The sequence below is a fragment of the Hymenobacter jeollabukensis genome, assembly GCF_005771675.1.
Lineage (GTDB): Bacteria > Bacteroidota > Bacteroidia > Cytophagales > Hymenobacteraceae > Solirubrum > Solirubrum jeollabukense.
This window is the reverse complement of the sequence record NZ_VAJM01000016.1, coordinates 57,304-111,333: the sequence shown is the minus strand read 5'-3', so window position 1 is coordinate 111,333 and position 54,030 is coordinate 57,304. Positions and strand designations below refer to the sequence as shown.

The window sequence follows — 54,030 nt, the reverse complement described above, 5'->3', positions numbered from 1 at the left end:
CTGCCTGATCAGGAGCAGGAAGACCTGCTTATGTGCAAGCGGTGCACCGCCGGCGTGTGGGAATCGGAGCAGTACTGCCCGAACTGCCGCAGCGACTACAAGCTCGACTGGATGCCCTACGAGATGATCCACATGGTCATTGTCGGCGGCGAATCCGGCCCGCAGGCCCGCCTGATGCAGGAAGACTGGGCGCGGCAGCTGCGCGACTACTGGGGCGACATGGGCGTGGCCTATTTCTTCAAGCAGGCCGGCACCAAGCTGGCCAAGGCCTGGGGCTGCTCCAGCAAAGTCGGCGAGCTGCTCGATGAGATTCCCGAGGAGTTCCGCCGGCGTGAATTTCCCTTGGAGCCCTAGCCGCGCCTGCTCATGCTCTGGTTGAAATCCTACCTGATTGCGGTGGTCCTGTTCTCGGGCGGGCTGCTGCTGGTGCAGCTGGTGCTCTTCGGGCGGGCCTACGCGCCACGCCGGCACCGCCGCTTGTGGGGCGTGGCCGCAGCCCTGGGCCTGGCCGTGGGCGGCTTCAGCGGCGAGCCGGCTTTCCTGCTGTTGGTGGTGGCCGTGCTGCCGCTGGCCCTACTGGTCTACACCCTGACGGCGCTGCTGCTCCATCCCCGCTCGCACCAGGCAGATGGCCAGGGCTAGCAAGGCTACGTGCCCGGCGCCTTTACTCAACGATTCAATTCTACCACCCTCACAAGTCTTTCCGATGATGGAACACCTCGACGCACTTTCCGAACTCTCCTTGGCTTCCAGCCTGCAGGTCGCCGTCCTGGCCGGCGTGCTGCTGCTGCTGCACCCAGCTCCCAAGCTGCTGCCCAGCTGGACCTTCCGGCTGCTGGCCGGCGCCATCGTCTTTTCCCTGGTGGTACTGCTCACGTTTCGCTCGTTCGTGTCGCCGACCTGGCAGCTGCTGGCCAGCGTGACGGCCGGCGTCACTTGGGTAGTGCTAAGCTTGGTACTAGCAGCCGATACGGCGCTGCGCCTCTGGTACCGTCTACGCCCGCTCGGCTGGTAAGGACATGAGCTGGGCCTTGATTCTGCTTCCTGCACCGCAGCACCTGGCGCCCTGGGCACTGGGTGCTGCCGTCGTAGCGGGCCTGGTCCTGCTCGTCGGCCGCGCACGCAGCCCGCGCCACCGGCGCAAATACCCTCCGCACACCCGCGGCACCTCTCGACTTCGCCAACCTTAATTTCTTCCAGCTATGTTCTTTGCCCTCAACTCCGCGCAGCAACTGCGCCCCACCAAACGCGCTTACTGGGCCCTGGCCAGCATGGCGCTGCCGCTGCTCTACGCGGCCCTGCGCACCACCCTGCCCCGGCTCAGCCTGGGCGCGGTTCACTTGCTGGTGCTGCTGCACCTGCTGGTGAGCACCTTCGTCCTGTCGGTCGCCTTGATGCAGTACCTGAGCGTGATGATCAAGCGCCTGCCCTGGCACCTGCACCAACCAGCTCGGCTGGTGGCCGTGATTATCTGCATCGTTGCCCTGGTGTTCGGCGCCTCGCTGCTCGTCTACCAGTCCTTGCCCGTGCGCGTCGACCAGGTGTTTTCCTGGCTGAACTAATAGGTTTTATAAGCCGCGCCGGCACTGGAAACAATGCAAAAAAAGTTCAGTTATTGGCCCGAAAAACCCGCAAAAACGCTATCTAAGGCATGTTATTTGCGCATATATGAAGGACCGATAATTATTTGATTGTTTACCTTCGTTACCTGCCTCCGGCCATGTTACAGCCCGACCTGCTCCTGATTCTTCTTCCCCTGGTAGTGGCCGCCGTTCAGGTGGGCCTGTTGCACTACGCTTACCGGATTGCCGGAGGCCTGCGCTACAACCACCGCACCTTCCTGCTGTTGCGGGCTGGGTGGCTGGTGCTGCTCGGGGTGCCTACGCTGGTGCTCATGCGCGACGCGCTGGGTGGCCTGCCGCCTTTTCCCGTCGAGTGGATGGTGACGCTGGGGCTGCTCGTCGTGCTGGTGCGCGAGGCCTCCGGCCTGGTGCTGTTCCGCTACACCCAGGCGCAGAACAAACTGGCGGTTGTCGGCCTGGGCCTGCTGGGCGCGCTGCTGCTGGCCTCCTGGTCGTTTTACGAGCCGCAGCCCTCTGCGCTGGGCTTTCCCCTTCAACTCTACCTCTCGTGGGGCCTGGGCCTGCTTGTGGGCGGAACGTGGGTGCACCGGATGCGCCGCAACAAAGTGCGGGATGCTTTCGAGCCCCGCAGCTCTGCTTCCTCCACAACGACGGCCTAGCGGCCGTTTTCCATTTTCCCCCTACAGCCCCCTCTTGTTTTCATGGCTGATCTGCTTCCCTCGACTGCTGTTGCCCCGCTCCTACCGGCCTCGTACCAGGGCCTGGACGAAACGACAGCCAGCTACGCGCACGCCGGCCTGCACGGAGCGGCCAATACCCAGCGCGCGTACCAGTCGGATCTAAAGCAGGTGATTACCTGGTTGGGGACCAAACACCCGGGCACTCCGCTGCTGCCGATGACGCCGGCGGTGCTGGCCGATTATGCCGCCTCCCTGGCCGAGTCCGGCAAGAAGCTCAGCACCATTCACCGGCGCGTAGCGGCCATCAACAAAGCGCACGAGCTGGCCGGGCTGCTGCCGCCGAAAGACGCGATGCTCGCCGTGGTACTGAAGGGCATCAACCGGAAGGTGGGCAAGACCCAGCGGCAGGCCAAAGCCTTTACGGTAGCGCGGTTGAAAAAGACGGTGGCCAGCATCGACACCTCGACGCTGCAGGGCCTGCGCGACCGGGCCCTGCTGCTCATCGGCTTCAGCGGCGCATTCCGGCGCTCCGAGCTGGTGGCCCTGGATCTGGAACACTTCGAGCTGCGCGACGGCGCCCTCGTCGTCACCCTGCCGCGTTCCAAGACCAACCAAGAAGGCAACCGCGAGGAAAAGGCGCTGTTCTACTCCCCTTCGCCGCTGACGTGTCCGATTCGCGCCTTCGAGGCCTGGCGCGACAAACTCAACCGCACCACCGGCCCCGTGTTCGTGCGCCTGGTAGGGGCTTCCAAGCACAGCCAGCCCAAGCTCAGCGAGCGGCGCCTCGCCGGCGCGGCCGTCAACAAGCTGGTGCAGCGCTACTTGGACGATACCGTTAACTCGCGCAAGCCCGGGGACCGGAGCAACCGCATTACAGCGCACTCCCTGCGGGCCTCCTTCGTGACGGAAGCCGTGCGCACCGGGCAAAACACCAAGTCCATCATGAACCAGACCAAGCATAAATCAACGGCCATGGTGGAACGCTACCAGCGCAACAACGACGTTATTGCCGATAACGCCGCTCAGAACATCGGCTTGTAACGCTGGTCTTTGTTAAGAGTTAAGTCTATACGTTACCTGACTATTGTTGCCGACCGGCAAAGTACCAACATAAAAAAGGCTGTTTGATTAAACGCTAGGGGCTCTTACACAAGCAACCAATCTCACGTTTAGCCGATAGTCGCGGGTAACTATTGTCTCCTGACACTTACCTTTGCCCTACATGCGTCTGCTCGCTCTGTTCTTCGCCGTCTACTTCGCCTTCCTCGCGTGCATGAGCTGCGCCGACGAGGCTGTCGCGTGCAATGACCAGACGCAGACTGTCGTTGCCGCCGCTTCGCACGCTGACTGTGCCGCCGGCGAATTGGGCGACTGGTGTTCACCGCTGTGTCAATGCCATTGCTGCGGCGGGGCGGTGGTGCCGGCAACGGTGCTTCGTCCTCCGGTAGCAGAACAGCTGCCTGATTGGGGCTCTGCTACCCGCCACGCGCAGTTCGTCGTGGCTGCTTTGACGCAGGCACCCAAGGCCGTGTGGCAACCGCCGCGGGCCTAACCCTTCCCTTCATTTCCTGCTTACCCCCCTCAATGGGCGGCTTGGTGCGCTGAGCTCGTCGTGCTTCGGTGCATGATGCCAAACCGGGGTGCGTTCCCTCGGCGTTCCCGCTGGTGCAGCTGGAACCACTGAGCAGCAGGGCCTTTACGGAAGCGTTAGACTTTAGCCCCATGCAGCGGTATGTTCGACCGGCTGATTCATTTTTCCATCCACAACAAGCTCATCATCGGGCTGCTCACGTTGGCGCTGGTCGCCTGGGGCGGCTACTCCCTGAGCCGGCTGCCGATTGACGCGGTACCCGACATCACCACCAACCAAGTCGTCGTCTACACCGTGGCCCCGTCGCTGGCTGCCGGCGACATCGAGCGACTGGTATCCTTCCCCATCGAGCAGAGCGTGGCTACCATTCCGGGCCGCGAGGAAGTGCGCTCGTTCTCGCGCTTCGGCCTCTCCGTGGTCACCATCGTCTTTGAAGACAAGATTGATATCTACTGGGCACGCCAGCAAGTAGCCGAGCGGCTGCGGGAAGCGGAAAGCCAAATTCCCGAGAGCATCGGCCGACCCGAACTGGCACCCGTGAGCACCGGCCTGGGCGAGGTGTACCAGTACCTGGTGCGCCCCAAGCCCGGCTACGAGAAGCGCTTTGACGCCCGCGAGCTGCGCACGATTCAGGACTGGATTGTGCGGCGGCAGTTGCTGGGCACGCCCGGCGTGGCCGACGTCGCCAGCTTTGGCGGCCAGCTCAAGCAGTACGAAATTGCGCTGGACCCGACCCGGCTCCGCTCCCTGCACGTGACGGTGGACCAGGTCTACCAGGCCGTCTCGCGCAACAACCAGAACGCCGGGGGCGCCTACCTCGACCAAAAACCATCGGCGTACTTCATCCGCACGGAAGGCTTGGCCGAGAATGCCGCCGACCTGGGCAACATCGTGGTGCGCAATACCCAAGGCGGGTTGCCCGTGCTGGTGCGCGACGTGGCCGAGGTTCGCCTGGGCTCGGCCGTTCGCTACGGCGCCATGACCCGCAACGACGAGGGCGAGGTCACCGGTGGCATTGTACTGATGCTCAAGGGCGCCAACGCCAATGAGGTCATTCAAGCGGTGAAGGAGCGCATGGCGACGGTGCGCAAGTCCCTGCCCGAGGGCGTCACCATCGACGTCTACCTGGACCGCTCCGACCTGGTGGGCCGCGCCATCCACACAGTCAGCAAGAACCTCATCGAGGGTGCGCTCATCGTCGTTTTCGTGCTGGTGCTGTTCCTGGGCAACTGGCGCGCCGGCTTGGTAGTAGCCTCCGTGATTCCGCTCTCCATGCTCTTCGCCATCAGCCTGATGCGCCTGTTCGGCGTGTCGGGCAACCTGATGAGCCTGGGTGCCATCGACTTCGGGCTGATTGTCGACGGGGCGGTCATCATCGTGGAAGCCATTGTGCACCGCCTGCACGCGGGCCACGCGCCCGGCCACGCCGCCGGTGGGCGGCTGACGCAGCAGGAAATGAACGACGAGACCTACCAGGCCGCCTCCCAGATTCGCTCCTCGGCCGCCTTCGGGGAAATCATCATTCTCATCGTGTACCTGCCGCTGCTGGCGCTGGCCGGCATCGAGGGCAAGATGTTCCGCCCGATGGCCGAGACGGTCGCCTTCGCCATCCTGGGTGCCTTCATCCTGTCGCTGACCTACGTGCCCATGATGTCGGCGCTGGCCCTCAGCCGGGACACGCGGTACCAGACGACCTTCTCCGACCGGATGATGCGCTGGCTGGAAGCCCGCTACCGGCCGCTGGTGACGTGGGCACTCGGTCACAAAGCCGTCGTGCTGACCACCGCCGTCGCCTTGTTCGGGGGCGCGCTGTTGCTGTTCCGCACGTTGGGCGGCGAGTTTATCCCGCAGCTCACCGAAGGCGACTTCGCCGTGGAGATGCGCACGCTTACCGGCTCGTCGCTGAGCTACACCGTTGACAAGAGCCAGCAGGCCGCCGCCATCCTGAAGCGGCAGTTCCCCGAGGTGAAGGAAGTGGTAGCCAAGATTGGTGCGGCTGAGATACCTACCGACCCGATGCCGGTGGAAGCAGCCGATGTGATGGTCGTGCTCAAGCCGCAAGAGCAGTGGACGTCGGCCGACACCCGCGAGGAGTTGGCCGAGAAGATGGCCGAAGCCGTCAGCGTCATTCCTGGCGTCACGTTCGGCTTCCAGCAGCCCATCCAGATGCGCTTCAACGAGCTCATCAGCGGGGCCAAGCAGGACGTGGTGCTAAAAATCTACGGCGAGGACCTGCAGCAGCTGGCGTTGTACGCCCGGCAGGCCGCCGCACTGGTTCGCCAAGTACCAGGTGCCGAGGACGTGTACGTGGAAGAGGTAACCGGGCTGCCGCAGATCGTGGTGAAGCTGGATCGCAACCGCATGGCCCGCTTCGGGCTGAACGCCGACGAAGTCAACCGCACCGTGCAGACGGCCTTCGCCGGGCAAAGCGCCGGGCAGCTGTTCGAGCAGGAACGCCGTTTCGACGTGGTGCTCCGGCTCCGGCCCGAGCTGCGCCAAAACATCAACAACGTGCGCCAGCTGCTCATTGCTGCGCCTACCGGGGAGCAGGTGCCCTTGGAGCAGGTCGCGACCGTGGACCTGCAGGAAGGCCCCAATCAGATTCAACGCGACGACGCCAAACGCCGCATCACCGTGGCCTTCAACGTGCGCGGCCGCGATGTCGAAACCGTGGTGCAGGAGTTGCGCAGCAAAGTAGACCGGCAGCTGAAGCTCGCGCCGGGCTACTACACCACCTACGGCGGGCAGTTCGAGAACCTGCGCCAGGCCACCGAGCGGCTGAGCATCGCCGTGCCGGTGGCGCTAGGGCTCATCTTCGTGCTGCTGTTCTTCACCTTCCGCTCGCTCAAGCAGGCCGCGCTGATTTTCACAGCCATTCCGCTCTCGGCCATCGGCGGCGTGGTCGCGCTGTGGTTGCGCGGCATGCCGTTCAGCATCTCGGCCGGCGTGGGGTTCATCGCCCTCTTCGGGGTGGCGGTGCTCAACGGCATCGTGCTCATCGGCTACTTCAACCAGCTCAAAGCCGAAGGCGTCACGGACCTGCGGGAGCGGATTCTGCGCGGGACCGAAGTGCGCCTGCGCCCGGTGCTGATGACGGCGACGGTCGCCTCGCTCGGGTTTCTGCCGATGGCGCTGGCTCAGTCGGCCGGGGCGGAGGTACAACGCCCACTGGCTACGGTCGTGATAGGCGGGCTCGTCACCGCGACGCTGCTCACGCTGCTGGTGCTGCCGGCGCTCTATGCCTTATCGGAGCGCAATGAAACGCAGGTAGCCCCGCAGCCTGCCGCTACGACCCCGGTGCCTGCTCCCTTACTGGTAACGCTGCTGGTGCTCGGTGGCGGCCTGTTGAGCACGGCTTCCGCTTGGGCGCAGGGGCCTCTCACCGCCAACCAAGCCGTGACGCAGGCGCTGCAAGCCAACGGCACCGTGCAGGCCGCTCAACGCTCCCTGGAAGCGCAGCAGGCTCTGCGCCGGACCGCGTACGATGTGGGAAGAACCACCGTCCTGGGCACCTACGGTCAGGTCAACTCCCCCGAGCGCGACAACGTGCTGAGCGTCGCCCAGTCCATCGCGCTGCCCGGCTACTACAAAGCGCAAGCGGGGCTGAGTCAGGCGCAGATTGCGGGCCGGGAGCAGCAGTTGGCGCAAGTACAGGCCGAGCTTCGTCGTCAAGTTCGGCGGAGCTACGAGCAGGCCGTGTACGCCCGTCATCGGTTACGCACCCTGCGCGGCCAGGACAGCATCTACGCCGAGTTCTTGCGGTCGGCGCAACTGCGCTTCAAGACCGGGGAAGTCGCTCGGTTGGAACCAGCCAACGCCATCATCCAGCAGGGCGAGACGCAGAATCTGTTGGCGCAGAGCCGGGCCGACCTCGTCGTGGCGCAACGGCAACTGCAGGCGCTGCTGCAGGCCCTGCAGCCTGTCGTCGTAGCCGACAGCACGCTGCAGCTGCTTCCTGTACCTGCTGCTGATACGGCCCTGCTCGCCGCGACGCCCCAAGCCCGCGTGCTGCGGCAGCAGATAGCGGAGCGGCAAGCCGAAACGCGCGTGGAGCAGGCCCGCGGGCTGCCCGACGTCACCGTGGGCTACACCAACCAGTCGCTGCGCGGTACCTACCAAGAGGACGGGCGCGCCGTGACCTACGGCCCAGGCGACCGATTCCAGAGCGTGCAGGCCGGCGTCGCCATCCCGCTCATCCGGGGTCCGCAACGTGCCCGCGTGCAGGCGGCGAAGCTACAAGAGCAGGCGGCGACGGCGACCTACCAGCGCTACCGGGCCGACGCGACAGCTCAGTTGGACGAGCTGCGCACGCGCCTGCAGGAGCAGCAGCGGCGGGTGCAGTTCTACGAGCAGACGGCCCTGCCCCAGGCGGCCGTCATCGTGCGGCTGAGCCAGCGCGCCTATAAAGCCGGCGAAACCACCTATTCCGAGTTGCTGCTCAACCTGGAGCGCGCCCTGAGCGTGCGCACGGCCTACCTCGACGCCGTGCTGCAGCACAACCAAACCGTCATCGACCTGGACTACCTGCTCGGCACCGCTGCGCAGTAGTCTGTCTTTCCCTCAACCATGCATAAGCTAGCAACTCTAGCGCTGCTGCTGGGCCTGACCTTGGCCGGCTGTGGCGCCGACAAACGCGAAACCGCGGAGAACGAACCCACGGAAGCAGCGACGGAAGTAAAGGAAGGAACCAGCGAGGCCGAAGAAGCCACCGACGTGGTGACGCTTTCCCCGGCCGAGCAACAAGCCGCCAGCCTGAAAACAGGGCGTATTCAAGACCGTCCGATGGGGTCGGGTCTCGCGGTGAACGGTACGCTGGACGTACCGCCGGAAAGCGCGGTGTCCATCACGGCCCCGCTCGGGGGCTACATCCAGAGCACGGAATTGCTGCAGGGTACGCGGGTGCGCAAGGGCGAAGTGCTGGCCATGCTGCGCAATCCCGAGTTCGTGACTCTGCAGAAGGAGTACTTGGAGTTGCGCAGCCGGCTGAAGTTCGCCAATGCCGAACTGGCCCGGCAGCGCGAACTGTACGAGCAGGAAGTGGCGCCCTTGAAAAACTACCAGCGCGCCCAAGCCGAAGCCGAAGCGCTGCAGGTGCAGCTCAACGCACAGGCGGCTCAGTTGCGCATCGCCGGGCTGCCCTTGGGCGGAGCCATCGTACCCACCGCCGCGCTGCGGGCGCCACGAGCAGGTTTTGTACGGGCCGTCAACGTGACGGTGGGCCAGAGCGTGACGGCCACCGAACCGCTGTTTGAAATCGTCGACCCCGAACACCTGCACGTAGAGCTGGTTGTCTTTGAGAAAGACGTAGCGCGGGTGCAGAAAGGGCAACTGATTCGCTTCACATTAGCCAGTGACTCGGTAGAAAGTCCACGGGAGCGGACGGCCTACGTGTACCTGGTGGGCCGCGCCATCGGCGAAGACCGCACCGTCCGCGTGCACGGCCATCTCGATCAAGAGAATGACCCGGCGCTTCTGCCGGGCTTGTACGTGCGTGCCACCATCGAAACCGGGCGCAGCGACGCCACCACCCTGCCCAACGGGGCGCTGGTACGGTTTGCGGGGCAGAATTACGCCTTCGCGGTGGAAGCTGCCGGCCGCTACCGCATGGTGCCCGTGACGCTGGGCCGCAGCGAGGACGGCTACACGGAAGTGCAGTTGCCCGCTGGGGTATCGGCCAGCACCACCTTTGTCACCGACGGGGCGTACTCGCTGCTGGGCAAGCTCAAGAACGCGGAAGAGGAGGAAGAGTAAACCTGTTACGCATGGCCCACCCACTCGAAACCCGCCTTACCGCGAAGCAGATAGCGCCCACCGCGATGCGCCTGCTGGTGCTGGAGTTGCTGCAGCGGCAAACGGCAGCCGTCAGCTTGGCCGACGTGGAACAGCAGATGGAGCACGCCGACCGCATCACGCTGCACCGCACCCTAAAGACCTTCGCCGACAAGGGTTTGGTGCACCGCATCGAAGACGGCAGTGGGGCCGTCAAGTACGCGCTCTGTGAGGACGCGTGTACCCCGCGGCAGCACCACGACCTGCACGTACACTTCCATTGCCAGCGCTGCCAGCAGACCATCTGCCTGCCCGACGTCGCCATTCCGCCCATTCAGGTGCCGGCTGCGTTTCAGGTGCAGGACATGGGCGTGGTGCTGAAAGGGCTCTGCGACCGATGCTCTGCCCGCTGAAACAATGCAATATCGTTGCACGGCTTGGGTCGCTAGGTTTGCCTGCGTTACCGACCGTGCACGCCATTACTGCCCGCTCATGCTCGAACTCCTCACCGGCACTTTCTTGCTCAGCTTGCTGCACGCTGCCATCCCCAACCACTGGGCGCCGGCACTAGCCGTAGCACGCGCCGAGCGGTGGTCGTTGCGGCGGGCCGTGGGTGTGACAGCCGTGGCGGGACTCGCCCATGTGTTGAGCACCGTGGGCATCGGGCTGGCGCTCGGTCTGCTTGGCTGGCGCTTGTCGGCCCGGTTCGAGCAGGCAGCAGCGTGGGTAGCCCCAACGCTGCTCATTGTCATCGGGCTGGCGTACGCCCTCTCTGGTGCCGGGCATACGCACCCCGACCCGCAGCCCGTAGAGTCCCGCGGCCCTCGGCGACGGGTGGTGCTCGGGCTGGCCGCCACCATGTTTCTCGCTCCCTGCCTGGAAATCCAAACCTTTTTCCTGACCGCTGGCACCCGTGGCCCATTCGTGCTGGCGCTCCTCATGGGCCTCTACCTCCTAACGACCCTCACCGCCATGTGCACGCTGGTCTCGTTGGGCTACCACGGCCTGCACCGACTGCCATTGGCCGACCTAGCCCAGCACGAACGTCAGCTGACCGGTGCGGTCCTCGTGCTGGTGGGCGTCGCGGGCTTCTTCGTGCACGGGTAACCGGCCGCGGCACTACGCCACCTTTCCCCTTGGACTCTACTTGCTGACTTCCCATGCCTGATCCTTCATCCCAGAACACCAACGAGGAACTCAACACCGCCAAGCAGGTGAACCTCACAAACGTGGGCGCCCTCAACCGCGAGCAGCTTACGCCCAACGCAGCCGCCCACCCGCAAGGGCATGACGTACCGGGTCACGACCACGCCCCGGCCGCAAACACCAAGCCGGACGCGCATGCCGGCCACGACCACGGCGCGGAAGATGACGACGACCACGACCACGGAGCAGGCGACGGCAGCCCCTATCTGTGGCCGGGGGTGAGCTTAGCGTTGTTGCTCAGCGGCATTGCCCTTAACTACTTCGATGTGACGTGGTTCGCCGGGTACGTGCGCCTGCTCTGGTACGGCGTGGCCTTCCTGCTCGTGGGGTGGAAGGTGATGAAAGCGGCCGTGCTGAGCGTCCCGTCGGGCAACATCTTTAATGAGTTTCTGCTCATGAGCCTCGCTACCCTGGGCGCATTTGCTATTGGTGAGTACCCCGAGGGCGTCGCCGTAATGCTGTTCTACACGGTGGGCGAGCTGTTCCAGGACGCGGCCGTGAACCGGGCCAAGCGCAGCATCCGGGCGCTGCTGGAGATTCAGGCCACCGAAGTGACCATCGTGCGTAACGGCAGCAACCTGGTGCTGGCGCCCGAGCAGGTGCAGATCGGCGACCTGATGGAGGTAAAGCCGGGCGAGAAAGTAGCTCTGGACGGTACGCTGCAGACGCCGGCCGCGTCGTTCAACACCGCCGCGCTGACCGGCGAATCCGCTCCCCAGACCAAGCAGGCCGGCGAAACGGTGCTGGCCGGCATGATCAACCTCGAAACGCTGGCCCGCGTGCAGGTTACGGCCGCGTTCCAGGACACGCAGCTCTCGAAAATCCTGTCGATGGTGCAGGATGCCGTGGGGCGCAAGGCCAAGACGCAGCAATTCATCACCCGCTTCGCCAAAACCTACACGCCCATCGTGGTGGCCCTGGCCGCGCTGCTGGTGCTCGTGCCCTACTTCGTGGTTGAGAACTACGTCTTTCGCGACTGGTTGTACCGCGCCCTGGTGTTCCTCGTCATTTCCTGCCCCTGTGCGCTGGTCGTGAGCATTCCGCTGGGTTACTTCGGCGGCATCGGCGCGGCTTCGCGCGCCGGCATTTTGTTCAAGGGGTCCAACTTCCTGGACGTGATGCGCGAACTGGACACCGTGGTGATGGACAAGACGGGTACGCTCACCCAGGGCGTGTTTGCCGTGCAGCAGGTACAGCCGGCTGCGGGTGCGGACGTGGGACAGCTGCTGCGGCTGGTGGGCGCCCTGGAGACCAAGTCGACGCACCCCATTGCCAAAGCCGTCGTGACACACGTGGGCGCTGCCGCAACGGGCGTGGCGGTGGAAAACGTCGAGGAAATAGCCGGCCACGGCTTGCGTGGACGGGTAGACGGCCGTGACGTGCTGGCCGGCAACACCAAGCTGCTGCGCAAGTTTGATGTCGCCTACCCGGCCGAGGTGGACCAGGTCGTCGACAGCATCGTGGTGGGTGCGGTCGATGGACAGTACGCCGGCTACCTAACCGTGGCCGACGCGCCCAAGCCCGACGCAGCGCAGGCCGTGCGGGAATTGAAATCGGACGGCATCACCAAACTCGTCATGCTCTCGGGCGACAAGGACAGCATCGTGCAACGGGTGGCGCAGGAACTGGGCATCAGCGAAGCCCACGGGGGCTTGCTCCCCGAGGACAAAGCGCGCTACGTGCAGCAGTACAAAGCGGAAGGACGCAAGCTGGCCTTTGTGGGCGATGGGGTGAACGATGCCCCCGTCGTGGCACTGGCCGATGTGGGTATTGCCATGGGCGGTCTGGGTTCCGATGCCACCATCGAAACGGCCGACGTCGTCATCCAGACGGACCACCCGAGCAAGATTGCCACGGCCCGGCGCATTGCCCGCGCTACCCACTCGGTAGTGTGGCAGAACATCTGGCTTGCCTTCGGAGTGAAGGCCGTCGTGCTGGCACTTGGTGCAGGCGGCCTAGCCACGATGTGGGAAGCCGTGTTTGCCGACGTGGGGGTAGCACTGCTGGCTATCCTGAACGCCGTTCGCATTCAACGCATAAAGTTCTGACCCATGAAGACCTTGTGGCTGCCGGCGTATCTCCGCCCTCATTACGAAGCCGAATTGCAGGCTGCTCAGGCTGCGTACAACCGCCGAGAGCCCACAACTGCGTTTCGTCACTTAGAACGCGCCCATATCTTGGGCCAGCGCTGGGCACTACCGCATACGTATACACACCTGCTCATGCTGCGCCACGGTTGGCGCACCCGCGACATGCACGAAATCCTGGGGCAGGTGCCGCGTATCGTGTTTGGATTCTTTATGTCCATGTTCGGCCGCGTGCCCACCGGGAATACCGGCGGAGCCAACGTCTCTCCTGAACAGCCTATGCCTATTCCGGTGGACTTGCAACTGCTGTTGGCGTCGGAAGCACAGCATAGTTTTCGAAAACAAAACTAGCTGCTCGACCAAGTCGCTCCATTGTTAAAAGCAGTGCAAAACACACCAAAAAACAACGCCCGCTCAGGTCGAGCGGGCGTTGCCGTTGCTGCAGGAAGAGGAGCCAATCTTTCGGCCTGAAATACCTCCAATCCGAAAGAATCAGTGCTAAGGTACGGGTTAGCGGCTCTTCCAGCCACCGCTGACAACGAGCATATACTGCTTCATTGTCAGCCTACTACTTTAAGTCATTAGCTGCCAGCAACCTGAGCCCCTAAACTTTTTTATAGTTTTTATACAGTTCAATCAAAACTCACTCGTAACTAAAATAAAGTTCAAGCAAAGTTTTACTAATTCGTATGTGCTTCTCATATTTGGCTACCCAATCGGGACGCGGTAGCCGAAAAGCGAACAGAGTAGGCATCTCTCCACTTTCTTCTTTTTTTATGCGTAAGTCCTTCCGTAAACTCGCTGTTGCTGGTGCCCTGGCCATGGGTGCCGTTCTGGCTTCGGCTCCCGCCAACAAAGCCGAGGCTCGCTGGTTCGGCTCCGACGTCGCCTGCTCCGGCGGCAGCGCCCACACGGTCTACTACTTCTTCGGCGTGCCGATCCAGACCGGCGGCGACGTGCCGAACTCGGCTCTGTGCGACTAAGCTCTTCGACCACCTGTTGCAGTTCAACGAAACCGGGCCCAACCGCTCGGTTTCGTTTCTTTGTAAGGTGGTTAGGTCCTACTCCAATCTTTTCCTTCTACGATGCTTTCTGTTCTACTTCTCAGCCTCTCCGCCATACTGGCCTCCAACTCTGATCAGGGCGGCTCATACCAAGGTATTGTCGTCGACGCCGTAACCCGCCGGCCGGTGCCGAGCGTGACGGTGCACGACGTGGCGCACAATGCCACGCTGGTGACTAATGCCGCCGGCGCCTTCCAGCTATCCAACGTAGAGAAAGACCGCGTGCAGGTTCGCCTGACGTCGATTGGCTACGTGCCTAGCGACTACACCCGGGCCCTGCGGCCGGGCCAGAACGATACGCTGTTCCTAACACCGGTGGCCCAGCAGCTGGCCGGCGTGACCATCCGCCCGCAGCGCGAGGTGAGCCTGAATGCGCTGGGCCTCAAATTCAGCAAAGCTCACGGCTACCTGCTGATTCCCTCGGTCAACATCGCTGCCCTGGTACCAGCCCTGCCTAACAGCGGCGCCGGCGTGCTCAGCAAAATCATGCTGCAGATGGACGCGAAAAACATCAAGCACGGCGGCCTGCGCATTCTGCTGTATGCCGCCCCGACGGCCAATCCGTCGGCTGTGCCGGTGGGCCCCAGCCTACTGCCGGAACCCCTCATCGTCAGCGCTGCCACACTGGCCGCTACGCCGAAAGGACTGCTCAGCCTGGATGTTTCCTCGTACAACGTTCCGATGCCGGCCAACGGCCTGTTCGTGCACATCGAGGGCGTGGCCTCGGTCGCTGATCAGCAGTTCGTGGACATTTCCGCACCGACGCGCGGCAAGGGTACGGCAATGGTCGTGCTGGCCTCCACTAAGGAAGACGTGAAAACCTACGTGGCCTCGAAGCTCAACGAGTTTCCGCTGCTGGCCTCGGCCGAGACCGAAGGTAACTCCACCTGGTTCAAGGGCAGCGACGGCTACGGCTGGACGCGGCACAATCCGCTGAAAAACGGCAAATACAACACCCCGATGGTTTCGGTTGTGGTGCAGACTGAATAGCAGCGCTGCAGACCTGGTTGCAGTCTGACACGCCCGGCCCCCCAAGGCCGGGCGTTTTCGTTTGCTCCCTCATCTGATCCGTGCGGATCTTCCGGGTAATAACGCCAACTTGGGTGCCCGTACATTTCCTTTCCGCATGCAGAACATTACCGAATTTCAGACCCAAAGCCGCGGTGAATGGATAAAGCTGCTCGACGCGCTATTCCCTCACGGGCTGCCCACCCGCGCCAGCTGGGACGACCAAGCCGCAATCTGTGCCGTCCTGAATCACCTGGGTACGGCTGCACAACTTCACTATGCCTTCCTGCCTACGCACGGCGGCCTTAATTTATCAGGAGCCCAACCCAATGGCAGTACTGGCCTTACAGAACTCTATTTGGGCTCTCAGGTATGGATTTGCCAAGTAGCGAACCTGAGCTTCGAGAGCTTCGGAGACCGAAACGATTACCAGTGGTGCTACTTCCGGATTGAGCTGGGCGCACTGCCAGCAGTACCTGAATCTCAGCCTGAGGGAAATGGTTACTACCAACGCCTAACCGAACTTGCCCCAGGTCAATACCTGCCGCCACAAGACTTTGATAATCGATTTGAGGAAGAAAGCGAATATCTGAAATCCGCCCGCCTCGTCTTGCGCTATCTGAAAGGGTCCATCGTGCTCTTCAAGGCGCCGTCAGTTTACGATGCCCTGGACCACTCGACTTCCGCCGCGCATGAGCCGCTATCAGCTGATGCGTTCCGAAACCGCGTGGAGCTGCTGCGCAATCATATCCGCCAGACGGGCCCACACACGACAAAGTCACGCTTGGACTCGATTTTACTGCATGGCGACATGCAGCCAGAGCTATGACGCATTATCCCGAGCGGCCCGGTGAGCAAGCCCGGGCCGCTTTTGTCTTGCTCGGCCAGGTATCGTTATGCTCCCGCTGCCAGCAGATTTAAATGCTGGGCTCGACGTTTCCCCTGCAGCTACCTAGTATCTTCGTTTCCAAGCACGGTAGTCACCCCGCCAAAGCTGAGCCCTAAAAAGCAAAGCCCCGGCAGTTGGCGCTGTCGGGGCTTTAGGAAGTGGGTGTGTGATGGACACCTTTTTCCTGACGCAAAATGGAAATCCGTGCTAGACGCAAGCTGGCTCGCCTATTCGGCAGCCTGCGGAAAAGCAGTCCCGTATGGGGGCCTGCACTCGGAGTAGTGTTGAAGTACGCAGTTGACCTGCTGCTTTCGCACTACTTGAAGTAGGAAGTAGCGGGGTTAAACCTTCGGGTTTGGCCCCGCTATTTGTGCGTTTGAAGGGCTGCTATTTGCCCCTCTAACGTTGGCAAATATAGGCAAGGTTTAGGGTGGTTCAAATTTATTTAATCCTACGGTTTTTCGGCCGTATGCGTGGCCCGCACACATCGGCTTAAGAAGTGCCTTTGACATGGCCAAACACACCACTTAGAGGCTGATGTTGGCACCACGGGCCTGAAATTGCCCCGCACGGCCCTTCTAAGCTCACCTTCCCATGCCCCGCAAAACAACAGCCGGTGTAGTGCGCGGGCACCACACCGGCTGTTTCGGTGCAATTCGGCGGCTGGCGCTTCGTCAGCGTTCCATATCCCACCCGGCGCTGCGCTCGTTGCCGCGGTCGGACTTGCCGGCCTGCACCGCTACCACGTCGCCGGCCTTGCCCAGTTTGTCGAGGGCGGTCCGATCAGCCACCAGCAGATTCCCTTTGCCGATGGCCTGGTCGAAGGCATCGACGTCCTTGCCGGTAAGTTTACCTTCCCGCTGCACGATGCCCTGCAGCCGCTCCAGCGTCGCGGCATCCTCGTGCTGGTTCACATCCCGCAACTGGCCGGCCACGATGGGCGTGTAGCGCGCAAAATCCTCCTTGGCCTGCTCCTGCTTGACGGGCTTCTCCAACTCCTGCAGCCGGTCCATGCTGGCGCGGAAGTCCCGCAGTTCGCCCATGTCCACCTTGCCCGACTTTTCCAGCGAGTCGGCCATGCTGCGCAGCACCGGTAGGTTTTCGTCCAGGTTGCGGCCGCGCTCGACCTCGAATTGCGCCTTTGAGACGGCCAACGCCTGCTCGCGGCCGTGGCCGCCCAGTACCTGCTGAAACGCGAATTCCTCTCCCAGGCGCCGGCCGTGCTGCTGAAAGTCGCGCTCCGCGCCGCGCTGGTGCTCCAGCAACGTAGGGGCGGCCACCGAAGCCAGCTCCGGGCTGCGGCGCAGCTCGGCCTCGCGGCCCTCGGCCGGCTCGGTAATGCGGCTGAAGACGTTTCGCAAGCCCTGCAGCGCCGGCTGCTGCTCGCCGCTGGTGCGGGCCAACTCCTGGTCGCCCGCCTTGCGCAGCTCCTCGCCCCGGACCTTGTCGAAGTCGATTTTGTAGCCGGCTTCCTGGCCAATGAGGGCCACGGCCGTCATAATGGTTTGCTCGTTGCCGGCGCGGAAGGGCTGAACGTGGTTGATCTGGTCGAAGTAGCGGGCCGCGCCCGCGACGAATTCCTCCTTGCCCAGTCCGCGCAGGCCGTTGTCGCGCTTCAGCTGCTCGCTGATTTCATCGAGCCGTTTGTCGACTTGCTCGGCCGGGGCGTAGTGAATGCGGTCCTCGTAAACTTTGGGGTTGTGCTCGTGCACCCGGGCCCGCTCGATGTTCTGGTCGGTGCGCGTCTCGCCGGCCCACTGGTACACGTCCTTCATGACGTGGGCGTGCAGGGCCTTGAAGTGCGCCGCGTCGAACTGACCTGGTATGCTGACCTGCCCCACTTCAACTTCCCACCGGCGAAAGCCACCGGCACGCGCCTCGAAGTTTTGCAGGTCGGTGGCCGCCGTTTCTTTCAGTTTGTTCTCCGGCACGACGGGCCCGTACCGCTGCTCTTCGAAGTAGGTCATGCGTTGTTGCGCCGGCGCTCGTTATCCTCCTTCACGTTCTGGGTGATCAGCGCAGCGGCCTCGTCGCGGCTGATTTCGCCCCGGCCCATCCGCTGCAGTACTTCCCGGTCTTTCTCGGTGTAGTTCGGGTTGCTCAGCAGCTTGGTCATCGATGCCTCGTCTATGGGCGGGTACGGGGGCGTCCCTGCCGCCCCGGTGCCCGGAGCGGTTTCGGGCGCATCTTGAGTGGGTTCCATCGACATTTACTTAAGTTTTAATTGAACTTTGCGGCATATTACAAAAAACCCCGCTGGCTTGGTGCGCAGCGGGGTTTTTTGTTACTCATACAGGCGGGCGCGGGGCCTCAGCCGGCCAGCAGCAACCAGTGCTTCCGCCGGCAGCTCTGGCACCGGGCCTGCACTAGGCTCAGCGCCGGCGTGAGCTGGTGCAGCACCTGGTGAATCTGCTGCGGCGTGAGCTGCTGGCAGTGACGGCAGGGCTGCAAGCTCGCCGCGTCGAGGGCTTCGGCGGCCAGCTCCGCGGCCGAGTAGCTGTTGGTCGGGAAAAAGGAAGACATTACTCGGGGTCGTTGAAAGTAGACTTGCGGGGGTTAAGATAATTGCTGTACTGTCCCAGTACGTCCATCACGTCCCGCGTGATGCGCTCGTGGTTGGCGCGTACGACGGCCTGCAGGGCGTTGGCGGGTACCGGCCGCTCCTGCCGGTCGGTGCGCCCGGTCTTGCGCGCCGGCGTCTCCTGGGTGGGCGTTACCCCGCCCAGCTGGTTCAGCTCGGCCATCGTGTTGGCCCGGGCCCGCAGCACGAAAGCCTGCTGCTCGGGCGTCGGGTAGCCTTCGCCGTAACCGAACGTGGCCAACGGCTCGATGGGAAAACTCCCCTCCAGCTCCGTGCGCAGGATCTTCCCCTGAAAGAACACCTGGGTTGCCTCGACCACCTGGCCGACGAACTCGCCCTGCTGCAGGTTGTAGACGTCCTGGGTGCGCACGACCTGGCGCTCCTGCAGGCTGACGCTCTGGCTCAGGTTGCGCCCCCCGGAAGCCTTGCCCCCGCCCATGCTTTTGCCGGCCGAGACCGAAACGACTTCCTTTTCCTCCTTGCCCACCATGTTGGAGATGAGTTGGGCCGTTTCCAGCGAGTTGACCTTGCCGAAAAAGTGGTTGTTGAGGTTGGATACCAGTACCTGGGCCTTGTCCTTGCCGTAGGCGTCGTTGAGCTGGGCCATGTCCTGCGTCATATACACCATCGCGACCTTGTTGCTGCGCGCGGTGGCCGGTATTACCTCCAGGCCCGGCACGTAGATGGTAGCGCCTTCATCGACCAGCACGAACGACGGGTGCTTGCCCTGCTGGTTCATCAGCTTCAGCGCCACGGCCGCGATGCAGGCAATGACCGGGGAAAACGTCGTGCGCAGGGTGGGGTCGTTACCGACCGTCAGCAGCCGCGGCGCCTTGGGGTCGTTCAGGTTGAGCGAGAAGCCTTCTCCTTTCGCTTCGTCCGGGGCCAGCACCCAGCTGATTTCCGGCGTGGCAATCTTGGCCACGGCCTGCTGCAGCGACGCAATGATGCCGGCGAGCTGCTTGTCGGCTTTGTTCTCGACGGCGGTAATGATGGACTGCACCAACAACCGTGCTTCGGAGTCCTTGCTGAGCATGCTCAGGACGTGCAGAATATCGGGGGAAAGCACCGTGGCCACGACGTGGGGGATGGTGCAGAGGTTGGGGTAGTTGTTGCGGTAAAACCAGATGACGGCCGTAAACACCTGCTCGGCGCTGTCGGTAAAGAAATTGTCCCCGCCCTTGGCCCCCGCCGGGCTTAGGTTGGTCAGAATGGTTTTGGAGTACTCCATCGCGTAGGAGATGGCCGGCATGTCAGCCGCCCGCAGCGGATTCACTTTCTCCGTGCGCTCCATGTCCACGAAGTTGATGACGTGGTGCGTCAGGTGCTCGGCCTGGTCGCCGGCGTGCACCAGGGCTTTCTGCACGGCGCCGGCCAGCACCGGAAACTTGAAGTCGTAGATGAGCCCGCACATGCCCTTGGCCACGAACTGCTCGATGATGGGCTCGCCCACCGAGTAGGACTTACCAGCACCGGCCCCGCCCAGCACCAGCACGCCCCGGAACGGGTTGGGCACGTTGATGTACCGCTTGCCCTGCACCGGCAGCACGATGCCGTAGGGCGTATCGATGCGCAGCCGCTCGGCCGTCAGCCCGTCGCCGGTTTCCTTGGTGGTGGCCTTCAGCTGGCCGGCGATAAAGCCCGCGCCTAAGGTGATAACCGCCGCGGCCGGGTAGCCCCACTCCAGCAACTGGCCGGTGGCGCCATCGACCAGCAGCAGGCCCACGCCGGCCAGCAAGCCGACGGCGGCCATGCCGATGATGGGGCCGCGCACCTGCTCGGGGTCACGCGGTACGCGCCGGGGCTTGCCCGGGCGCTGCGGCGGCGGTGCCTGGATGAAGATGAGCGCGACGCTGATCAGCAGCAGCACTCCCCGCAAGGCCTTGCCTGCCCCGTAGGCGAGCAGCTGCTCGCCCTGGGCCTGCAGCTTGGGTTCCCACCCGCTCATTATGTCGCCGCTCATCAGCCCGCCCAACGGGTCGATGGCCTGGCCACCGGCAGCCGGGGGAGTCGCAGCGCCCGGCTTTGGCGCAGCGGGCCGGGCCGGCGCTGCTTGCTCCTGCCGTGCCGGCACGGTGGCCAGGCCGCGGTGCGTGAGCAGGTAGTACTCTGCCCCGAGCAGGCAAAGCAGAAATACGAGCCCGTACAGCGGGCCTGCGCCGGTCCCAGGGGGCCGCGCGGTGGGGGTAGTGGTCATGCTTGCAAAAGTTTTGGAATAACTTTAGGCAATTTACAAGCTAACTTTAGTTGAGTAATGCCTGAGGATCTGAGCACTGCACAAGAGGGTCAGAAAAAGGACGAAATAATTACGCACATTTTTGTGCATAATTAGTCAACTCACGTATATTAGGTATGAGCAACGCGCTGCTGCTGCGCCCGCTGCGTCCCCTGCCCGGCTCGTTTCCGAAGCGCCCAACCTTTCTCGCCATGTCACCATTCTTTGCCTCCCCCGGCCCCTTCCTGCACGGTCCATGGCGCGTTGTGCGCTACATCGGCGGCACGCCCTATGCCTTTCCCGGCGGGGGCAGTGAAGCCGCTGCCGCCAAGGAAGCTGCCCAGCTCAACGCCCACGAACAGCAACAGGCCGAAGACTACGCCCAGGGCGAACTGCTCTACGCCCTGGCCTTTGCCTGAAGCTCTGCCCGCCATGATTACCGGCCCCTTTCCCGCCCTGCTTTTGCCTATTTTGCGCCCAGGCAGGCCCGCTGCAGTTCCTCGCGCGCCCACCAGTTACAATTCCTGTTTGCTACCGGATGATGGACGCTCCCAAACGCGGCGCCGGCCGCCCGAAGGCCCCGGCCCCTGCTGGCCGGAATATCACCGCCGAAAACGAAGCTGTCCGCGCCCACCTGGCCACGCTGCCGGCGGGCCCCCGCTCCGCCACCGAGCTCCATGCCGCCACGGGCCTGCCCCGCCCCGCCCTGGCCTACATGCTCAACGAGGACCCGGCCAAGCGCCGCAACCTCAATGCCGCGCAATTAGATACGCTCTACCAGGTACTGGCCCCCAACTGGCCCGAGTGCCCGACCCACAACCCCGCTGGGTCCTAAGCGGAACCAACGCTTTGCCACTTCCCCCCTACTGCCCTCACCCTGAGCGGCCTGTCCGGGAGCACCGCATGTCCTACGTGAATAACCTGCCCGGCCGGGAATGGCTGGTGCCGGCTCAGCCTCAGCTTATGAAACCCTTTAGCACCTTTTCCGGAACGTTGAACATTTCATCGGTACTGCGCGCCGCCTGCAGCGCCGTGGCCCTGCTCTTCGCGCAGGCCGGCCACGCCCAGCTGCCCGACTCGACCGCCGGACCAGTGCGCACCATCAACCTGGAAAACATCGACGTGGCCCCGACAGCCGTGGATACCAAAGGCTGGCTGCTGCTCGACAAGGACATTCAGACGGAGCTGGACGGGGCCGTACACAACCTCTACAACTCCAAGTTCGACCGGGCCGAAAAGCAGTTTCGCTCCCTGCGCCGCCGCTACCCGCAGCACCCGCTGCCGTACTTCCTGATGGGCTTGAGCACCTGGTGGAAGATCATGCCCAGCAACGTGACGGTGAAGCTCTACGACAAGCCGTTCTTTGCCTACATGGACACGGCCGTCACCAAGGCCCAGGCGCTCTACGAGAAGGACGAGAAAAACTACGAGGCCTGCTTCTTCCTCTCGGCCGCCTACGGGTTCTCCTCCCGCCTGCACGCCGAGCGCAGCGACTACGCCAAGGCCACCGTCGAGGCGAAACGCGCCTTGAAGTACTTGGAGCGGAGCCAGGAAGCCAACGGGCTCAGCCCCGAATTCCTGTTCGGCCAAGCCCTGTTCAACTATTACTCCGTGTGGATCGGCGAGGAACACCCCTGGTTGCGGCCGGTGCTGCTGCTCTTCCCGAAGGGCAACAAGAATCTGGGCCTGCAGCAGCTGCGCAACGTGGCCGACAACGGCGTCTACACCGGCCCTGAAGCGAAATTCTTCCTCATGCGCATACTCTCCAGCGAGCGGGAAAACCAGGAAGCGGCTGCCCTGCCGCTGCTGCGCACCCTGGTGCAGCAGTACCCGGACAACGCCTATTTCCAGCGTCAGTATGCCCTGCAGACGTTTAACCAGGGGTACTTTCAGGACTGCGAGCGGGCCAGCCGCGACATTCTCGACAAGCTGAACCGCGGCCTCCCGGGCTTCGACGGCTTCAGCGGCCGATACGCAACCTACTACCTGGGCTATTTGCAGCTGACCAAAGCCAAGAACGTGCAGGCCGCCAAAGACTACTTCCAACGCTGCATTGTCTTCTCGGAAGCCACGGAACAAACCAGCGGCGGCTACTACCTGTACGCCAATCTGCAGTTGGCGCGCCTGGCCTCCGATGCCAAAGACGTGGCGGCGGCCAAGCGCTACTACAAAGCGGTGGTCGACAACGCCAGCCACAAATCAGACATTTACCGGGAAGCGAAAATGTACCTGAAGTCGGCCAAGCGTGATAAGACGTCCTACGCCGACGACCGTGGCTCATTTCGCCTGCTGGTGCGCTCGTAGCTGCTTGTTTGCTGCTAGGCGTATGGAGCAGACACAGATCACGAGTGGGGCCTAAAAAAGTATTGTAGAACCACGATTTAACGGGGTGTTTACAACACTACCAGCTCAGAAAGCTGCACCCATTTGTTTTAGCAAATGCGCGTACTTTTGGATCAAGGCATTTTGGCAAAAGTGACTAGCCCTGCCTCTTTGCCCACAACTGTACTACCGCGTCACTTATGCATCCTACTACCAGGGCTTGGTACGAGCGAGAGTTTGAGCTCTTGATCCGTAAAAAACGAGGCGAGGAATTCCAAGACTTTTTTGCAAAGATCATGGAATTAACGCACCGAAGTGATTTTGTGCGGGTGCTTCCCTGGGGCAGAGAAGGGGACCGAAAGAACGACGGTTATATCATCTCCAAAAAGGAGATATATCAGGTATATGCACCTGCTGAAATTGAAGCAGCTGTAACAATCAGAAAAGTCCGGGAAGATTTTGCAGGGGCTATTCGCCACTGGGATGAGTATGTCAGCAAGTGGTTTTTAGTCCACAACGGCTTAGAAGGACTACCCGCGCCGGTGCTTTCGGTGTTCTTGGAACTCAGGACTGCTAATCCGGCCAGGCATATTGAGCAATTGACTCACCACGACTTGCGCAGACTCACGTTCGCCCTCGACCGTGAGGACATTGCTCTCGTGCTGGGCCCTCCCTTCGAAGCGCCGCCTCCCTCCAGGATTACGTTTGACGAGATACGCATAACCCTTGAGCACGTCGCAAACACGTTACCAGAAGCAACTGCTACGGTTGGTGAAGTTGATTATGGCAAGCTTGAGGCTAATGGATTAAGCACCGAGAATAGACAACTTATCCTGTGGGGCTACAATGCCACCACCCGAGTTGCAAAGTTTTTGGAGGAGTACACGGCCGATCCTGAGTTGGGTCAAAAAGTAGCTGCCACCCTGCGAGCGGAGTATCAACGATTGAAAGCCAGGCGGATAAGTTCAGACGAAATTTTCGAGGAATTACTCTCGTTCATTTCAGCGCACCGTAAGCATTCCCCGGCGGCCCCTATAGCCGTTTTAGCTCATTTCTTCCAGAGCTGTGACATCTTCGAAGCGGCACCCACTCTTGCCGGCCAGCTATGATACTGCCTTCCAAACACCTTTCGGAAAACCGGGCCCTGCTGACTATTGGTGGACACTTGCTCGGTCTGTTAACCAAACCTAAGACTGTTTCGGTGTTGTGGGAGGAGTTCAAAGCCCGTCACAGCACCGGTTCGCCGATTTCGTTCGATTGGTTCGTCTTGGCGCTTGATTTACTAGCCTGCACCGGCAGTATCACCCTAGATGGCAATCGGATTGTCAAAAAGAAGCCGTGATTTACCGCATTACCAGTGACCTCCCTTCGTTCAAACCAGTCGAGCTGCGACCTGGTCTGAATATTATTGTGTCCGACAAGCTCCAGCAATCCAACGACGGGCAAACGCGCAACAAATCTGGAAAGTCGAGCTTGCTGCAGCTCATTCATTTTTTAGTCGGCAAGGAAGGAGATACCAATTCCCTTTTCCGCAAACCGGAACTGGAATCCTACACCTTCTCGATGGAGTTCGACTTGAAAGGGGCGCTGCTGCGAGCTAGCCGAAGCGGTGCAACGTTTGGGTGGCTCGACATTGAACTACTAGAAGGGTCTACTGCCAGTTGGCCAGCTGACCCAATGCAGGGAAAAACCTCTGTTCGCGTCGCTCAGGCTAAGTGGCGTGAACTACTGGGGTTGGTAATGTTCGGACTCGAAGAAGATCTAGGCACCTACGGCCCCACGTTCGGCCAACTGTTTAGCTACTTCGTGCGCCGTGCCGAAAACGGCGGCTTGGCTGAGCCAACCAAACAGGCAAGCCAGCAGCAGCCCGCCGATGTACGGGTCGGCCTTTCCTACTTGTTGGGCCTCGACTGGCGAATAAGCCAAGAGCGGGAGCAACTACGTCAGGATATCACCGGCGCGCAGAAACTGCAAAGAGTTGCGCGTGAAGGCGGCTTGAAAAACGTGGTCGGAGACCCCAAACAGATCTTTACACAACTCACACTGGCTCAAAAAGAAGTTGAACGGCTTACGACGGCCTTAAAGGCATTTCGAATCTTACAAGACTATGCCGAGCGTGAAAAGGAAGGAAACCATCTAACACGGCAGCTCAACGAGCTGGCGGACGAAGCTGCGCAAACCCGTTATTATGTAGACGATTTGCGCCTTTCGTTGCAGTCTGAAACGCCTCCCTCGGTGGCCGACTTGGATCGACTGTATCAGGAAGCTGGAGTTGTACTCCCAGGGGTGGCTTTACAACGGTACGATGAAGTAAGGCGCTTCCATGAGTCCATTGTTCGCAACCGGCGGCTGTATCTGGAAGGAGAGCTAGTGGCAGCGGAACAGCGCATTCAAGAAATTCAACAACAGATCAGCGCCCTTGATGAGCGCAGAAGCGAAGTCATGCAACTGCTGCATACGCATGGTGCCTTAGAGCACCATACGATGCTTCAACTAGAACTTGGTAAGGCAGTTGCCTACGTAGAAACCCTCAAGCAAAATCAAAAGCTACTGGAAGATGTAGCACTACGGGTTGCGGAGCTTAAAATCAAGCAGGGCCATTTATCCTTGCGCCTGCAGCGTGATTTCAAAGAAAATGAGTCGGTGCTTACAGATGCCGTATTGGCATTTGAGGCAGCCTCTGAAGCATTGTACAACGACCCGGGAAACTTAAGCATTTACCCGACTGAAACCGGCCCTGAGTTTTCAATCACCATCCAGGGGCGCAACAGCCGTGGCGTAAACAGCATGCAGGTCTTCTGTTTCGATATGATGCTGATGCGCGTAGCGGGAAAACGGAATATGACCCCCGGTTTTTTAGTGCATGACAGCCATTTATTCGATCCCGTTGATGAGCGGCAGAATGAAAAAGCATGGGTTTACGGCGCTGGCCTTGCAGCAGAACTAGGGTTCCAATACATCATCACGTTGAACTCTGATCAAATTCCCTCCCCGCAGAACCGCTCTATCCCTGAGTTTCCAATTAAAGATTTTATTGTTCCACCTCACCTGACCGATCAAGCCGGTGGCGGTCTGTTTGGGTTTGATTTCTACTAACTGCTAATACTCTGGGCACCGGTAGAAAACAAAGAAGCCCGGTCGCTGACCTTGTCCTTACCCAAATCTCAGCAAACGCTTCGGCCTTTTGGCCGGAGCGTTTCTATTTCTACGGCGAGTAGACCGCAAATCGAAAGCCGGTTACTAATAATCGTAAGGTCATCAACCCTTTCCACAACGTTTGCCACCCAGGTAGTCTATCCTTCACACGGCTTAAATGCCCGCCAAGTTGGGCAATAGCCTGCCAGACATCGCGACCTGTTTGCAGCGGCTTGGCTGTACATCGGCGGAGCACGGCCAATGCTGTTTCCGATAATCCAGCTTGTTCTGCGGATTGAGCTGGCATTTGGTGTACCTGTTCACGTAAATCCACCAAGGCTAAGGCCACTACGCTCAGCAAGGCAATGGCGGCAAACAGGCGGGGCCCAGTGTGCAACTGTAGCCGCTCGATTCGCACGCCGCTTTTCAACGCCTTGTGAAAATCCTCGATCAGCCAGCGGCTGGCGTATTGCTGCACGCACGCTAACGCCTGCGTTACGTCTTGCGCCGCCTGGTCGCAGAGCAGCAGCCACTCCAGCGCCGGAGCCCGGCCGTCCGTCCCGGCTTCCCACACCCGTACTGCGCCGCACCGAACCGGGTCACCGCGGCCGGTAGAAAAGCCGGGGCGTTGTGGCGCCCGTAAGGCCAACAGGGGACTAAAGCTGAGTTGCAGTACCACATCACGCTTAGGCGCTCCCGGGCGCGTCCGAAGGGGTAGGCTGAACTGCCCACACGGTGGCCAGGTACTGGCCTGGGCACGCAACCTGCCCGCCGAGGCCCCGCTGCTGGGGTCCACCAATGCGCGGTCTTGCGCTGAGCGTACGACGAAGCCCAAGCCGCGTTGTTGACAGTACTGCAGGTGGGTATGAATATCCGCGCCCCGGTCGGCCACCACGACCCAGCGGGCGTGGGTGGGTGGAGCCTCTAACTGACGCAGGCTGTTGGTCCATAAATCCGATTCACGGGCCCGCTTCTGCCGGCGCTGGTAGGGGTTGTACGCCAACGCCTTTTCCGTGGCAGGGATCGGCACGCGCAGGTAAAACTGCTGATCCAGCAGCCCCAGTACCGGCACTGGCGGGCGGCGCGTGGACGCGGGCTCCGCCCCTGCTGTCCAGCGGGCGGCAATCACCGAATGGAGCAGCACGCCTTGGCTAGCGGCTGCTCCTTGCCCGACCGGTCCGAGGCCCGCGCGGCGCTGGCCCGTCTTCGGCCAGATAACCTCCGTCGTGTCTTCCAGCAACAGGAAGGTGCCGGGTTCTTGCAGGGCTGCGCGTACCTGCTCGCGGTGCGGCTGCTGCAGCACGTCCGGGGTGACATGGGGCTGCGCCAGTAAGTAATAGGCGGCCTTGCAGGCATACGACTGGCCCGCGCAGGCTTGCGGGATGCTGGCGCCGGGGTGGCGCGCCCACGCGGCAACCAGCGTTTCCACCCGCCGGGTGCGCCGCCGGTCCCCGAGTTGCACCGCACCAAACTGGCGGTGGGTCCACTGGTCGGCGTCAGCGAAGTGTTCGGAAAGGCGTCGCGTCGGCAGCGCGGCGGGCGTAGGAAAAGCGGAACACGTCATGGCCTGGGTGGGTGTGCCGGCAACCGCCGGCCGTGAAGAAGGGGGGGGTAGTGCGACATTATTTAAGCAATAACTAAAATACCTAAACGCTACCTTTGCCGAAACGACCACTATGATTTCTTCCTCGTGCATCCGGGTGTTTGCCGACACTGCCTACATCGAGCAGTGCCAGCAGCGCCTGGCGTCCGTAGAGCCGGGGTTGGCCGCGCTGGCGGCTGTCCTAAGCTTGGCGGGTAATCGCGTGCGCCTGCAGATGCTGTTTTTGCTGGCCCAGGAGCAACAACTATGCGTGTGTGACTTGGCCGACGTGCTACAGATGAACGTGTCGGCCATCTCCCAGCACTTGCGGAAGCTCAAAGACGGCGGGGTCATCCAGGCCCGCAAAGTGGGCCAAACCGTCTTTTATTCGCTATCTGCTGCGCAGCAACCGTTAATTCATTCGCTGCTGGCCGCGGCGTCCACTTCACACGCGACTTCCGCCCGATGAACCCTACGCCGACGTCTCCTACCAAGCCGCTGGCCGGAGCGGGCCTGCTGGCCGCCCTGGCAGCTTCCTTGTGCTGTATCACCCCATTGCTAGCCATTGTCGGCGGGCTGGGCGGAGTAGCGACCACTTTCGCCTGGATGGAGCCGCTACGGCCATACCTGGTGGCCCTTACCGTCGGCGTGCTAGGCTTTGCCTGGTACCAGCAACTGCGGTCCCGCATGCCCGCCGCTGATGCGTGTGGCTGCGACATGCCAGCCAAGCCCGTACGGATGCAGTCGCGGGGCTTTTTGGCGGCTGTTACCCTGCTGGCCGGGCTGCTGCTGACCTTCCCCTACTACAGCGCGCCGTTCTATTCAACGACGGCCCCCACACCCCTGCTCCCCACCCGTACAACCCCGGTGTTGCAAACCCGCTCCTACCGCATTGGCGGCATGACCTGCGAGGCTTGCGCCCGCCACGTGGAGCACGACGTGCAGCAACTGCTGGGCGTGCGAAGCGTGCAGGTATCCTACGACCAGGGCACGGCGCAGGTCCGCTTTGATGCCGCCGTGACACCCGCCGCCCAGGTCGAGGCGGCTATTAACGGCACGGGCTATACAGTCCTGAATCCTGCTACCCATTAAGCAACGTCCCATGCTGTCGATCATGCCTCCTACTCCTCCGCCCGCAGTTCAGCTAACGTCCGTGCTCACCTGTCCGGTGTGTCACCACGCCCAAGCGGAGCAGATGCCGACCGATGCCTGTCAATGGTTTTACGAATGCACCAGTTGCCACACGATGCTCAAGCCGCTGGCCGGCGACTGCTGCGTGTACTGTTCATATGGCACCGTTCCTTGCCCGCCTATTCAAGCAACAGGGGCCCAAGGCTGCTGCGGATAGCCCGCCTCTTCAGACGGTAGCTTTTACCCGTTCCCCGAACCGGTAGGCGCTGCTGATACCAAGCGCCACCCAGCCTCCAGCAGGCGGATGCTGGCGCAGGCTGGGCCACCATCGGCGGCCCAGCCCCACATACGGGCTTGAAACGCAGCGCTTGGCGCGGCCAATGCCTGCTCCACCAAGGCGGCGGTCAATACCGGTAACGGTACTTTAGCCCGGCGCGTCCAGCACGAATCAGCCTGTCCGGCTAAGGTGCCGGAGTTCAGGTAAAGAAACCGGTCGTCACCCCGGCCGTGGACACAAGGACCGCTGAGGCGAAATCCTTGCTGATCTTTTACTTGGGAAACACCCAATTCCGTTTCGAACAGAAGCACTCCCTCGCTGGTCGTCACGACTGGAGGAAGCAACTGCGTGGTGCCCTGCTGCAAGGCCACCGTTACGCCGGCCGGAGCATTCACGACATGTAGTTGAAAGCGCAGCAGTGGTTTCATGGCCACAAGGTATAGCCTACGCGTGAAAAACGGCATGTTACTACTCTACGGACATAAGTGGCCGGCTTCCAACTACCTCAATGCTCCACCTGCTTCCTTAAACAAGAAACGCTCCGGCCAAAAGGCCGAAGCGTTTGCTGAGATTTGGGTAAGGACAAGGTCGCTGACCGGGCTTCTTTGTTTCCCCTAGCAGCAGCTCCTAGCAGCCGCCGGCTGGCGTCTCGTGCTCATACACGGCCGGGTCGTCGCTACCCATTGACCAGCTGGGCTTGATTTGCTCGCGGCGCTCTTCGAGTGCGCTTGCCGAGATGCGGTCAGCAATTTCGGCTTCGTTCGGTTGGTTGTTGATGTTGTTGTCCATGGGGCAACTGTGGTTAAGTGATGCGGGTGTTGGTGGACGTTGCCTGGCTCACCCGCTTAGGCCAAGCAACGGTATTGATCAGGCCGGCTGGGCCGGCAGTGAGTATGAGCGGTAGCGCCCGACGAGCTGCGCTACCAGGAAGCGGGCCCACATGGCGTAGAAGCCTAAGGCGACCAACTGCTGCGGCTGCGGCCACCGGTGCAGCTGCCAGGCCTGGCGCACCAGGGCCGGCAGCTGCAGGGGAAGCTCCCAAATGGCCTGCCCGTGCCGGCTGAGCATCCAGAGCACCACCGCTACCAGCACCAGCCGATTGAGCACCCCGTAGACGCCCAGCAACAGCTCAGCGCGTGTGGGGCGCTTGGCGCGGCCCGCAAGGCAAGCCCGGAAGCCTGCCAGGGAAAAGGCCCGCCGTGCAGATTGCGAAGCCGCTGCGTGCAGGTTGGGCGTATTGCTCAGATCCGACAGCATCCAGTAGCCGTCGCTGCGCAGGAAGGGGTTAAGCTGCCAGGCAGCCGAAACGCCGATGGAGACCGAAGCCAGCAACAAGGCCGGCAACTGGGTTGCCAGGTAGCCGACCGTGAGCCCGCTGGCCAGCAGCACCTGCGCGAAGATGCCGGCGGCGTTGACGCGCAGCCGTACGCCCCTGGGGGCTTGCCAACTGTTGGAAACGTCGGCGTAGAGCACTGGAAAGAGGTAGGCATACAACCCAACCCCAATCCCGCCGTGGCGCACGCCAGCTGCTGCGCAGGCGGCAACGTGCCCCAGCTCGTGCACCACCCAGGAAGCGCACACCAAGGGCGCCGCTACCAGGTACGCTGCTGCCGGTGCGGTCGGCATGGGCACCGCGGCTGCTACTACCCCGACGAAGCATACTTGCGCGCCAAGCAGGCCCCAGTACCACCGGTGGCGCATCAGCGGCACCAAGGGCAGCGCCAGCCACCCGGCCGCGCGCGGCGTGAGCAGCTGCGTGGCGCCCGCAATGTATTCGGGCTGGGCCACGGCCGGGCCGTCGTGCTGCAGGATGGCGTAGCCGCCGAAACGGGCCTGCACCAAGCGGTCGAAGGCCTCCGCGCTCAGCGTGGCCTGGAAGGACTGGTTAAAGACTTCACGGGCCTGCTCGACGGTGCTTGCGTGGCGCAGAATCCGGTACAGCTCGGCGCCGCCGTCGTTGACGAGTACGTGCCGGCCGGCGGGGGTATTGATTACCCACCGGCCCGAATCGTAAGGGCTTATGCCGCTGGCAGTCGTGACAAGCATGGCCCTACATCAAAACAGCTGCTGGTACCTGGCCTGCGACGAGCGTAGCCGGTAGCACGTCGCCGCGCAGCTCCTGCACCAGTGCATTGGTAGCGCGCAGCTGCTCGGTGAAGGTGTCCAACTCGGCCTGCAGATACTGGCCCAGCCCGTCGAGCCCCAGCCGTTGCGCTATGGCTAGGCTGGCTTGGTAGTGCGCCCGGCCTTTCTGCATCAGTTTGCCGGCCGTGCCTGACGTGTAGAGGTAGCGAAACCGGTACTCCTCGCCTGCTACCCGGGCTTCGAGTCCGTGGTTATCGATGAAGACGTCTACCAGGTGGTGCGCGTAGGTGAACTGGCCGTTGCGGGCATCCTGCCGGAAGTCCTCGACGTCATCCAGGTACTGGCTGCCAACGTGGATGCCCCGCAGGCAATTGATCAGGTCCTCGACGGGCTGTTGGTCGCCGGCCAGCACAGCCAGCGCGTGCACCAGGGCGTAGACCACGGCGGATTTGCCGTTGGCCAGCTCTTCAAAGCTCTCTTCCGTGAAGGCTTCCCGCTGCCGGGAAATGTGCTTTTCCCGCAGGTTGGCGGCGATGTACTGCTTTTTGCAGACGTAGAAGGCTTGCCAGAATTCCCCGCCGGCGGGCAACAGCTCGCTCAGGCCCAGTACAGTCGTTTCGTAAAGGCCCAGGTACTGCAGCAGCCGCTCGCTGCCGGCGTCGCTGCTCAGGGGCGCGTCGAGCACGTCGTCCACGGCCACAACGAACCGGAAGTAGAGGTAGCTAAAGATGGTGAGGCGGTCGAGCTGGGCCTCGCTCACGGCCGGAAACACCGGCGCTAGGTAACGAGGCAGGTTCAGGTAGAGCCGGTAGGCGTGCAGATACGGGGGACTTACGAGCTCCTGTTTGAGGGTCTCGCTGATCGGTAATGAGTCTACATAATCCTGAACTGCCTGCATAGCCACATTGAAAATACCTGTACCGCAGAGCCTTTAGCAGCCTTTTTGGGGGTAAATTCAATGCAATGTATATGAGTTTTGATTAAGTTTTACATAAACTTTAATTAAGCTTTTAACTCCTAAGCATCTTCCAACTTACCAGTACCCAACGACCTTGCCCTTTGCCCAACCTTTATCTTTCGGCTGTCCACTGCAGCGCAATACATGACCGTCGAAGAATTACTCCAGGACCCAATTTTTACGCTCCCCAAAAATTGGCGCGACTCTTCTGAGCCTAGTTATTATCACTTTGTAACACGCACGCTGGGCCAGTATTTCGAGCTAGTCAAACGCTTAGAGCCCATCGTCATCGACCATCGTACAGAGTATGTTGGCCGACTGGGCGTGCTACCTTATGCTGAGTTGGTCTGCAAAGCCGTGCGTCAGTTGAATATTGGAATAACCAGGGCTTTGCAGGCCTACATCGATAAGGGAAGCCCCAGCATCGCAATGGCGGAGTTGGCAAAGAATCTGGTCCTGACGGAAGTGGAGCAACTCTACGCGCCGGCCAGCCACCTGAGCCTGCACATCCTGCGTGAGCAGGAAACCCTTTACCGGTTGCGGGCCGACAATTTGCCGTTGCAGCCTCGGGAGATGTTTCACATCCCCTATGAGAAAAGCTACTTAGTGGCGCCTCAACGCTTCAGCATCGCCGGGCAACCATGTATTTACGCGGCCAGCTCAGTCAACTTGGCCTTTAAAGAAATACGCGCAACCTCCTTTGGGCTGACCCTGCACGCAGTAAAGCTGCGCGTCAATCCGGTTTCAAAGTATGCGCCGGTTGTCCTGGTCGATCTGCGCAACCGCGTCGAGGAAGTACGCGCAACGTACCTAGGCAAACCGCACCGGTACGATGGTCAGCTCATCAAATTTCTAGTAACGTGGCCCTTGATCATGGCGGCCAGCATACCGACTGAGCCCAAAGAGACCTTCCATGCAGAGTACATCATTCCGCACCTCATGTTGGAATGGATACGCAGTCACCAACCAGAAAACGCCCCTCGGCTGGATGGAATTGCATTCTCTTCCTCCCGCGTATCGCTAACCGATCCAGACTACCTGAACGCCTACAACGTGGTTATTCCGGTTCATCATTGGGAAAAGAAAGGGCTCTGCCCTGTACGAACTTCGCAACTCCTGATTTCCGCCCCGGTAACCCGCGCTATGCTTCCAGTAGCCTTGCCGGCCAACACACCGGATCGTGAAGTAACTCACCAGGTGCAACTGGCCCTGGAGCCCTTAGAGCTGCATGAGTTGGCGCCGGAAAATGAGCCTACCCCTGCTCAATGAAAGCGAAAGAGCCCTGGTCCTTGCCTGGGCTCTCCGGCAACCAACCTTTGGCCGGTACCTCGACGTCGGATGCTATTGCGGTAAAGATAAGCTCTACCGTAAACTCCGGCCAACCTATTCCCGGCCGAGTCCTCGACGCTGCCGGCGGTAGAACTCGTCATCATCGCCTCCGATATCCTGGGTGCGGGATTCCCGTTCGCCCTGGCTCTGGCGAATGAGCTGCTGCATGCCTACTACGCCCTGCAGCACCGGCCCACCTGGTCGGCTCACCTTACCGGATGCCAGCAGCTCGTACGGCTGCTCCGGCGGGCGCCCCTCGGCAACCTGCAGCTCGATGCGTTTCAGGGATGAGTAGAATACCTTATCGTAGCCACGGTTGCGGCCGATGGTGGCCACCTTGCCCGCGTCCAAGTGGTCGTCGGCCGGCAGCTGGCCGTTGATGCGCTCGACGCGCTCCTCGATGCGGCGGGCCCGGCGCTGGTGCTCTTCTTCGCTGATGCCCGGGCGCGGGCTGGTAATGTAGTCCACCAAGGCTTTCACGGCGCTGCGACTCGGCAGCCCTGGGCGCGGCACCTCCAGGGGCGTCATGCCCACCTCCCCGAAGCGTTGGGTAAACAGTGCCCCGCTGGTGGCGGCAAACTCCACCCGGTTGAAGCGGTCAGGCTTGCTCATGGGGTTGAGCGTTACCTTCTGGTCGGCGTCGCGAGCTGATACCACGACGTGAATATGCGTCTGCAGGCCTTCCTTAAGTTGGCCCTGCTTGCTCTCGCCGGCGGTGACTTCCGGGTCGCTGCCGCGGTGGATGCGCTGGTCGTGCCGGGTAGCGGCCCAAACCAGGTCCTCGGCCCCTAGTTTCTTGCCATTTGGTAGCCGAAAGTTCTCGGCATAGGACGCCATTACGTCGCGGGTATAGGCGCGCAGTTTGGCGTCATCGTTGCCAATGTGGGCCAGCTCGGCGGCGCTGGGGCTAATCACCAACGAATAGAATTTGGCATCCTGCGCCCGCAAGCCTTTGACATTTCTGTCTAACATTTGGGTCACTTCGTCCCCGGATAACTGCTCGGATTCCCGGCCGAAAAAGGCTGCTTCTTGACCGTGCTCCTTGGCTTCCTTCTTCAAATAATTGACGGCCTGCGCGGCGCTACCAGTGTTGCTGTACGCGTTTTTTCCGTCTGTTTTGGGGTTGATTATCTTGATATACATGCGTATTTTAAGTAGTTAATTCTGCTTCTTTTCGCCCTTTTCCCCCCGCTGCCCCGGCCGCTTGACGCCGCTTAGGATGGTCTCAACGTCCTTGTCTATGGCCGCATTGTTTCGCTTGCGAAGCGCGGCAAATTCTTCCTGGTCCTGGCTGGCCAGCAGCTCCACCGTGCGCCTGGTAGCCCCTACTTCAACCAACGTTCTAACCACCGTTTCCAGCAGCGTCAACAGCAGCGTGCGCTCCTGCTCTTGCAGGTAGCTAAAGACCCGGTCGCCCAGCTTTTTGATCTGGGACATGATCAGGGTGCCTTCCCGTACGCGGGCATCGACCGGGTTGAGCCCCCGGTCGGCAAAGTAGGCAATGGCCGCATCGGCGTACTCCTGCAAGGTCAGGTCCAGCTCGTCGGCCGCGGCCGTGGCTTTGCGGTGGGTGCCCGGGGTAACCCGGACGGCCGGTTGCTTTGGTGGCATCTTCGTTTTAGGGCTAATGCAACAAAATTATACTGAAATTCAACTAGTTATTAAGCAAAATCAACACAAGGTCAGCTATGCTGACCGCAAGCAACACATTACCAAGTCCTTAGACTTGGTAATGTGTTGCTCCTCTTGCTAAAATCGTTGAACGATTCGTCTGCGCCCCCAAATTGCCCCGACGTCCGCCGGCTGACTGCCCATTCCAAACTGCCCCGACGCCTGGCTCTCAAAACTGCCCCTGACGCCAGGGTGAATTACTGCCCCCGGAGCTGGCCGGCATGACTGCCCCGACGCCTGCACCCCTCCCCTATCCAAACTGCCCCGACGTCAGGCCGGCCAGCTGCTGCAGTGGCCCCAAGCCACCGCCGAAGCTGCCACTTCGAGTTGCGCGGGCAGTAGGGAAAAAGTAGCGGGATTGTAAACAACGCAGCAAGTAAACAACGAAACAGGCCCGAGCTGACCTACGCCCGCGTGTTTCACATACTTTGCAACAAGTAAACAAGTAAACAATGAAACACGGTCGGCCAAGGTGAACTATGATAGCGCCGCCTCCTGAATTTGAAACTTGTAAACAATGCAACTTGTAAACAGTGCAACTTTAAAACAATTAAACATTGAAACAGTGCAACAATACAATTTGTAAACAAAACCTAGTTGTCTGCTTGCGGTAAAAATTTATCGGGAATTGGGCAAGCGATAAACAATGCAACAAGTAAACAGTAAAACATTGAAACACTGAAACAAAGCAACTTGTAAACAATGCAATTTGTAAACAAGTAAACGAGTAAACATGGAAACAAAGCAACATGCAAACAGTGAAACATTGCAACTTGTAAACGGATTCGATTATGTTTGCCTCGCTGGGTTCGCTCCTGGGCCCCGCCGTCCATTTTCCTACCTCACCCTATCACCATGAAACTCGTTACCATTGCCAACCAGAAAGGGGGCTCCGGCAAGAGCACGCTTACGGTCCTGCTGGCTACCGCGCTGGCTGCTACCTACGGCTACCGTGTTGGAGTACTGGACCTGGACCCGCAGCAGTCGCTCTACCAGATCCGGGCCGTTACCGACGAAGGATTGCGCGCCGACGATGAGGAGTATGCTTACCCCATCCTGCCGATGAGCATCGAGGAAGCCTGGTCGCACCTGGAGCAACACTCCGACGAATACGATATCGTATTCCTCGACCTGCCCGGCCGCTCCGACTCCGGCGACCTGCTGGAAATGATAGCCAACTGCAACGTGGTCATCGTGCCGATGCGGGCCTCCATGTTCGACCGGCTCTCGACCGCATCGTTTCTCGACGGCATCCTCGCCGCGCAGAAGACCATGGACGAGCCATTCGCTGTCTACGGCCTGCGCACCATGTACCAGGCCAACACGCGCGAAGAGAACGACCTGACGGAATACCTGCGCACCTCCCCGCTGCCGATGTTTACCAACTTCCTGCCTCAGCGGGAAAGCTTCAAGCGGGCCAGCACGCTCTACAGTTTCCTCAACTCGGCTTTCCGTCGGGGCATCGCAGCTCACAATACGGCCGGCAAAGAAATTCACGCCCTTTGCGAGGAACTGATCGAGAAAGTGGACCTGCCCCGTGAAGTCGAGGAAACCGCAGCTGAGGCCTAGTATCGACCATTAACGAATACCCCCGCCGTATATGGCTAAGGAAAATAAATTTCAACGCAAGCCCCTAAGCGAGGAAACCCGGCGCCTGGCCCTGACCTCGCAGACGGGTACTCGTCAGGGCAACCTGCCAACCACTACGCCTGCGCCCGCCCCCGAGGTGGCCCCAACTCCTGCAGCTGAAGCTGCTCCGGCGCCGGCTGTTGCTGCTGCGCCTGCTCCGGCCGCTGCTACCGTCACCCCTTCCGCAGCGCCGGCACCGGTTGCCGCTGAGCCAGGCCCGGACGCTGACGACCTCCCTGCAGCTGCCGAGTCCGCCGCTGCTCCAGCCGCAAAACGCCCACGTCGCAACAAGCGCGGTGCTGCAGCCGCTCCTGCTACCGTGAGCACCAACACCCCGTCGTACACGGTCCGGCTCCCGACCGGGTACGGCCCGGTGCTGCGCGTTGCCGGCGTGCAGTTGGAGCTGGAAGCTGGCGACGGCAACAAGGTGGGTGTGGGTGATGTGGTACAGATGGCGGTCGACCAGCTGCTCACCAAGCTCCGCAAGCGCGGATTGGCCATTCCCGAAGTGAAAGTGGACACCTCGGCTTAACCCTGGACCTTCGACAAGGCTGCTACGAAAGCCCCTGGCACCGCTAGGGGCTTTTCTGTGCCCTTATCTGGGGTAGGAGAGGGGGTAAGCTCTGCCAACGCGCTGACGAGGCTAAAAACGCGGCTCCTGGCACTTACGAAACGTCGTTTTTCCCTGTGCCCCGGTGGCGAATGCCCTGCCTGGTGCACGTAGCTTACGAAACGTCGTTTTTCAGGGAGCTGAAAACGGCTGATGAAAAGTCGTTTTTCGGCCCTTAGAGCTGCGAGCAGCTTACGAAACGTCGTTTTTCGGCGCTCGATCCAGCCGCTTACCAAACGTCGTTTTTCACGGGATGACTTACGAAACGTCGTTTCAACTAAACCAGGGATAGTAAACGCTTGAAATAGTGCAATCACTTCACCCGATGAACGGTTGTCGCAGCCCCGGTTGGTGTTTTTCGTGCTGGCCTGGGTGGCTCCAGCACGCTAAATGCCCCTTTCCTGCGCCCGCGCGCCTGCATGCGTAACACCAACCTTTGTGTATTTATGAGTATTTGATCTATTTGAGGCTCATGTAAGCCGTTCGCTATCTGAGCATTGAGTACAGGTTGAACGCCGTTTGATAAGCGAAAAACGACTTTTGATACGCGACGTGCGACGTTTGATAAGCGACAAACGACGTTTCGTAAGGAGCACCGACTACGTTTGATAAGCCAAAAACTACACCTGTTATCAACAGTGGTTTTTCGTGCGTATCATTGGCTCATGGAGTCGTCACAACTGGAAGTCCGCGAGCCGCACCAACTCGAAGTCCGGCAGCACAACGCCATCACCACGGCGCGCTACGAGTACTCGGAAATTCAGATGGACCTGCTGTTTTTCCTGCTCTCGAAGCTGCGGCCGGAAGACAACACGGGCAAGTACGAGCTGAGCATCCGGGAGCTGTCCCAGCTCACCGGCAAGCAGTACAACTACAAATACCTTCGCAAGGCCACGGAAGACATGGGCTCGCGCATGTTCGAGGTTGAGGATAACGAGGCCTACCGGCAGATCTGGATGTTTGAAGGCGTTACCTACGTCAAGGGAACGGGCAACATCATCTTCGAGCTGACGCAGAAGATCCGCCCGTTCCTCTACGAGCTGAAGGATAACTTCACCAGCTTCCAACTCTACGCGGCGCTGAACCTGTCGAGCAAGTACGCCAAGCGCGTCTACCAGATTACCTCGCAGTGGAAGGATAAGGGCGTTACCCCGAAAATGAGCATCGAGCGGCTAAAGCGCATGCTCAACGTCATCGACAAGGAAGGAAGCGACAAGTTCTACCGCCTCAGTTCCTTCAAGGCCCGGGTGCTCGACGTGGCCACCGAGCAGATCAACGCCAACACCGACCTGCAGGTCGGCTACGAGTTGATCAAGACCGGGCGCACCTACACGCACCTGCGGTTCACCATCAAGCGCAAGAAGGAACAGCAGCTGCTGCTGGCCTTCGAGCACCCCATCGATGACAGCAAAGCCGCCGCCTGCAAACGCAACCTGGAAGAGCTGCGCATCATCCGCCCCGACCTGGTGCAGCAGATCCTGAGCAACCCGGACCTGGTGGCCAAGGTTAACGCCTTCGTCTACGATCTGCGAACGGAGAAAATCAAGGCCACAAAGAACCCAGGTGGCCTGTTGCTGAAAACCCTAGGCCTGGTCGCATGAGCAGCCCGACCGCAACCTATTCCTACTCTGATTTCCGCGAGTGGGCATTCGATGGGGACTTTATCGAACTCATCGAAGGCCGGCCCTGGCACCGGCGCATGGCGCCAGGGCCGGTTCATCAGGTAGTCGTCGACAACCTACAGGCCTTGTTGCAACCGGGCGCCGCCCGCGCGCACAGCCCACTGCTCACCGGCGGGCTTGTGTGGCTGACCGCAGCACCAGGTACTGACGCGGCTGCCGATACGGTGGTGCGGCCGGACCTGTGCCTAGCCCGCGACCCGGCCCAGGTAGACGGCCACGGGTGCATCGGTGCGCCGGACTGGGTTATCGAGGTATTGGCAGCCGGCAGTACCGCCCACGACCTCAAAACGAAGTTCGACCTCTACCAGCGGTACGGCGTTGCCGAGTACTGGCTGGTGACGCCGGAGCTGCGGTGCATCATCGCGTACGTGCTGCGCGCAGGGCAGTACCAGCTGCAGGGCGAATACGCGGGGCCCAGCGCCGTTCCCGTGCAGACCTGGCCAGGGGTTGCTGTTTCCTGGGCCGACGTGTTTACCGGCGTATGAGCACCGCCCGCCTCGATCTGGACCAGTACCGGCAGCCGGCTACCGGCGTCGGCCTCATCGTGTACGACATACCGGCCACCGCACCGGTGCACCACGGCTCGCCGGCGCTGCTCCAGCTCGTGCACGACTTCCTCGGCCGCTACGAGGCCTGGGCGCACCGGGCGCTGAGCTTCGAGACCAGCATCACCCAGCAGCCCAACATCACCCGGGCCCGCGTCGACGTGGCCACGCACGACGGCCGCCGCGCCCGGCTGCTGCTGCCGCTAACCAACTCCGACTCCACGATGCACGCCAACGTGAAGGAAGTAGGGGAGCTGTACCAGGTCGTGCTGCGCGGCCGCGACAACCCGCCGGCCCAGCAGCGCCACCTGGCCGACTACGCCAGCCCGAACCCCAAATGGACGTACCTGCTGCGCCGGGACGAAACGACGGCCGTAAAGCGCCGCATCCTGCAGGAGTTCCTGAGCGCGCACGGGGTGTACCGCGTCAGCTACCGCTGCACCCGCGACCCCGAGGCGCCGGGCTACCTGGTAGTCGATGCCTTCGCGCCGGCCGGCAACGCGAGCTTATTGATTCACCTGGCGCCGGAGCACCACGAGCAGCTGCAGGAACTCGAAGCCCTGGTGCAGGGACACTCCGCCCAGGGCTGAGCCGCCAAACGAAAAAAGCCCCCCGGCAGAACCGGGGGGCTTTCCATTCTCTTAGTGCAGCAACTATTACCGGCGCTAACGCCGGCACTACCTTGTGTATTTCAATTTCAGCACCGGGCGCCGGTGCTTTTCCATGGGTCGCAAGCTAACGAATCATGGGTTTTTTACTATACATAACGAAGTAAACTGCATAAACTTTAAAAAAGTTTTACTTAAGCTATTGATTATCATTAGCTAAATAAAGGATAAGCTACTGTTTTTGCACTTTGCCTCTATGCTCGGCCACTTGACCGTGCAGCGCTGGGGCTGCGCGCGGCCGTGGCCACGGCCCGCAGGGTAGGGGAATGGGGCCGCGCCGGCGCGGCCCCCCAGTGCGCGCAGCTCTCCGTCGGCCGGTTCGCCGGGCGTCTCCGGGCGGCGTGTTTTCGGGCCCCTGGTGCAACTCGTCTTTTCGGTGGTGTTCCGGGCTGCGGATCTGCCGAACGGCGCTCCTGGCGCCCGTCTGCCCTGCGCAAGGCCCGGTTACGGGTCGCCCTGCCCGCCGGCACGGTCCCTAAAAGCAATTTTACTACCGCTTCGGTGGGTGCCCCAGATAGCATTCTCTTTTTCTTTCTCTCTTACCTATAAGGAGTCTGTTTCAACTAAATGTCAGTTCCGTAGCGAAGAATTGTCAATTCCGGTATCGGGTAATTGTCAGCTGTTTCAGCTAATTGTCAGTTTGTAGCAGACAATTGCCAGCTTGTTTCAGCTAATTGTCATCCATGTTTCAGGTAATTGTCAGTTGCTGAAGCCGCAAAAGCTGCTGCAGTAGCTGCTAGCTACACCCGTATTGGCGGTACAAGAGGCAGAAACAAGGCAGTATAAAAAAGCATAAAAAGCCTATTCCGCAGATAGCAAAATAGACTTTTTTATGCCTTTTATACCTGGTGTATTTGGCTGTATTCCAGCAGTTTATGCCGCCTTTTTAAGCTGCTCTGAACTCTGGTTCTTGGTAAGAGTTACGGGCCCCTGAGGCTGGCTACTCGAAGAGGGTGGGGGCGGCGAAGCGCAGCAGCTCCTGGCCGTCCGGCTCGGTGAGCCGGTCGAGGTACACCTTCACATTGCCGGCGCGGGCGCTCCGTTGCGCGTCGCTTTCGCGCTGCCACACCTGGTAGAGCTGCGGGTAGGGGTAGAAGTTCATCTGGTCGAACCCGGCCCCGAAGAAGCCCTGCGCCATCCCTTGCACCTGCTCCCGCTGCTCGTGGGCAACGTGGTTGTAGACCCAGCTCAGGAAGGGCACGGTATCGGCCGGCAGGTCGAAGTAGGCGACGGTCTGGGGGACGGTGTGCGCGCCCATGTGCAGCAGCAGCTGCCAGAGCGGGTAGTCGCTCTTCTCGGCTTGCCAGTAGGCCACCACGTCCTTGCGGCCGGGGCCCAGTACCTGTCCGGCAAAGGTCCTGGTACCGGGGTCCGCTTCGAGGGCTTTGCCAAAGCCGTAGTCCTTTACCCAGTCTTTCGTTGTCAGGCACCGAAAGTTGTACATAGCGAAGATGATGGTTAGAGGGCCAGCTGCTGTTGCTGCCCGGGCAGCTGCAGCGTCTTACGCTTGGTCAGCACCACCAGGTAGGGCGGGGGCAACTTGCCGGTGGCCTGGCGGGCCGCAAAGTTCGGGCGCACCTTCCGCACCTCGGCCGTGAACGGCAGGTCGCCCAGCCGACAGACGCGGTCGAGGTAGTCGCGCAGGCGAGTAGCCCGCAGGCGGTCCGTGCCGCCCATCAGGTTGGCCACCTCGCACAATTCCTCGAAATCGTCCTCCAGCGTGTCGAGTAGCTTGCGGTTTTCTTCCTGCCACATGCCCCACTTCCAGATCAGGCGCAGGAACAGCCGGCGCCCGGCCACCCAGGCGCGCGGCCGGCCCACCTGCCGCGGCTGGCCGCTCTTGGTGGGTTTGCGCTCCGTGTCGGCTTTGCCGCCTTCGGTCACGAGGCGCAGGTAGTCCTCCAGAAAGAACCGCTGGCCGCGGTGGTGATTGTTGCCGATGAAGCCGGCCAGCACGTCCATGCTGTAACGGATGGCCTCGGTATCCTTGCGGTGCTCCTCGTTGCGGTTGGTGATCAGCCGGCCAAACACCTGAATTGATTCCCACTCCACCATCACCTTGCCGTCGGGCCCGGCGACCTGGTAGCGCTTCGTGCGGTCAAAGGTCGCGTTCCGGCTCATCATCATGAACAGCACGTAGTCGAGCTGACTCACAATTTCCGCCTTCGTGGTCGGGGAATAATCCTTCAGTTGCTCGCGGTCCTTGTCGGTGAGCTTGGTCGTGGCAATTTGCCGGGCGTGGTTGAATTCCTTGCAGAAGTCCTGGGCGTGGAAATACACGCGCTGGTGCACCTGCAGGTTGATCGGGTTGGTCTTGTACGTGGGCCGGTGGGTCTTGTCGGCGATGAACACCAGCAGATCCAGCGCGATGCTCTCGTATGGACCATATTGTTTCAGAATGTGAGGAAACCTACAAAAGTTGGAATCCAGGTATACTGGTCGTACCTTGGTCATGTCCAATGCCTATCCCCGTGTCCAGCGGGGGTGAACTACTAAAAAACCCGTCATGCGCCAACATGATGGGTTTTGTCTTTAAAGGGGTGCGTTTTACCGACCGGTAGCCGGCTCAGCAGCAGAGTCGTCGCTTCCTTTGTCGGGGTCCTCAAGCTTCAGCACAAAAGCAAACAAGGCCGCTGGGTCGAGCTTTAACATCTCGGCCAACTTCTCCAGGTGGCCAACCGGAAGCAAACGCGGGTTATCGATGCGTTTCTTGAGCGTGCGCATGTCCGGGGTCTTGGTCTTGATACCAATCTGCCGGTGCGACAGCCCGCTGACAGTGAGGAGCTCTTCCAATGAGGTCGCTTGGTCCAAGGCGTCTTTTGGCAGCTCGTTAGTCACGGTATTCCGGGTAAGGGGCATGGATGCAGGGAAGGGCGTAGATGGAACTTGACGTAGCCAAGATACCACCTACACCAGCCAGGCAAGAAAAAACGGGCAAGTAAGCCCTCAGAGGGACTGATTCGACGGTTTGCTAAGCCATCACTACTGAACGGCCGCTGTTGCTGCCGCCCCGCGGCGGGGCCGGCTGGCAGTGCAGGGCGCCAGCTTCGTTGAGCAGATCCTCCGCCTCGTACTTCAGTTGCAACGCCTGCAGCAGCTGGGTGGCCAGCGGGCCGGCCAGGCGTTCCTGCCGCTCCAGCAAGTAGCGAGCTTCCAGTGCCAGCGCCACCGGCGCCTGGATGTGGCGGACGGCCAGCACCTGGTTGGTGTCGGCGCACACAAGTGTCAGCGGCAACAGGAACGTTTCGCTCGGGCGCTGCTGCAGCAGCTCGACCTGCGCGTGCCACGTCTTCACCCCGTCCTTGCCCACCGCTTCGAGCAGGTGGTTGTAGTCGAGGCCGAAGTCGACGGCCCATTGGTTGTCACCACCAATATCGAACACGAAGAAGGGTGCACCTGGTATCGGCTCGCAGAACCCGTAGTAGATGGGGGCATTGCGGAATGCGTCGATTACCAGCGGCCCGGCTTTGCGGGCGTAATAAGCGATGTGAAACAGGTCGAACATATACGCGTCGATGGCGCCCCGCTCTTCGCCCGGCAGGACGTTTTCGAACGGGTAGGCTTGGCCAACGCGGATTTGGATGCAGTCGATGAGGTTGGTGTAATTCGGCATGGGTACAGATTCTTAGGATTCAAGCGCAGGCGGCGCGGTAGCGCGGCCCACCATCGGGCAGATAGAATGCTCGGAATCTGTATTCCACATAGTGCTCTTGAAGGCAGTCATCGGATGGCAGTAAACGGTGGGGCTTCGAAGACTTACTAGGCGACCAGGAGCATAGCGACTCGCTGGGCAGTCTGAGCATGCGCCAGGAGACGGGCCTGCTCAGCTTGGTAGGGGACGTAGGCGGGGCGGACGATGGCCGCCTGCGCGTAGCAGGTGCGGGCCAGCTCGTAGGCCTGCGCCAGCAGCTGAAGCTGCTGCGGCAGCTCCTGCACGCCGGCCAGGCGGGTAAGTAGATCCTGGCCCTGCTCGATGTGTTCGGGCGAGCCCAGGGCCAGCGCTGCGGCCAGTTCGGTGCGAGCCTGGTCGAGCATGGTAGCGACCATGGACGGGTTCAGCCCCAGTTCGTGGGCCATCCGCGCGTACACGCGGTCGGCCAGGTCCTGGGCGTAGTTGTCGTGGGTCGGGGTGAGTTCAGTGATGCGTTGCATGGTGGTCAAAGGCGCAAAAAGGACGGGGGTGAGAGCGGTAGTTTTCATAGATAAGTATACGTTAGCGGGGTACCTATGTTGTATTTTTTACAATACTTAGCGTAATGAGTGGTGCTGGTCAAGTGAGGTGGTCTGGGACGGTCAGCGCGACGAAGGCGCGCCGATGAGCAACGGCGAATCGGGTCCTTCTCGCGTCCTGTGACGGGCACTTTGCCGGGGCAAATGGTACTTGAAAAGGATGGCCGCTGGCTTAACTCAGGCGGTGCAACTGCTTGGCGGTGTGAGCATAAAAGGCAAAAATGGACGTAAAAGGGTGTGACTGTGCGTTACAAAGGTTCACGGGTTCGACCTGCATCGAAAGGAAAGAACCCCGGTTCCTGTGACGGTATTGTGACGACACAATAAGCTAGACCAATCTGGGAAAACCCTCATTGCACCGCCCAAAGGCCGATTATCTCGTTCAATTTTTTGGCGTTTTTGGCGATTTCGTGACCAATATTAAGGGCCTGAATATTTATTTTGCTAAAGCTTAGTATGATTTATAAAAAAAGTTTAGAGCAACTTTGCATTAGCTTTAGATCACACAAACAGCACTTTTCTATGCCAGTTAAACCACGCCCCGTTTTCCTGTTTGATGCCGCAAAAAACCTGGTAAAGAAGTTTGAAGGCGGCTCCACCGCTTGCGGGGAGTATATCAAGGCAGCCCGCAACACCGTGCAGCAAGCTGCCGACCGCGGCAGCCTGATCGGCGGCATGTACTACGTCTCCTGGACGGATAAACTCAAAGTGCCCGAGCGAACGAAACACGACCGTAACCCGCTCGGGCGAGGCACGGCCTTTAACCGCGACGCCGGCTGGGACCGCGGTGCTGCCTCCGAGTTGCTCAGCCGCGACCGGCTGCGCAGCGACGACTACCTGCTCAGCGAAGCTGCGCTGGGCTTGCTCTAACCGCCACCTACTGCATTGGACAAACAAAGCCCCGCCGCTGGCGGGGCTTTGTGTTTCTGTTGGCCGTGGTTGCGGGCCGGCACCGGAGCGCCGGCCCGCAGGTAGCGGGAGAAGGTTACGCCGCCGCCCTAAACAAATCCCCCTGGGTGTAGCGGGGCGGGGTGGCCGCTGCGGCCGGCCGCAGCGGCACGGCCGGCGTGTCGTGGACCACAACCGGGCAGCGCGGCAACAAGCCCGCGTCGACGGCCGCCTGCTCCCGGCTTACGTGCACGTCGCCTCCGGGCACCTCGTGGCCACTGGGCCGCCGGCACACCGCGCCGGCTTTCTCTTTGCAATCAGGGCAGGCCACAACCGTAGCCGGGTGCTTCTCCCACTGCTCGCCGCAGTTCGCGCAGGCAAACCGGGACGCAAACACAATCAGCACCGGTCCGCACAAGGGCGGGCGCTCGTCGTCCTCGTCTTCGTCTACTTCGGCTCCCAACTCGGCCAGCGTGCGGTAGCACTCCGGCATGGGGCTGATGCGGCGCAGCACTTGCATAGCTTCCACCGCCGGCTCGACGCTGGGCTGTCCGCCTTCGTCCGCGACGCACCAGGCCGAAAACGTCCGCTGATCGGTGTCCAGGAATTCTACCTGTGCCGTGCGGCACCCCAGCGCCTGCGCCACGATGGGGGTAGTGTCGCTGTTAAACTTCAGGCTGAAGCCTTCGGGGTCGAGTGAGCAGGGCGCCTGGCCCGGCAGATAAAGAACGGCTCGCATATACTCATCAGGTTAAGGTGACTTGGAAAAGGAGTGGGCCTGCCTCCCAGGGGCGGGGCTCGATGCCCCGCCCCTGGGAATCCCCCGGCCCGGCCTAGGCCGCTGCTCGGGCCGGCCGGTAGATGGCCAGCGTGTGCAGCGGGCCGCTGCTGGTGGGCTCGGCCTCCACCTCGACGGTGTAGCCCTGGGCGCGCAGCTTAGGCGCCCACTGCTCGAAGCTGTGGGCTGCGTCGTAGCTGCGGCCGGTCAAAATGCCGTTGCCGTGCTGCTCGCCAAACGAAACCCCATCAGTGGGGCTGCCGCCGGCCGTTAGCAGGGCAAACATGCCGCGTAGCTGCTCGCTGAGGGCCGGGGCTTGGTACAAGTCCAGCCCGCTGCACCAACGGCCGTAGCAGGCCGAGTACTCGCGCCGGGTGTGGATGAAGTCGGCCCCGTAGCTTACCCGCTCCAACTCCCCGCCCGCCGTGACGCTGGCCGGCCCTTCGCGGTACGTCATCAGGTCCTGGCTGCTGTCGAAGTCAGCCCCGCGAAACTGGCTGGTGACTTGCTGCACCGCCTTCTCGTGCGGTCCGTCCGTCCAGGCCACGTCAAGCGATGCGCCGCCCGCATACTCGCGGGTGCGCACCGAAAACTTGACGGCGGGAAATTGAGCTTTCAGGGCCTTGCGTACAAGGGCGGCGGTTTCGGCGGCGGTGAGGTATTTGGTCGGCATGGCGGCGGTGGCAGTAGGGGGGAAGGATGGGATTAGGCGGCCTGGGCGGTGCTGGCGTCCTCGCCGTAAATGAGTTCCAGCAAGGCTTTCAGGCAGGATTTGCGGCGGGCAATCATGGCTTTGGCCGTGGTCAGGTCGAGCTTGCGGCGGCGGGCGTTGGCAATGCCGCGCAGCACCTCGTCGGCATCGAGGCCGGTCAGGGCGCTGAGCGAGGCCACGAAATGAGCGCGGGGGCGGTTGCCGCGGGCGCTGTTGCAGGAAAGGCAGCAGGTAATCAGATTGGACGCTGAGGAAATAGCCCCGCCCTTGCTGTAAGGAATCAGGTGGTCGAGGGTCAGCTTTACCCCTTGCTCCAACCCTTTGCCGCAGTAGCAGCAAGCCAACCCGTCGCGCAGGTAGATGGCAAGGCGCTTGTGCTGGCTGATCCAGTTCATGCCTTGGTTTTTCTCCGTGCGGTTCGTCCGGGAGAGCAGCGGGGTGGTGGTGGAGCCGAGGATTTCCATAACTAAACGACTGACTGTCTTTTAGTTATTTAACGAAATCGCCCATCCTTATGTTGTATTTTTTACAACACAATAACCCCTATTTACGCCCCCCTGATTTTTCCCCCCTACTGCCCAATCGTCTAAAAAATGCCGAAGTAGTTGAGCACACTTCGTCGTCAGCCACCGGCAACAAAAAAGCCCCGCTGGGCTCAGCGAGGCTTCCGTTGCAAGGGATACCGTGGACCTACCCCGGCACTTCGCCGGTCAGCAGCTGCACGGCGGCAATGGCCAGGCCCACGAAGCAAACGCCCAGGCCGGCGTACCAGAGGTAGCGCAGCCAGCCGTAAGCCAGGCGGTAACTGCCTACCAGGGCCACGGCAATGACCAGGTGTTGCATCCACGCCGGCGGCGACTGCATCAGGAACACAGCGGCTACGATGAGGCAGAATAGCCCGAGTACAGCTTGTTGTTTGGAAAGGGTAGGTGCCATGGAGCAAAAATGTAGAAGTGAAACCAGATTCCCGTGAGGGTAAAGCAGTTACTACTACGTAGGCCGCTGAGCTTAGGCCGCCATGCCGGTCAACGGCCAGGCTACGTCGCCGGCGACGATGCGGTCTGCATACACGTTTACGCGTTGGTACGGCCAGCGCTGCAGCTGCCAGATCAGGTAGAGCTGCGGGTAGGGAAACAGCAGCTGCTGGTCCTGTTCCGGGCCCAACGGCTCGCAGTAGGCTACCCAGTTGAACACCCAACTCAAAAACGCTTCAGTATCTGCCGGCAAGCCGTAATAAGCCAGTGTCGTGCGCTTAGGGCGTGCGTCCTGGTAGCGTATCAGCTCCATCAGGGGCAAGTGCGACTTCGAACCCTGGTAGTAGTCGCCCAGGTGCTGGCCGCAGGCTTCGTTGAGGGCGCGGCGCAATCCGTAGTCGGTGCACCAATCGAAGCGCGGGAGCTGCGCCAGTGCGGCGGCGTAGGGCGCGGTAGGACTCATGGGCAGTAGGGGAGAAAGAGTACACTAGCCTACCGCCGGCGAAGTCGGTCCCTGCGGCGCTGCTTGCCCGTGCTCGAGTGCCACCGGTTGAGGTACCAGCGGAAACGAATCGTACACCAACATGGTGTTATCGTAGAAAATACCCCCCTCGTGCGCTTCCTCGAAGAATATGCGCGATTGTTCGGGTAGCTGCTGAATCACTTCCTGCAGCACGTCCTGGGACTCGCGCGACACACCGGTTAGCTTGTACGCATCCGTATGATGCAGGCCGGAGAAGTATTCTGCCAGGTGCGCCCGTAGAAACTCCTCCAGGAGCGCCGGCGAGGCCAGCAAAGCATCCACAAGCCGCCGCTCGTGGTCGGCAACGGCCAGCATGTCGGGGTCGTTGATTACTGGCTGGCCTTTCCAAGCCTTCTGCAGTACTGCGTCGGTTAGCCCCTGCGTGGTTACTTCGAAGGGTACCAGTAGGGTAATGGTTTTGCTCATAAGGGTTATGCCTGCCGGCATCGGGAGTTGCGAGTAAAGCGGTGGCCTATGCTGCGTAGAAAGCCGCAAAATGAGACGAGAAGACTTAGCTCATCATCGCCATCAGCTACTACATGAGTTAACAAGAGGGCACTAAACGCCGAAAGACCAAGAAAAAAGATCAAAAACAACGGCACAACGAAGAAGTCTTCTCCCAGGGCATTTGGAAAAGCTAGAAACAGCCACTGAGGCAACATGCACACCGAAGCTGCCATAAACAGCAAAATGAGGCTGCTACGAAAGGGCACCCGGTACCGCGTTGCAAGGGAACGTGGCAGGCAGTGGTAGACAATTATCATCCCCGCTACGAGCGCTGTCGAAATACTAGCTATGAGTGTTAGCATACCTGTTTACTTGGTTTTACGGGTCTTAGCTACCGGCTAAGTAGCGTGGGGCGTCCTGTAGCAGCTGGTGGCGCAGCAAGTGGTAGCTCTCCCTGGTGAGCTCCTGCAGCGGCTGCCGCTGGTACTTCCATTCGCCTTTCTTCCACTGCCGGCGGAACTCCTCGGCTACCAGCTGCGGGCTGCAGTCGCTGCGCGTGATGACCACGACGTCGCGCCGGGTACGGCCCGGCTGCTCGCGGTGCACCAACGTGGCCAAGAAGTAGCGCGGGTTGTCGTACCGCCCGGGCACCTGGTAGTCGTGGCGGAAAAAGTAGGTCATCAGCCGCCCGTCCGCCAGGAAGTACTGCGCGGGAATGTACGAGACCTGCCGGCTGCAATCGGTCACGGAAAGAACCGGCCACTCGGGCGCGCACGGGGGCAGCGCCTGGGCTGCCCAGTTGGTGCTGAACTCGCAGGCGGCGCCCTCCGGCTCCTCGTTGGGGTGGGCCAGAAACAGGCATTCCTGCACCGTGCCATCGGGCCGGAGCACCCGGGCGTAATACTGGTGTACCAGAGGGGCACTGTAGCTCATAGCTGCGGCAGTTTCAGGGCGGCTTTGCTCAGGCTGAGCGGCAAGTCGGCCAGCTCCCCGGACCACTCGGCGGCTACGCCGTCGACGCCGCCGCGGCCTCGGTCGCGGAAGGTCAGCCCAACCAAGCGGACCGTGCTGTCGATGCGCACGTCAACGCCTTTGCTGCGAAGCAGCTCCAGCAGCTCCAGCATGGCCACCGGATCTACCGAGTAGCGCGGCAAGGGCTGCCACCTCGGGTTACGCCCGCTGGACAAATAGCCGGGTACCAGCGGCGCTGTACGGGGCCGGAAGGTCTTGCGCTGCAGCAGGTGCCGGCCGATCAGCTCGTCCGTGTCGGGGCCAGCCTGCAGCTGGTCGATCTGCTCGGTACTCAGTCCGGTTTCGATTTTCATATAGCCGATGAAAGATACGAATTGCCGGGGTTCTGTGTTGTATAAATCACAACACGCCGGCGCTAATCTTTACTCGGCCGTGTACCAGGTTACGTGCCCCATCATGGCGCGCAGCGGGATCTGCTCAGCCACCTCCACCGCGCGCAGTACGCTGGCCTGATCCGGGTAGGCAGCCAGCTGCCGCGCCCCGATGGCACGCACCTGGCGCACGAATGCGGCCTCCACCGGCACGATGCGCAGGCCCTCGACCAGGTTGGTCGATGCGTTGATGAGGTAGAACGAAAGGGAAGCGTTGGTGGCCAGCTGCGCCCAGGCCTCGCCGAAGCCGGTGGCGGACCCGCGCAGCTGCAGGGGCACGTCGAACACCCGGTGGATGGCCGGAAATTGCACCAGCACGAAGGGCACGCCCGGGGCGGCTTCGAGCACCCCGTACAGGATCGGGCCGCGGCGCCACTGCTGCACCTCCTCCGGGCCGGGGTTGAGGTAATACACCACGTCGAAAAAATTCTCCGTCAGCCGGGCGCGGGCCTGCTCGTCGCCGGTCGTAATGTTGTTGAACGGGTAAGGCTCCCCTAGGCGGATAACGTACATATTAGCTTCCTGAAGCAGGCGTTACGCCGGCCTCTCGAAAGGTAGCCACAAACCGACGTTGCCAGGCGTAAGCCCGCCTGTAAAACATTGCCAATAATTAAACCATAGTTATACTAAAGTTACTACTTTTAGACATTGATTCATCCTCTAACCCTTTCTGCCATGCTGTTACCAGCTCCGGATTTCCTCACCTCCACTTCCCCCCCGCCATGTCCCTGATCCGCTCGTTCTCCAGCACTGCTCTTCTGTCGCTTTTGGCCCTGGGCGCCTGCAAGAAGAAAGAAGTTTACCCCGAACTCCGGTTGCCGGAAGCGACGCAGAGCGGCGCCAATACCGCCGGCGCAAAAGTAGACGGCCAGGTGTGGGTTCCCGAAACCAGCCTGTTTGTAGGAGCCCCGTTATCGGCCACGTACCAACGCGAAGGCAGCCGGCGCACGCTGCGGCTGTACTTCAGCCGGGTACCGGCCTCGGAAAGTGCGCCGCTCAACGAGACGAGCTTTCGCTTCCAGGTGGCCGACGTGAGAAGCACGGGCCGCATCGACCTGAACCAGGTTGCCCAGCCCACCTTCCCGTCGCTGACGGCTCCGTACGCCACGTTCAAGTACGCCAAGCCCTTCCCCGGCCGCGAATTCATTACCGGCCCCGATGCCACGGGGCACCTGACCATCACGCGTCTTGATACGGTCGCCCGGATTGTGGCCGGAACCTTCGAGTTCCAGGCCCGCGAGACCGGCGGCACCGGCACTGTCACGGTCACCGATGGCCGTTTCGACATGAAGTTCTAAACGCTACCCTCCCTCTTTCATGAAACGAATTTTTACTGCACTCGCCCTACTTCTGGGCGGGGCGGCTGCGCATGCGCAAATCCGAACGGCGGCCATTGCCCCGCAACCCGTTGACCCCCAACCTTACATCCCCATCGAAACGCGCAGCGACTACACGCAGCTCGTGGACAGCCTGATTTCGCCGCTGGACAAATCCCGCGTTCCGGGCGGCATTCTCTACGACCGGGTGTTGGGCACTGCTGGCTTGGAAACCTTCACCCAGTACTCGACGTCCTCGGCCTCCCACTTCTTTCAGAGCTATTTCGAGCTCTACCAGTCGGCTTACCAGTTCGGGGCCCTGCCGTATCAGCGCTCGGCGCTGCGCCAGGTCGCCGACGCCGAAGCCACGGCCGCGAAGCGCTCCGGTGGTGTCCTGCCCATTGGGGTGTTGGACTACCAGTTTGGCACCCTCGATACGCTGGCTGAGGACCGCGGCACCATCCGCGACGTGGACGGGCTGTACTACGATGGCTATTCCGGGTCGCCCTACCTCACCAACCGCGTCACGGTGGCCGCGCCGCTGGCTGATTCCGTCTACCAGACCGTGACGGTAACGATGCCCACCGGCTTTCAGCTCCAGAACACCGGCCGCAGCGTAAGCTACGCCTTTATGCAGGTGGGCTGGAACCAGGTGTACATTTCCCCAGGCGCCAAAACGAGCTTGATCTTCCCCGGCACCGGCTGGCAGAGCATTGGCTTTACCATCTACTTCAGCGACGGCTCCACGACGCAGGCGCACGCCACCGTGTTCGTGAAGGGCGCGGCGGCGGTGGCCAATCGCATCAATGTGGTCGAAGTGCCCTGGCCCACCACCGTCAAAAGCCGGCAGTGGCGCGACTACGATGGCATGTTGACCTACGGCGAGGGGCAGGTAAAGAGCATCATCTACCACCCGCTCGGCCAGTCGGACCGCAAACTGCGCAACCCCATCCTCGTGATGGACGGCTTCGACCCTTCGGACAAGCGCGACATCGACCAGATCCAAGCCGACTTCGCGCAGCTGGCGCCGGCCCTGCAGGTATCGGGCCGGGAACGGGACTTGGTATTGCTCAACTTCCCGATGACGTACCGCTTTGCGAGTCGCCCCAGCGGCGTAACCAATGAGCTGGTCGACGGCGGGGCCGACTACATCGAGCGCAACGCGCTGGTGGTCGTGCAGCTGCTCACCGAGCTGCAGTCCCACATGGCGGACCCCACGCAGAAAGTAACCATCATCGCTCCGTCCATGGGCGGCCTGATCACGCGCTATGCCCTGGCCTTGATGGAGAAAAACTACGCTGACGCCAATAACCTTGCTACGTACCAGCAGCCCTACTGGAAGCACAACGTGGACCTGTACCTGTCCTTCGACGCGCCGCACCAAGGGGCCGTCATCCCGTTGGGCGACCAGGTGTTCATCGACTACTTCAAGGGCGTATCCGAGTCGGCCGAAAAGAACCTGGCCCGCTTGAATTCGATTGCGGCGCAGCAGATGCTGGTGCAACACCAGCTGGACCTGAGCGGCCAGCGCTACCACATTCCCTTCATGCGCGCCCTGCAAAGCAACGGGCTACCCGGCTCGCTGGGCTGGCCCCAGCAAGTGCGCCGCGTGGCCCTGGCCAACGGCAGCAACTCCGGGCAGGCCAATGCCCAGGCCGGCGTTGCCGGCAGCACCGGCATCGAGCTCGACGTGGCCCGTACCGCCAGCGCCCAGCGCCGCAAATTCTTCTACCGCTCGACCACCTCGGGAACGCAGATTGCGGCCAATATGTACTTCTCCCCGAACGCGGGCACCCGCGGCCCGGTGTTCAACGGCGAAGCCACGGTCCTTGTCTCGCTGGTTAGGGATATTCACAAGCGCCGGCAGTTTACGGCTAACACGCCGTTCAACAGCTACGACGTGGCTCCGGGCGGCATCTACGACGCGCAGCAGCAAATTGTCTCCGGCACATTGAACGGCCCGCAAATGTCCGGCTACGTGTACCGCTTCACCACCGTGCGCCCCAACCATTGCTTTATTCCCACGGTCAGCGCGCTGGCTTACCAGTACCGCACCATTACCAGCGGCTACAACGGCGTGACCACGCTGCCCGACGCGTACACGAACCTGGCTCAGCGCCAGCTCATCTGCAACGACGAGACGCCGTTTGATGCGTACTACGCCTACACGGGCAACGCCAAGCACGTCACCCTGGACGCGCCGGCGCAGGCCTGGCTGGTGCGCGAGCTGTTCAACCAGACGCAAACGCCCACGTTCCAGGGCAGCAACAACAGCGCCATCTGCTTGAACGCCGCGTCGACAATTACGCTCAACGACTGCGGCTCGCGTACCGGCGCCACGTCGTACACTTGGACGCTCACCGGCCCGGGCGTGTTTGCCTCGACCGGCACCGCGACGGCCAGCGGCACCGGCCTGACGCAGGAAGTACGCAACAACGGCACGGCCGGCACCATCACCGTCA

59 protein-coding genes (2 of these 59 cut by a window edge) are annotated in these 54,030 nt (G+C 61.3%); 34 read left to right on the top strand and 25 right to left on the bottom strand.

Features of this window, described 5'->3' with window-relative positions:
* The 16 genes from FDY95_RS23270 to FDY95_RS23195 all read left to right on the top strand — a co-directional run.
* A protein-coding gene (locus FDY95_RS23270) for a DUF5131 family protein (RefSeq protein WP_138081635.1) crosses the window boundary here: on the top strand, positions 1-354 show its final stretch. The gene continues 570 nt to the left of window position 1, outside the view; 354 of the gene's 924 nt are visible here — the last part of the coding sequence; the start codon falls outside the window, past its left edge; the stop codon is at positions 352-354.
* A 12-nt stretch (positions 355-366) separates the two neighbouring features.
* A complete protein-coding gene (locus FDY95_RS23265) occupies positions 367-642 on the top strand; it encodes a hypothetical protein (RefSeq protein ID WP_138081633.1) in 276 nt (91 codons plus the stop codon).
* 64 nt (positions 643-706) lie between these two features.
* Entirely contained in the window at positions 707-1,015 is a 309-nt protein-coding gene (locus FDY95_RS23260) for a hypothetical protein (protein WP_138081631.1), read from the top strand.
* 187 nt (positions 1,016-1,202) lie between these two features.
* The gene (locus FDY95_RS23255) at positions 1,203-1,562 is read left to right on the top strand and encodes a hypothetical protein (RefSeq protein ID WP_138081629.1); all 360 of its coding nucleotides are present in this window, start codon (positions 1,203-1,205) and stop codon (positions 1,560-1,562) included.
* A 158-nt stretch (positions 1,563-1,720) separates the two neighbouring features.
* Positions 1,721-2,242: a hypothetical protein gene (locus FDY95_RS23250; protein WP_138081627.1), complete on the top strand. Its 522-nt coding sequence runs from the start codon at positions 1,721-1,723 to the stop codon at positions 2,240-2,242.
* A 42-nt stretch (positions 2,243-2,284) separates the two neighbouring features.
* Positions 2,285-3,304 (top strand): tyrosine-type recombinase/integrase, encoded by a 1,020-nt coding sequence (locus tag FDY95_RS23245; RefSeq protein ID WP_138081625.1) that lies wholly within the window; start codon positions 2,285-2,287, stop codon positions 3,302-3,304.
* 181 nt (positions 3,305-3,485) lie between these two features.
* Positions 3,486-3,815, top strand: coding sequence for a DUF6660 family protein (locus tag FDY95_RS23240; protein WP_138081623.1), 330 nt, complete (start codon positions 3,486-3,488; stop codon positions 3,813-3,815).
* Positions 3,816-3,995: 180 nt separating this feature from the next.
* The gene (locus FDY95_RS23235; RefSeq protein WP_138081621.1) at positions 3,996-8,402 is read left to right on the top strand and encodes a CusA/CzcA family heavy metal efflux RND transporter; all 4,407 of its coding nucleotides are present in this window, start codon (positions 3,996-3,998) and stop codon (positions 8,400-8,402) included.
* 18 nt (positions 8,403-8,420) lie between these two features.
* A complete protein-coding gene (locus FDY95_RS23230) occupies positions 8,421-9,605 on the top strand; it encodes an efflux RND transporter periplasmic adaptor subunit (protein WP_138081619.1) in 1,185 nt (394 codons plus the stop codon).
* An 11-nt stretch (positions 9,606-9,616) separates the two neighbouring features.
* Positions 9,617-10,036 (top strand): Fur family transcriptional regulator, encoded by a 420-nt coding sequence (locus tag FDY95_RS23225; RefSeq protein WP_138081617.1) that lies wholly within the window; start codon positions 9,617-9,619, stop codon positions 10,034-10,036.
* A 79-nt stretch (positions 10,037-10,115) separates the two neighbouring features.
* Positions 10,116-10,730, top strand: coding sequence for a hypothetical protein (locus FDY95_RS23220; RefSeq protein WP_138081615.1), 615 nt, complete (start codon positions 10,116-10,118; stop codon positions 10,728-10,730).
* A 53-nt stretch (positions 10,731-10,783) separates the two neighbouring features.
* The gene (locus FDY95_RS23215) at positions 10,784-12,877 is read left to right on the top strand and encodes a heavy metal translocating P-type ATPase (RefSeq protein ID WP_138081613.1); all 2,094 of its coding nucleotides are present in this window, start codon (positions 10,784-10,786) and stop codon (positions 12,875-12,877) included.
* Positions 12,878-12,880: 3 nt separating this feature from the next.
* Positions 12,881-13,267, top strand: coding sequence for a DUF3703 domain-containing protein (locus FDY95_RS23210; RefSeq protein WP_138081611.1), 387 nt, complete (start codon positions 12,881-12,883; stop codon positions 13,265-13,267).
* A 425-nt stretch (positions 13,268-13,692) separates the two neighbouring features.
* Entirely contained in the window at positions 13,693-13,899 is a 207-nt protein-coding gene (locus tag FDY95_RS23205; RefSeq protein WP_138081609.1) for a hypothetical protein, read from the top strand.
* A 102-nt stretch (positions 13,900-14,001) separates the two neighbouring features.
* Positions 14,002-14,970 (top strand): carboxypeptidase-like regulatory domain-containing protein, encoded by a 969-nt coding sequence (locus FDY95_RS23200; protein WP_138081607.1) that lies wholly within the window; start codon positions 14,002-14,004, stop codon positions 14,968-14,970.
* A 136-nt stretch (positions 14,971-15,106) separates the two neighbouring features.
* Positions 15,107-15,817, top strand: a complete 711-nt coding sequence (locus tag FDY95_RS23195) for a hypothetical protein (RefSeq protein ID WP_138081605.1) — start codon at positions 15,107-15,109, stop codon at positions 15,815-15,817.
* Between the two features lie 734 nt (positions 15,818-16,551).
* On the opposite strand, the gene FDY95_RS23190 is transcribed toward FDY95_RS23195, so the two are convergent.
* The 4 genes from FDY95_RS23190 to FDY95_RS23175 form a co-directional block, all read right to left on the bottom strand.
* Complete coding sequence (locus tag FDY95_RS23190; RefSeq protein WP_138081603.1) at positions 16,552-17,844, bottom strand: Fic family protein; 1,293 nt, start codon at positions 17,842-17,844, stop codon at positions 16,552-16,554.
* Positions 17,841-18,080 carry a hypothetical protein gene (locus tag FDY95_RS23185; protein WP_138081601.1) on the bottom strand — a complete coding sequence of 80 codons (240 nt, stop codon included), beginning with the start codon at positions 18,078-18,080 and terminating at the stop codon, positions 17,841-17,843. Before FDY95_RS23185 ends, FDY95_RS23190 begins: the two co-directional genes overlap by 4 nt.
* Positions 18,081-18,187: 107 nt before the next feature.
* Positions 18,188-18,400, bottom strand: coding sequence for a hypothetical protein (locus FDY95_RS23180; protein ID WP_138081599.1), 213 nt, complete (start codon positions 18,398-18,400; stop codon positions 18,188-18,190).
* Positions 18,400-20,655, bottom strand: coding sequence for a TraM recognition domain-containing protein (locus tag FDY95_RS23175; protein ID WP_138081597.1), 2,256 nt, complete (start codon positions 20,653-20,655; stop codon positions 18,400-18,402). Before FDY95_RS23175 ends, FDY95_RS23180 begins: the two co-directional genes overlap by 1 nt.
* 230 nt (positions 20,656-20,885) lie before the next feature.
* Between FDY95_RS23175 and FDY95_RS23170 the strand changes: the two genes are divergently transcribed.
* The 6 genes from FDY95_RS23170 (at position 20,886) to FDY95_RS23145 (ending at position 26,091) form a co-directional block, all read left to right on the top strand.
* Positions 20,886-21,092 (top strand): hypothetical protein, encoded by a 207-nt coding sequence (locus FDY95_RS23170; protein WP_138081595.1) that lies wholly within the window; start codon positions 20,886-20,888, stop codon positions 21,090-21,092.
* A 122-nt stretch (positions 21,093-21,214) separates the two neighbouring features.
* Positions 21,215-21,508: a hypothetical protein gene (locus FDY95_RS23165; protein WP_138081593.1), complete on the top strand. Its 294-nt coding sequence runs from the start codon at positions 21,215-21,217 to the stop codon at positions 21,506-21,508.
* A gap of 158 nt (positions 21,509-21,666) precedes the next feature.
* Positions 21,667-22,977, top strand: a complete 1,311-nt coding sequence (locus tag FDY95_RS23160; protein WP_138081591.1) for a tetratricopeptide repeat protein — start codon at positions 21,667-21,669, stop codon at positions 22,975-22,977.
* A gap of 218 nt (positions 22,978-23,195) precedes the next feature.
* Positions 23,196-24,104, top strand: coding sequence for an ABC-three component system protein (locus FDY95_RS23155; protein ID WP_138081589.1), 909 nt, complete (start codon positions 23,196-23,198; stop codon positions 24,102-24,104).
* Positions 24,101-24,337 carry an ABC-three component system middle component 6 gene (locus tag FDY95_RS23150; RefSeq protein WP_138081587.1) on the top strand — a complete coding sequence of 79 codons (237 nt, stop codon included), beginning with the start codon at positions 24,101-24,103 and terminating at the stop codon, positions 24,335-24,337. Before FDY95_RS23155 ends, FDY95_RS23150 begins: the two co-directional genes overlap by 4 nt.
* The gene (locus tag FDY95_RS23145; protein WP_138081585.1) at positions 24,334-26,091 is read left to right on the top strand and encodes an ABC-three component system protein; all 1,758 of its coding nucleotides are present in this window, start codon (positions 24,334-24,336) and stop codon (positions 26,089-26,091) included. The genes FDY95_RS23150 and FDY95_RS23145 overlap by 4 nt, the downstream gene beginning before the upstream one ends.
* 109 nt (positions 26,092-26,200) lie before the next feature.
* Here FDY95_RS23145 and FDY95_RS23140 read toward each other — a convergent pair whose 3' ends face one another.
* The gene (locus FDY95_RS23140) at positions 26,201-27,694 is read right to left on the bottom strand and encodes an IS4 family transposase (protein ID WP_171025817.1); all 1,494 of its coding nucleotides are present in this window, start codon (positions 27,692-27,694) and stop codon (positions 26,201-26,203) included.
* Between the two features lie 112 nt (positions 27,695-27,806).
* Here FDY95_RS23140 and FDY95_RS23135 point away from each other — a divergent pair, with 112 nt between their 5' ends.
* The 3 genes from FDY95_RS23135 to FDY95_RS26870 are packed head-to-tail and all read left to right on the top strand — an operon-like array spanning position 27,807 to position 29,060.
* Positions 27,807-28,181: an ArsR/SmtB family transcription factor gene (locus FDY95_RS23135; RefSeq protein WP_138081581.1), complete on the top strand. Its 375-nt coding sequence runs from the start codon at positions 27,807-27,809 to the stop codon at positions 28,179-28,181.
* Positions 28,178-28,804: a mercuric transport protein MerTP gene (gene merTP / locus FDY95_RS23130; RefSeq protein WP_138081579.1), complete on the top strand. Its 627-nt coding sequence runs from the start codon at positions 28,178-28,180 to the stop codon at positions 28,802-28,804. Before FDY95_RS23135 ends, merTP begins: the two co-directional genes overlap by 4 nt.
* Positions 28,805-28,814: 10 nt before the next feature.
* The gene (locus FDY95_RS26870) at positions 28,815-29,060 is read left to right on the top strand and encodes a GDCCVxC domain-containing (seleno)protein (protein WP_456237392.1); all 246 of its coding nucleotides are present in this window, start codon (positions 28,815-28,817) and stop codon (positions 29,058-29,060) included.
* A 23-nt stretch (positions 29,061-29,083) separates the two neighbouring features.
* Here the strand turns inward: FDY95_RS26870 and FDY95_RS23120 are convergent, their stop codons facing one another.
* From FDY95_RS23120 to FDY95_RS23110, 4 genes are all read right to left on the bottom strand, one after another.
* Complete coding sequence (locus FDY95_RS23120) at positions 29,084-29,548, bottom strand: DUF5990 family protein (protein WP_138081577.1); 465 nt, start codon at positions 29,546-29,548, stop codon at positions 29,084-29,086.
* A gap of 199 nt (positions 29,549-29,747) precedes the next feature.
* The gene (locus FDY95_RS26465; protein ID WP_171025816.1) at positions 29,748-29,909 is read right to left on the bottom strand and encodes a hypothetical protein; all 162 of its coding nucleotides are present in this window, start codon (positions 29,907-29,909) and stop codon (positions 29,748-29,750) included.
* Between the two features lie 78 nt (positions 29,910-29,987).
* On the bottom strand, positions 29,988-31,166 hold the full coding sequence (locus tag FDY95_RS23115; RefSeq protein ID WP_138081575.1) for a zinc metalloprotease: 1,179 nt from the start codon (positions 31,164-31,166) through the stop codon (positions 29,988-29,990).
* 4 nt (positions 31,167-31,170) lie between these two features.
* Positions 31,171-32,103 carry a hypothetical protein gene (locus FDY95_RS23110; RefSeq protein WP_138081573.1) on the bottom strand — a complete coding sequence of 311 codons (933 nt, stop codon included), beginning with the start codon at positions 32,101-32,103 and terminating at the stop codon, positions 31,171-31,173.
* A gap of 204 nt (positions 32,104-32,307) precedes the next feature.
* Between FDY95_RS23110 and FDY95_RS23105 the strand changes: the two genes are divergently transcribed.
* Positions 32,308-33,432: an RES domain-containing protein gene (locus tag FDY95_RS23105; RefSeq protein WP_138081571.1), complete on the top strand. Its 1,125-nt coding sequence runs from the start codon at positions 32,308-32,310 to the stop codon at positions 33,430-33,432.
* Between the two features lie 114 nt (positions 33,433-33,546).
* Here the strand turns inward: FDY95_RS23105 and FDY95_RS23100 are convergent, their stop codons facing one another.
* Positions 33,547-34,635, bottom strand: a complete 1,089-nt coding sequence (locus FDY95_RS23100) for a DUF5712 family protein (protein ID WP_138081569.1) — start codon at positions 34,633-34,635, stop codon at positions 33,547-33,549.
* Positions 34,636-34,650: 15 nt separating this feature from the next.
* Positions 34,651-35,103, bottom strand: a complete 453-nt coding sequence (locus FDY95_RS23095; RefSeq protein ID WP_138081567.1) for a BfmA/BtgA family mobilization protein — start codon at positions 35,101-35,103, stop codon at positions 34,651-34,653.
* Between the two features lie 915 nt (positions 35,104-36,018).
* Here FDY95_RS23095 and FDY95_RS23090 point away from each other — a divergent pair.
* The 5 genes from FDY95_RS23090 (at position 36,019) to FDY95_RS23070 (ending at position 40,219) form a co-directional block, all read left to right on the top strand.
* Complete coding sequence (locus tag FDY95_RS23090) at positions 36,019-36,732, top strand: ParA family protein (protein WP_138081565.1); 714 nt, start codon at positions 36,019-36,021, stop codon at positions 36,730-36,732.
* Between the two features lie 379 nt (positions 36,733-37,111).
* Entirely contained in the window at positions 37,112-37,324 is a 213-nt protein-coding gene (locus FDY95_RS26460) for a hypothetical protein (protein ID WP_171025815.1), read from the top strand.
* 743 nt (positions 37,325-38,067) lie between these two features.
* Positions 38,068-39,003, top strand: a complete 936-nt coding sequence (locus FDY95_RS23080) for a replication initiation protein (protein WP_138081563.1) — start codon at positions 38,068-38,070, stop codon at positions 39,001-39,003.
* On the top strand, positions 39,000-39,569 hold the full coding sequence (locus tag FDY95_RS23075; protein ID WP_138081561.1) for a Uma2 family endonuclease: 570 nt from the start codon (positions 39,000-39,002) through the stop codon (positions 39,567-39,569). Before FDY95_RS23080 ends, FDY95_RS23075 begins: the two co-directional genes overlap by 4 nt.
* Positions 39,566-40,219 (top strand): hypothetical protein, encoded by a 654-nt coding sequence (locus tag FDY95_RS23070; RefSeq protein ID WP_138081559.1) that lies wholly within the window; start codon positions 39,566-39,568, stop codon positions 40,217-40,219. The genes FDY95_RS23075 and FDY95_RS23070 overlap by 4 nt, the downstream gene beginning before the upstream one ends.
* Before the next feature lie 1,018 nt (positions 40,220-41,237).
* Here the strand turns inward: FDY95_RS23070 and FDY95_RS23065 are convergent.
* The 5 genes from FDY95_RS23065 to FDY95_RS23045 form a co-directional block, all read right to left on the bottom strand.
* Positions 41,238-41,741 (bottom strand): hypothetical protein, encoded by a 504-nt coding sequence (locus FDY95_RS23065; protein WP_138081557.1) that lies wholly within the window; start codon positions 41,739-41,741, stop codon positions 41,238-41,240.
* A gap of 14 nt (positions 41,742-41,755) precedes the next feature.
* Positions 41,756-42,649 (bottom strand): hypothetical protein, encoded by an 894-nt coding sequence (locus tag FDY95_RS23060; RefSeq protein WP_138081555.1) that lies wholly within the window; start codon positions 42,647-42,649, stop codon positions 41,756-41,758.
* 195 nt (positions 42,650-42,844) lie between these two features.
* Positions 42,845-43,135, bottom strand: coding sequence for a hypothetical protein (locus FDY95_RS23055; protein WP_138081553.1), 291 nt, complete (start codon positions 43,133-43,135; stop codon positions 42,845-42,847).
* A 133-nt stretch (positions 43,136-43,268) separates the two neighbouring features.
* Complete coding sequence (locus tag FDY95_RS23050; RefSeq protein ID WP_138081551.1) at positions 43,269-43,910, bottom strand: hypothetical protein; 642 nt, start codon at positions 43,908-43,910, stop codon at positions 43,269-43,271.
* A 146-nt stretch (positions 43,911-44,056) separates the two neighbouring features.
* Positions 44,057-44,449, bottom strand: coding sequence for a hypothetical protein (locus FDY95_RS23045; RefSeq protein ID WP_138081549.1), 393 nt, complete (start codon positions 44,447-44,449; stop codon positions 44,057-44,059).
* A gap of 534 nt (positions 44,450-44,983) precedes the next feature.
* Here FDY95_RS23045 and FDY95_RS23040 point away from each other — a divergent pair.
* Positions 44,984-45,397: a hypothetical protein gene (locus tag FDY95_RS23040; RefSeq protein ID WP_138081547.1), complete on the top strand. Its 414-nt coding sequence runs from the start codon at positions 44,984-44,986 to the stop codon at positions 45,395-45,397.
* Between the two features lie 115 nt (positions 45,398-45,512).
* On the opposite strand, the gene FDY95_RS23035 is transcribed toward FDY95_RS23040, so the two are convergent.
* The 9 genes from FDY95_RS23035 to FDY95_RS22995 form a co-directional block, all read right to left on the bottom strand.
* Positions 45,513-46,154: a hypothetical protein gene (locus FDY95_RS23035; protein ID WP_138081545.1), complete on the bottom strand. Its 642-nt coding sequence runs from the start codon at positions 46,152-46,154 to the stop codon at positions 45,513-45,515.
* A gap of 94 nt (positions 46,155-46,248) precedes the next feature.
* Positions 46,249-46,866, bottom strand: coding sequence for an LPD29 domain-containing protein (locus tag FDY95_RS23030; protein WP_138081543.1), 618 nt, complete (start codon positions 46,864-46,866; stop codon positions 46,249-46,251).
* A 32-nt stretch (positions 46,867-46,898) separates the two neighbouring features.
* Positions 46,899-47,369, bottom strand: a complete 471-nt coding sequence (locus FDY95_RS23025; protein WP_138081542.1) for an HNH endonuclease — start codon at positions 47,367-47,369, stop codon at positions 46,899-46,901.
* A gap of 226 nt (positions 47,370-47,595) precedes the next feature.
* The gene (locus FDY95_RS23020) at positions 47,596-47,841 is read right to left on the bottom strand and encodes a hypothetical protein (RefSeq protein WP_138081540.1); all 246 of its coding nucleotides are present in this window, start codon (positions 47,839-47,841) and stop codon (positions 47,596-47,598) included.
* 72 nt (positions 47,842-47,913) lie between these two features.
* Entirely contained in the window at positions 47,914-48,342 is a 429-nt protein-coding gene (locus FDY95_RS23015; RefSeq protein WP_138081538.1) for a hypothetical protein, read from the bottom strand.
* 24 nt (positions 48,343-48,366) lie between these two features.
* Entirely contained in the window at positions 48,367-48,828 is a 462-nt protein-coding gene (locus FDY95_RS23010) for a hypothetical protein (RefSeq protein ID WP_138081536.1), read from the bottom strand.
* Positions 48,829-49,236: 408 nt separating this feature from the next.
* The gene (locus tag FDY95_RS23005; RefSeq protein WP_138081534.1) at positions 49,237-49,782 is read right to left on the bottom strand and encodes a hypothetical protein; all 546 of its coding nucleotides are present in this window, start codon (positions 49,780-49,782) and stop codon (positions 49,237-49,239) included.
* On the bottom strand, positions 49,779-50,174 hold the full coding sequence (locus FDY95_RS23000; RefSeq protein WP_138081532.1) for a hypothetical protein: 396 nt from the start codon (positions 50,172-50,174) through the stop codon (positions 49,779-49,781). Before FDY95_RS23000 ends, FDY95_RS23005 begins: the two co-directional genes overlap by 4 nt.
* A gap of 69 nt (positions 50,175-50,243) precedes the next feature.
* On the bottom strand, positions 50,244-50,765 hold the full coding sequence (locus FDY95_RS22995) for a hypothetical protein (RefSeq protein WP_138081529.1): 522 nt from the start codon (positions 50,763-50,765) through the stop codon (positions 50,244-50,246).
* A gap of 209 nt (positions 50,766-50,974) precedes the next feature.
* Here FDY95_RS22995 and FDY95_RS22990 point away from each other — a divergent pair, with 209 nt between their 5' ends.
* Positions 50,975-51,550: a hypothetical protein gene (locus tag FDY95_RS22990; RefSeq protein WP_138081526.1), complete on the top strand. Its 576-nt coding sequence runs from the start codon at positions 50,975-50,977 to the stop codon at positions 51,548-51,550.
* 19 nt (positions 51,551-51,569) lie between these two features.
* Positions 51,570-54,030, top strand: the 5' portion of a protein-coding gene (locus tag FDY95_RS22985) for a PGAP1-like alpha/beta domain-containing protein (protein ID WP_138081523.1). It continues 680 nt past the right edge of the window; only the first 2,461 of its 3,141 coding nucleotides appear in the window; the start codon lies at positions 51,570-51,572; its stop codon lies off the right edge, out of view.

What these genes read in the sequence shown, in the direction of transcription:
- FDY95_RS23210 (WP_138081611.1), top strand. Translation starts at nt 12,881, where the DNA reads ATGAAGACCTTGTGGCTGCCGGCGTATCTCCGCCCTCATTACGAAGCC.
- FDY95_RS23120 (WP_138081577.1), bottom strand. Translation starts at nt 29,548, where the DNA reads ATGAAACCACTGCTGCGCTTTCAACTACATGTCGTGAATGCTCCGGCC.
- FDY95_RS23195 (WP_138081605.1), top strand. Translation starts at nt 15,107, where the DNA reads ATGCAGAACATTACCGAATTTCAGACCCAAAGCCGCGGTGAATGGATA.
- FDY95_RS23225 (WP_138081617.1), top strand. Translation starts at nt 9,617, where the DNA reads ATGGCCCACCCACTCGAAACCCGCCTTACCGCGAAGCAGATAGCGCCC.
- FDY95_RS23165 (WP_138081593.1), top strand. Translation starts at nt 21,215, where the DNA reads ATGGACGCTCCCAAACGCGGCGCCGGCCGCCCGAAGGCCCCGGCCCCT.
- FDY95_RS23020 (WP_138081540.1), bottom strand. Translation starts at nt 47,841, where the DNA reads ATGGCACCTACCCTTTCCAAACAACAAGCTGTACTCGGGCTATTCTGC.
- FDY95_RS23075 (WP_138081561.1), top strand. Translation starts at nt 39,000, where the DNA reads ATGAGCAGCCCGACCGCAACCTATTCCTACTCTGATTTCCGCGAGTGG.
- FDY95_RS23005 (WP_138081534.1), bottom strand. Translation starts at nt 49,782, where the DNA reads ATGAGCTACAGTGCCCCTCTGGTACACCAGTATTACGCCCGGGTGCTC.
- FDY95_RS22995 (WP_138081529.1), bottom strand. Translation starts at nt 50,765, where the DNA reads ATGTACGTTATCCGCCTAGGGGAGCCTTACCCGTTCAACAACATTACG.
- FDY95_RS23140 (WP_171025817.1), bottom strand. Translation starts at nt 27,694, where the DNA reads ATGACGTGTTCCGCTTTTCCTACGCCCGCCGCGCTGCCGACGCGACGC.
- FDY95_RS23010 (WP_138081536.1), bottom strand. Translation starts at nt 48,828, where the DNA reads ATGAGCAAAACCATTACCCTACTGGTACCCTTCGAAGTAACCACGCAG.
- FDY95_RS23035 (WP_138081545.1), bottom strand. Translation starts at nt 46,154, where the DNA reads ATGCGAGCCGTTCTTTATCTGCCGGGCCAGGCGCCCTGCTCACTCGAC.
- FDY95_RS23040 (WP_138081547.1), top strand. Translation starts at nt 44,984, where the DNA reads ATGATTTATAAAAAAAGTTTAGAGCAACTTTGCATTAGCTTTAGATCA.
- FDY95_RS23215 (WP_138081613.1), top strand. Translation starts at nt 10,784, where the DNA reads ATGCCTGATCCTTCATCCCAGAACACCAACGAGGAACTCAACACCGCC.
- FDY95_RS23155 (WP_138081589.1), top strand. Translation starts at nt 23,196, where the DNA reads ATGCATCCTACTACCAGGGCTTGGTACGAGCGAGAGTTTGAGCTCTTG.
- FDY95_RS23235 (WP_138081621.1), top strand. Translation starts at nt 3,996, where the DNA reads ATGTTCGACCGGCTGATTCATTTTTCCATCCACAACAAGCTCATCATC.
- FDY95_RS26870 (WP_456237392.1), top strand. Translation starts at nt 28,815, where the DNA reads ATGCTGTCGATCATGCCTCCTACTCCTCCGCCCGCAGTTCAGCTAACG.
- FDY95_RS23105 (WP_138081571.1), top strand. Translation starts at nt 32,308, where the DNA reads ATGACCGTCGAAGAATTACTCCAGGACCCAATTTTTACGCTCCCCAAA.
- FDY95_RS23175 (WP_138081597.1), bottom strand. Translation starts at nt 20,655, where the DNA reads ATGACCACTACCCCCACCGCGCGGCCCCCTGGGACCGGCGCAGGCCCG.
- FDY95_RS23015 (WP_138081538.1), bottom strand. Translation starts at nt 48,342, where the DNA reads ATGAGTCCTACCGCGCCCTACGCCGCCGCACTGGCGCAGCTCCCGCGC.
- FDY95_RS23205 (WP_138081609.1), top strand. Translation starts at nt 13,693, where the DNA reads ATGCGTAAGTCCTTCCGTAAACTCGCTGTTGCTGGTGCCCTGGCCATG.
- FDY95_RS23150 (WP_138081587.1), top strand. Translation starts at nt 24,101, where the DNA reads ATGATACTGCCTTCCAAACACCTTTCGGAAAACCGGGCCCTGCTGACT.
- FDY95_RS23070 (WP_138081559.1), top strand. Translation starts at nt 39,566, where the DNA reads ATGAGCACCGCCCGCCTCGATCTGGACCAGTACCGGCAGCCGGCTACC.
- FDY95_RS23180 (WP_138081599.1), bottom strand. Translation starts at nt 18,400, where the DNA reads ATGTCTTCCTTTTTCCCGACCAACAGCTACTCGGCCGCGGAGCTGGCC.
- FDY95_RS23260 (WP_138081631.1), top strand. Translation starts at nt 707, where the DNA reads ATGATGGAACACCTCGACGCACTTTCCGAACTCTCCTTGGCTTCCAGC.
- FDY95_RS22990 (WP_138081526.1), top strand. Translation starts at nt 50,975, where the DNA reads ATGTCCCTGATCCGCTCGTTCTCCAGCACTGCTCTTCTGTCGCTTTTG.
- FDY95_RS23250 (WP_138081627.1), top strand. Translation starts at nt 1,721, where the DNA reads ATGTTACAGCCCGACCTGCTCCTGATTCTTCTTCCCCTGGTAGTGGCC.
- FDY95_RS23065 (WP_138081557.1), bottom strand. Translation starts at nt 41,741, where the DNA reads ATGTACAACTTTCGGTGCCTGACAACGAAAGACTGGGTAAAGGACTAC.
- FDY95_RS23090 (WP_138081565.1), top strand. Translation starts at nt 36,019, where the DNA reads ATGAAACTCGTTACCATTGCCAACCAGAAAGGGGGCTCCGGCAAGAGC.
- FDY95_RS23230 (WP_138081619.1), top strand. Translation starts at nt 8,421, where the DNA reads ATGCATAAGCTAGCAACTCTAGCGCTGCTGCTGGGCCTGACCTTGGCC.
- FDY95_RS23045 (WP_138081549.1), bottom strand. Translation starts at nt 44,449, where the DNA reads ATGCAACGCATCACTGAACTCACCCCGACCCACGACAACTACGCCCAG.
- FDY95_RS23255 (WP_138081629.1), top strand. Translation starts at nt 1,203, where the DNA reads ATGTTCTTTGCCCTCAACTCCGCGCAGCAACTGCGCCCCACCAAACGC.
- FDY95_RS23265 (WP_138081633.1), top strand. Translation starts at nt 367, where the DNA reads ATGCTCTGGTTGAAATCCTACCTGATTGCGGTGGTCCTGTTCTCGGGC.
- FDY95_RS23080 (WP_138081563.1), top strand. Translation starts at nt 38,068, where the DNA reads ATGGAGTCGTCACAACTGGAAGTCCGCGAGCCGCACCAACTCGAAGTC.
- FDY95_RS23115 (WP_138081575.1), bottom strand. Translation starts at nt 31,166, where the DNA reads ATGCTTGTCACGACTGCCAGCGGCATAAGCCCTTACGATTCGGGCCGG.
- FDY95_RS23095 (WP_138081567.1), bottom strand. Translation starts at nt 35,103, where the DNA reads ATGCCACCAAAGCAACCGGCCGTCCGGGTTACCCCGGGCACCCACCGC.
- FDY95_RS23185 (WP_138081601.1), bottom strand. Translation starts at nt 18,080, where the DNA reads ATGGAACCCACTCAAGATGCGCCCGAAACCGCTCCGGGCACCGGGGCG.
- FDY95_RS23190 (WP_138081603.1), bottom strand. Translation starts at nt 17,844, where the DNA reads ATGACCTACTTCGAAGAGCAGCGGTACGGGCCCGTCGTGCCGGAGAAC.
- FDY95_RS23100 (WP_138081569.1), bottom strand. Translation starts at nt 34,635, where the DNA reads ATGTATATCAAGATAATCAACCCCAAAACAGACGGAAAAAACGCGTAC.
- FDY95_RS23135 (WP_138081581.1), top strand. Translation starts at nt 27,807, where the DNA reads ATGATTTCTTCCTCGTGCATCCGGGTGTTTGCCGACACTGCCTACATC.
- FDY95_RS23030 (WP_138081543.1), bottom strand. Translation starts at nt 46,866, where the DNA reads ATGCCGACCAAATACCTCACCGCCGCCGAAACCGCCGCCCTTGTACGC.
- FDY95_RS23050 (WP_138081551.1), bottom strand. Translation starts at nt 43,910, where the DNA reads ATGCCGAATTACACCAACCTCATCGACTGCATCCAAATCCGCGTTGGC.
- FDY95_RS23000 (WP_138081532.1), bottom strand. Translation starts at nt 50,174, where the DNA reads ATGAAAATCGAAACCGGACTGAGTACCGAGCAGATCGACCAGCTGCAG.
- FDY95_RS23220 (WP_138081615.1), top strand. Translation starts at nt 10,116, where the DNA reads ATGCTCGAACTCCTCACCGGCACTTTCTTGCTCAGCTTGCTGCACGCT.
- FDY95_RS23240 (WP_138081623.1), top strand. Translation starts at nt 3,486, where the DNA reads ATGCGTCTGCTCGCTCTGTTCTTCGCCGTCTACTTCGCCTTCCTCGCG.
- FDY95_RS23025 (WP_138081542.1), bottom strand. Translation starts at nt 47,369, where the DNA reads ATGGAAATCCTCGGCTCCACCACCACCCCGCTGCTCTCCCGGACGAAC.
- merTP (WP_138081579.1), top strand. Translation starts at nt 28,178, where the DNA reads ATGAACCCTACGCCGACGTCTCCTACCAAGCCGCTGGCCGGAGCGGGC.
- FDY95_RS26465 (WP_171025816.1), bottom strand. Translation starts at nt 29,909, where the DNA reads ATGGACAACAACATCAACAACCAACCGAACGAAGCCGAAATTGCTGAC.
- FDY95_RS23245 (WP_138081625.1), top strand. Translation starts at nt 2,285, where the DNA reads ATGGCTGATCTGCTTCCCTCGACTGCTGTTGCCCCGCTCCTACCGGCC.
- FDY95_RS23170 (WP_138081595.1), top strand. Translation starts at nt 20,886, where the DNA reads ATGTCACCATTCTTTGCCTCCCCCGGCCCCTTCCTGCACGGTCCATGG.
- FDY95_RS23200 (WP_138081607.1), top strand. Translation starts at nt 14,002, where the DNA reads ATGCTTTCTGTTCTACTTCTCAGCCTCTCCGCCATACTGGCCTCCAAC.
- FDY95_RS23110 (WP_138081573.1), bottom strand. Translation starts at nt 32,103, where the DNA reads ATGCAGGCAGTTCAGGATTATGTAGACTCATTACCGATCAGCGAGACC.